This is a genomic window from Micromonospora sp. URMC 103 (genome assembly GCF_051386435.1).
GTDB lineage: Bacteria > Actinomycetota > Actinomycetes > Mycobacteriales > Micromonosporaceae > Micromonospora.
Genome location: NZ_JBPQTR010000003.1, coordinates 564696 through 620894 on the forward strand (window position 1 = coordinate 564696; position 56199 = coordinate 620894).

54 protein-coding genes, 3 tRNA genes and 2 pseudogenes (2 of these 59 running past the window's edge) are annotated in these 56199 nt (G+C 71.1%); 40 read left to right on the forward strand and 19 right to left on the reverse strand.

Annotation, left to right across the window (positions count from 1 at the left end):
* Positions 1–226 carry the 3' portion of a peptidylprolyl isomerase gene (locus ACSNOA_RS03065; protein ID WP_436655986.1) on the forward strand. 305 nt of this gene lie to the left of the window's left edge, so 226 of the gene's 531 nt are visible here — the last part of the coding sequence; its start codon lies beyond the left edge, outside the window; it ends in the stop codon at positions 224–226.
* A gap of 55 nt (positions 227–281) precedes the next feature.
* Positions 282–1196, forward strand: a complete 915-nt coding sequence (locus tag ACSNOA_RS03070; RefSeq protein WP_436655988.1) for a rhomboid family intramembrane serine protease — start codon at positions 282–284, stop codon at positions 1194–1196.
* An 8-nt stretch (positions 1197–1204) separates the two neighbouring features.
* On the opposite strand, the gene ACSNOA_RS03075 is transcribed toward ACSNOA_RS03070, so the two are convergent.
* Complete coding sequence (locus ACSNOA_RS03075; RefSeq protein ID WP_436656205.1) at positions 1205–1627, reverse strand: PH domain-containing protein; 423 nt, start codon at positions 1625–1627, stop codon at positions 1205–1207.
* 142 nt (positions 1628–1769) lie between these two features.
* Between ACSNOA_RS03075 and ACSNOA_RS03080 the strand changes: the two genes are divergently transcribed.
* The 6 genes from ACSNOA_RS03080 (at position 1770) to ACSNOA_RS03105 (ending at position 7545) form a co-directional block, all read left to right on the forward strand.
* Positions 1770–2942 carry a thiolase family protein gene (locus tag ACSNOA_RS03080; protein ID WP_436655990.1) on the forward strand — a complete coding sequence of 391 codons (1173 nt, stop codon included), beginning with the start codon at positions 1770–1772 and terminating at the stop codon, positions 2940–2942.
* Between the two features lie 61 nt (positions 2943–3003).
* The gene (locus tag ACSNOA_RS03085) at positions 3004–4002 is read left to right on the forward strand and encodes an aminoglycoside phosphotransferase family protein (protein ID WP_436655992.1); all 999 of its coding nucleotides are present in this window, start codon (positions 3004–3006) and stop codon (positions 4000–4002) included.
* Positions 4003–4120: 118 nt separating this feature from the next.
* The gene (locus ACSNOA_RS03090; protein ID WP_436655994.1) at positions 4121–4633 is read left to right on the forward strand and encodes a hypothetical protein; all 513 of its coding nucleotides are present in this window, start codon (positions 4121–4123) and stop codon (positions 4631–4633) included.
* Between the two features lie 73 nt (positions 4634–4706).
* Complete coding sequence (locus ACSNOA_RS03095; protein ID WP_436655996.1) at positions 4707–5402, forward strand: response regulator transcription factor; 696 nt, start codon at positions 4707–4709, stop codon at positions 5400–5402.
* Positions 5395–6888, forward strand: coding sequence for a sensor histidine kinase (locus tag ACSNOA_RS03100; protein WP_436655998.1), 1494 nt, complete (start codon positions 5395–5397; stop codon positions 6886–6888). The genes ACSNOA_RS03095 and ACSNOA_RS03100 overlap by 8 nt, the downstream gene beginning before the upstream one ends.
* A 57-nt stretch (positions 6889–6945) precedes the next feature.
* Complete coding sequence (locus ACSNOA_RS03105) at positions 6946–7545, forward strand: hypothetical protein (protein ID WP_436656000.1); 600 nt, start codon at positions 6946–6948, stop codon at positions 7543–7545.
* Positions 7546–7656: 111 nt separating this feature from the next.
* On the opposite strand, the gene ACSNOA_RS03110 is transcribed toward ACSNOA_RS03105, so the two are convergent.
* Positions 7657–9255 (reverse strand): ricin-type beta-trefoil lectin domain protein, encoded by a 1599-nt coding sequence (locus ACSNOA_RS03110; protein ID WP_436656002.1) that lies wholly within the window; start codon positions 9253–9255, stop codon positions 7657–7659.
* Between the two features lie 258 nt (positions 9256–9513).
* Complete coding sequence (locus tag ACSNOA_RS03115) at positions 9514–11754, reverse strand: hypothetical protein (protein ID WP_436656004.1); 2241 nt, start codon at positions 11752–11754, stop codon at positions 9514–9516.
* Positions 11755–11877: 123 nt separating this feature from the next.
* Here ACSNOA_RS03115 and ACSNOA_RS03120 point away from each other — a divergent pair, with 123 nt between their 5' ends.
* A complete protein-coding gene (locus ACSNOA_RS03120; RefSeq protein ID WP_436656207.1) occupies positions 11878–12582 on the forward strand; it encodes a glycosyltransferase family 2 protein in 705 nt (234 codons plus the stop codon).
* Positions 12583–12592: 10 nt separating this feature from the next.
* Here the strand turns inward: ACSNOA_RS03120 and ACSNOA_RS03125 are convergent, their stop codons facing one another.
* Both ACSNOA_RS03125 and ACSNOA_RS03130 read right to left on the reverse strand, forming a co-directional pair.
* Positions 12593–13483, reverse strand: coding sequence for a transketolase family protein (locus ACSNOA_RS03125; RefSeq protein ID WP_436656006.1), 891 nt, complete (start codon positions 13481–13483; stop codon positions 12593–12595).
* A gap of 2 nt (positions 13484–13485) precedes the next feature.
* Positions 13486–14268 carry a transketolase gene (locus tag ACSNOA_RS03130; protein WP_436656008.1) on the reverse strand — a complete coding sequence of 261 codons (783 nt, stop codon included), beginning with the start codon at positions 14266–14268 and terminating at the stop codon, positions 13486–13488.
* A gap of 46 nt (positions 14269–14314) precedes the next feature.
* Here ACSNOA_RS03130 and soxR point away from each other — a divergent pair, with 46 nt between their 5' ends.
* Positions 14315–14791, forward strand: a complete 477-nt coding sequence (gene soxR / locus ACSNOA_RS03135) for a redox-sensitive transcriptional activator SoxR (protein ID WP_436656010.1) — start codon at positions 14315–14317, stop codon at positions 14789–14791.
* Here the strand turns inward: soxR and ACSNOA_RS03140 are convergent.
* Positions 14778–15755: an NAD(P)H-quinone oxidoreductase gene (locus ACSNOA_RS03140; protein WP_436656012.1), complete on the reverse strand. Its 978-nt coding sequence runs from the start codon at positions 15753–15755 to the stop codon at positions 14778–14780. The genes soxR and ACSNOA_RS03140 overlap by 14 nt on opposite strands.
* A gap of 248 nt (positions 15756–16003) precedes the next feature.
* Here ACSNOA_RS03140 and ACSNOA_RS03145 point away from each other — a divergent pair.
* Positions 16004–16090, forward strand: a tRNA-Ser gene (locus tag ACSNOA_RS03145).
* A 146-nt stretch (positions 16091–16236) separates the two neighbouring features.
* Here the strand turns inward: ACSNOA_RS03145 and ACSNOA_RS03150 are convergent.
* Entirely contained in the window at positions 16237–16395 is a 159-nt protein-coding gene (locus ACSNOA_RS03150) for a hypothetical protein (protein WP_436656014.1), read from the reverse strand.
* Positions 16396–16540: 145 nt separating this feature from the next.
* Between ACSNOA_RS03150 and ACSNOA_RS03155 the strand changes: the two genes are divergently transcribed.
* Positions 16541–17083, forward strand: coding sequence for a YbhB/YbcL family Raf kinase inhibitor-like protein (locus ACSNOA_RS03155; protein WP_436656016.1), 543 nt, complete (start codon positions 16541–16543; stop codon positions 17081–17083).
* A 94-nt stretch (positions 17084–17177) separates the two neighbouring features.
* On the opposite strand, the gene ACSNOA_RS03160 is transcribed toward ACSNOA_RS03155, so the two are convergent.
* Positions 17178–17888 carry a class I SAM-dependent methyltransferase gene (locus ACSNOA_RS03160; protein WP_436656018.1) on the reverse strand — a complete coding sequence of 237 codons (711 nt, stop codon included), beginning with the start codon at positions 17886–17888 and terminating at the stop codon, positions 17178–17180.
* Positions 17889–18098: 210 nt separating this feature from the next.
* On the opposite strand from ACSNOA_RS03160, the gene ACSNOA_RS03165 reads away from it, so the two are divergent.
* Complete coding sequence (locus ACSNOA_RS03165; protein ID WP_436656020.1) at positions 18099–19922, forward strand: hypothetical protein; 1824 nt, start codon at positions 18099–18101, stop codon at positions 19920–19922.
* Positions 19923–19955: 33 nt separating this feature from the next.
* Here the strand turns inward: ACSNOA_RS03165 and ACSNOA_RS03170 are convergent, their stop codons facing one another.
* Positions 19956–20738, reverse strand: a complete 783-nt coding sequence (locus tag ACSNOA_RS03170; RefSeq protein ID WP_436656209.1) for a hypothetical protein — start codon at positions 20736–20738, stop codon at positions 19956–19958.
* 322 nt (positions 20739–21060) lie between these two features.
* Between ACSNOA_RS03170 and ACSNOA_RS03175 the strand changes: the two genes are divergently transcribed.
* Positions 21061–22587: a peptide deformylase gene (locus ACSNOA_RS03175; protein WP_436656022.1), complete on the forward strand. Its 1527-nt coding sequence runs from the start codon at positions 21061–21063 to the stop codon at positions 22585–22587.
* Positions 22588–22730: 143 nt separating this feature from the next.
* On the opposite strand, the gene ACSNOA_RS03180 is transcribed toward ACSNOA_RS03175, so the two are convergent.
* Positions 22731–23846: a globin domain-containing protein gene (locus ACSNOA_RS03180; RefSeq protein ID WP_436656024.1), complete on the reverse strand. Its 1116-nt coding sequence runs from the start codon at positions 23844–23846 to the stop codon at positions 22731–22733.
* 199 nt (positions 23847–24045) lie between these two features.
* On the opposite strand from ACSNOA_RS03180, the gene ACSNOA_RS03185 reads away from it, so the two are divergent.
* On the forward strand, positions 24046–24816 hold the full coding sequence (locus tag ACSNOA_RS03185; RefSeq protein WP_436656026.1) for a CPBP family intramembrane glutamic endopeptidase: 771 nt from the start codon (positions 24046–24048) through the stop codon (positions 24814–24816).
* 79 nt (positions 24817–24895) lie between these two features.
* On the opposite strand, the gene ACSNOA_RS03190 is transcribed toward ACSNOA_RS03185, so the two are convergent.
* On the reverse strand, positions 24896–26764 hold the full coding sequence (locus ACSNOA_RS03190) for a hypothetical protein (protein ID WP_436656028.1): 1869 nt from the start codon (positions 26762–26764) through the stop codon (positions 24896–24898).
* A gap of 146 nt (positions 26765–26910) precedes the next feature.
* On the opposite strand from ACSNOA_RS03190, the gene ACSNOA_RS03195 reads away from it, so the two are divergent.
* Positions 26911–27001 (forward strand) — tRNA-Ser (locus ACSNOA_RS03195).
* A gap of 35 nt (positions 27002–27036) precedes the next feature.
* Positions 27037–27109 (forward strand) — tRNA-Arg (locus ACSNOA_RS03200).
* Positions 27110–27250: 141 nt separating this feature from the next.
* Here the strand turns inward: ACSNOA_RS03200 and ACSNOA_RS03205 are convergent.
* Positions 27251–27831, reverse strand: a pseudogene (locus tag ACSNOA_RS03205) (GGDEF domain-containing protein); the annotation flags it as partial.
* Positions 27828–28451: pseudogene (locus tag ACSNOA_RS03210) on the reverse strand (DUF2637 domain-containing protein). The pseudogenes ACSNOA_RS03205 and ACSNOA_RS03210, both read right to left, overlap by 4 nt.
* Here ACSNOA_RS03210 and ACSNOA_RS03215 point away from each other — a divergent pair.
* The 4 genes from ACSNOA_RS03215 (at position 28444) to ACSNOA_RS03230 (ending at position 30603) form a co-directional block, all read left to right on the forward strand.
* Positions 28444–28566, forward strand: coding sequence for a hypothetical protein (locus tag ACSNOA_RS03215; protein ID WP_436656030.1), 123 nt, complete (start codon positions 28444–28446; stop codon positions 28564–28566). The pseudogene ACSNOA_RS03210 and the gene ACSNOA_RS03215 overlap by 8 nt on opposite strands.
* Positions 28566–29390: a hypothetical protein gene (locus tag ACSNOA_RS03220; protein WP_436656032.1), complete on the forward strand. Its 825-nt coding sequence runs from the start codon at positions 28566–28568 to the stop codon at positions 29388–29390. The genes ACSNOA_RS03215 and ACSNOA_RS03220 overlap by 1 nt, the downstream gene beginning before the upstream one ends.
* 43 nt (positions 29391–29433) lie before the next feature.
* Positions 29434–29718 (forward strand): hypothetical protein, encoded by a 285-nt coding sequence (locus ACSNOA_RS03225; protein ID WP_436656034.1) that lies wholly within the window; start codon positions 29434–29436, stop codon positions 29716–29718.
* A 387-nt stretch (positions 29719–30105) separates the two neighbouring features.
* Complete coding sequence (locus tag ACSNOA_RS03230; RefSeq protein WP_436656211.1) at positions 30106–30603, forward strand: HIT family protein; 498 nt, start codon at positions 30106–30108, stop codon at positions 30601–30603.
* Between the two features lie 150 nt (positions 30604–30753).
* On the opposite strand, the gene ACSNOA_RS03235 is transcribed toward ACSNOA_RS03230, so the two are convergent.
* Positions 30754–31158 carry a hypothetical protein gene (locus ACSNOA_RS03235; RefSeq protein ID WP_436656036.1) on the reverse strand — a complete coding sequence of 135 codons (405 nt, stop codon included), beginning with the start codon at positions 31156–31158 and terminating at the stop codon, positions 30754–30756.
* Positions 31159–32108: 950 nt separating this feature from the next.
* Here ACSNOA_RS03235 and ACSNOA_RS03240 point away from each other — a divergent pair.
* The 3 genes from ACSNOA_RS03240 (at position 32109) to ACSNOA_RS03250 (ending at position 33526) form a co-directional block, all read left to right on the forward strand.
* A complete protein-coding gene (locus ACSNOA_RS03240; protein ID WP_436656038.1) occupies positions 32109–32492 on the forward strand; it encodes a hypothetical protein in 384 nt (127 codons plus the stop codon).
* Positions 32493–32655: 163 nt separating this feature from the next.
* The gene (locus tag ACSNOA_RS03245; RefSeq protein ID WP_436656040.1) at positions 32656–33120 is read left to right on the forward strand and encodes a hypothetical protein; all 465 of its coding nucleotides are present in this window, start codon (positions 32656–32658) and stop codon (positions 33118–33120) included.
* 124 nt (positions 33121–33244) lie between these two features.
* Entirely contained in the window at positions 33245–33526 is a 282-nt protein-coding gene (locus ACSNOA_RS03250; RefSeq protein ID WP_436656042.1) for a hypothetical protein, read from the forward strand.
* 80 nt (positions 33527–33606) lie between these two features.
* Here the strand turns inward: ACSNOA_RS03250 and ACSNOA_RS03255 are convergent, their stop codons facing one another.
* Positions 33607–34545 carry an LPXTG cell wall anchor domain-containing protein gene (locus ACSNOA_RS03255; RefSeq protein ID WP_436656044.1) on the reverse strand — a complete coding sequence of 313 codons (939 nt, stop codon included), beginning with the start codon at positions 34543–34545 and terminating at the stop codon, positions 33607–33609.
* A gap of 919 nt (positions 34546–35464) precedes the next feature.
* Between ACSNOA_RS03255 and ACSNOA_RS03260 the strand changes: the two genes are divergently transcribed.
* The 8 genes from ACSNOA_RS03260 (at position 35465) to ACSNOA_RS03295 (ending at position 41889) form a co-directional block, all read left to right on the forward strand.
* A complete protein-coding gene (locus tag ACSNOA_RS03260; protein WP_436656046.1) occupies positions 35465–36649 on the forward strand; it encodes a sensor histidine kinase in 1185 nt (394 codons plus the stop codon).
* Positions 36646–37110, forward strand: a complete 465-nt coding sequence (locus tag ACSNOA_RS03265) for a roadblock/LC7 domain-containing protein (protein WP_436656048.1) — start codon at positions 36646–36648, stop codon at positions 37108–37110. Before ACSNOA_RS03260 ends, ACSNOA_RS03265 begins: the two co-directional genes overlap by 4 nt.
* A 24-nt stretch (positions 37111–37134) precedes the next feature.
* Positions 37135–37479 carry a DUF742 domain-containing protein gene (locus ACSNOA_RS03270; protein ID WP_436656050.1) on the forward strand — a complete coding sequence of 115 codons (345 nt, stop codon included), beginning with the start codon at positions 37135–37137 and terminating at the stop codon, positions 37477–37479.
* Positions 37457–38062, forward strand: coding sequence for a GTP-binding protein (locus tag ACSNOA_RS03275; protein WP_436656213.1), 606 nt, complete (start codon positions 37457–37459; stop codon positions 38060–38062). Before ACSNOA_RS03270 ends, ACSNOA_RS03275 begins: the two co-directional genes overlap by 23 nt.
* Before the next feature lie 24 nt (positions 38063–38086).
* A complete protein-coding gene (locus tag ACSNOA_RS03280) occupies positions 38087–39328 on the forward strand; it encodes a styrene monooxygenase/indole monooxygenase family protein (RefSeq protein WP_436656052.1) in 1242 nt (413 codons plus the stop codon).
* Between the two features lie 241 nt (positions 39329–39569).
* On the forward strand, positions 39570–39767 hold the full coding sequence (locus ACSNOA_RS03285) for a hypothetical protein (RefSeq protein ID WP_436656054.1): 198 nt from the start codon (positions 39570–39572) through the stop codon (positions 39765–39767).
* A 505-nt stretch (positions 39768–40272) separates the two neighbouring features.
* Positions 40273–41082 carry a DUF4352 domain-containing protein gene (locus ACSNOA_RS03290; protein ID WP_436656056.1) on the forward strand — a complete coding sequence of 270 codons (810 nt, stop codon included), beginning with the start codon at positions 40273–40275 and terminating at the stop codon, positions 41080–41082.
* A gap of 372 nt (positions 41083–41454) precedes the next feature.
* On the forward strand, positions 41455–41889 hold the full coding sequence (locus tag ACSNOA_RS03295) for a hypothetical protein (protein WP_436656058.1): 435 nt from the start codon (positions 41455–41457) through the stop codon (positions 41887–41889).
* A gap of 295 nt (positions 41890–42184) precedes the next feature.
* On the opposite strand, the gene ACSNOA_RS03300 is transcribed toward ACSNOA_RS03295, so the two are convergent.
* The gene (locus tag ACSNOA_RS03300; RefSeq protein WP_436656060.1) at positions 42185–42466 is read right to left on the reverse strand and encodes a hypothetical protein; all 282 of its coding nucleotides are present in this window, start codon (positions 42464–42466) and stop codon (positions 42185–42187) included.
* A 64-nt stretch (positions 42467–42530) separates the two neighbouring features.
* Here ACSNOA_RS03300 and ACSNOA_RS03305 point away from each other — a divergent pair, with 64 nt between their 5' ends.
* From ACSNOA_RS03305 to ACSNOA_RS03325, 5 genes are all read left to right on the forward strand, one after another.
* Positions 42531–42881, forward strand: coding sequence for an alpha/beta fold hydrolase (locus ACSNOA_RS03305; RefSeq protein ID WP_436656062.1), 351 nt, complete (start codon positions 42531–42533; stop codon positions 42879–42881).
* A 271-nt stretch (positions 42882–43152) separates the two neighbouring features.
* Complete coding sequence (locus ACSNOA_RS03310) at positions 43153–46581, forward strand: RHS repeat-associated core domain-containing protein (protein WP_436656064.1); 3429 nt, start codon at positions 43153–43155, stop codon at positions 46579–46581.
* Positions 46582–46612: 31 nt separating this feature from the next.
* The gene (locus ACSNOA_RS03315; RefSeq protein WP_436656066.1) at positions 46613–46741 is read left to right on the forward strand and encodes a hypothetical protein; all 129 of its coding nucleotides are present in this window, start codon (positions 46613–46615) and stop codon (positions 46739–46741) included.
* A gap of 64 nt (positions 46742–46805) precedes the next feature.
* Positions 46806–47507 (forward strand): hypothetical protein, encoded by a 702-nt coding sequence (locus ACSNOA_RS03320; protein WP_436656068.1) that lies wholly within the window; start codon positions 46806–46808, stop codon positions 47505–47507.
* A gap of 10 nt (positions 47508–47517) precedes the next feature.
* Positions 47518–48744: a primary-amine oxidase gene (locus ACSNOA_RS03325; RefSeq protein ID WP_436656070.1), complete on the forward strand. Its 1227-nt coding sequence runs from the start codon at positions 47518–47520 to the stop codon at positions 48742–48744.
* Between the two features lie 27 nt (positions 48745–48771).
* Here ACSNOA_RS03325 and ACSNOA_RS03330 read toward each other — a convergent pair whose 3' ends face one another.
* Positions 48772–49362 (reverse strand): hypothetical protein, encoded by a 591-nt coding sequence (locus tag ACSNOA_RS03330; RefSeq protein WP_436656072.1) that lies wholly within the window; start codon positions 49360–49362, stop codon positions 48772–48774.
* 203 nt (positions 49363–49565) lie between these two features.
* Between ACSNOA_RS03330 and ACSNOA_RS03335 the strand changes: the two genes are divergently transcribed.
* Positions 49566–50042 (forward strand): VOC family protein, encoded by a 477-nt coding sequence (locus ACSNOA_RS03335; RefSeq protein ID WP_436656074.1) that lies wholly within the window; start codon positions 49566–49568, stop codon positions 50040–50042.
* A gap of 317 nt (positions 50043–50359) precedes the next feature.
* Here ACSNOA_RS03335 and ACSNOA_RS03340 read toward each other — a convergent pair whose 3' ends face one another.
* Positions 50360–51289, reverse strand: coding sequence for an alpha/beta hydrolase family protein (locus ACSNOA_RS03340; RefSeq protein WP_436656076.1), 930 nt, complete (start codon positions 51287–51289; stop codon positions 50360–50362).
* Positions 51290–51429: 140 nt separating this feature from the next.
* Here ACSNOA_RS03340 and ACSNOA_RS03345 point away from each other — a divergent pair, with 140 nt between their 5' ends.
* Positions 51430–52023: a TetR/AcrR family transcriptional regulator gene (locus tag ACSNOA_RS03345; RefSeq protein ID WP_436656078.1), complete on the forward strand. Its 594-nt coding sequence runs from the start codon at positions 51430–51432 to the stop codon at positions 52021–52023.
* 162 nt (positions 52024–52185) lie between these two features.
* A complete protein-coding gene (locus tag ACSNOA_RS03350) occupies positions 52186–55092 on the forward strand; it encodes a beta-L-arabinofuranosidase domain-containing protein (RefSeq protein WP_436656080.1) in 2907 nt (968 codons plus the stop codon).
* 27 nt (positions 55093–55119) lie between these two features.
* On the opposite strand, the gene ACSNOA_RS03355 is transcribed toward ACSNOA_RS03350, so the two are convergent.
* A protein-coding gene (locus ACSNOA_RS03355) for an Nramp family divalent metal transporter (RefSeq protein ID WP_436656082.1) crosses the window boundary here: on the reverse strand, positions 55120–56199 show its 3' portion. It continues 189 nt past the right edge of the window; only the last 1080 of its 1269 coding nucleotides appear in the window; its start codon lies beyond the right edge, outside the window; it ends in the stop codon at positions 55120–55122.

Genomic DNA, 56199 nt, shown 5'->3' on the forward strand with positions numbered 1-56199 from the left:
GCTCGCCATGGCGAACGCCGGGCCGGGCACCAACGGCTCGCAGTTCTTCATCACGGTCGCCCCGACGCCGCACCTGACCAACCGGCACACCATCTTCGGTCAGGTGGCCGACGAGCAGTCGGCGAAGGTGGTCGACTCGATCGCCAACACCCCGACCGGGCCGAGCGACCGCCCGCTCCAGGACGTCGTCATCGAGCGGGTCGAGATCGAGGGGTCCGCTGCCTGAGGCGCGCCCGAGGTACCTTTGCTCGCATGACTGAGCGCTCCGGAGGGTGGGCACGGTGAGCGAGTCGCCGCCGACCACCCCGGTCTGCTACCGACACCCCGGCCGGGAGACGTACGTCCGCTGCACCCGCTGCGAGCGGCCGATCTGCCCGGACTGTATGCGGGAGGCGTCGGTCGGGCACCAGTGTCCGGAGTGCGTCAGCGAGGGGCGCCGTAGCGTCCGGCCGGCGCGTACCGCCTTCGGCGGCGGTGCCGCCGGCCGGCACGGCTACGTGACCAAGGCCCTCATCGCGGTGAACGTCCTGCTCATGCTGCTCTCCATCGCCTCCGACCGCGGCGGCGACGCGGCGGCCGGCGGGTCGGGCTTCGGGGGCCTCCTCGGCGGGCACACGCCGCTCACCGACTGGGGCGCGGTGCTCGGGCTCGCCGTCTTTCCCGACGGCACCGTGGGCGGCGTCGCGGACGGCCAGTGGTACCGGCTCGTCACGGCGATGTTCCTGCACTTCGGCGTGGTGCACCTGCTGCTGAACATGTGGGCGCTCTGGGTGCTCGGCCGGTCGCTGGAGGCCAACCTCGGGCCGCTGCGCTTCCTGGCGCTCTACCTGGTCGCGGGCTTCGGCGGAAACGTCGCCGCGTACCTGTTCAGCGCACCGAACTCGGCGACCGCCGGCGCGTCCACGGCCATCTTCGGCCTCTTCGCCGCCCTCTTCCTGATCATGCGGCGGCTGGGTCGGGACACGTCCGCGATCCTGCCGGTCCTCATCGTCAACCTGGTCTTCACCTTCGCCGTGCCGGGGATCTCGATCGCCGGGCACCTCGGCGGCCTGCTGACCGGCGCGGCGATGGCCCTGGTGCTCGCGTACGCGCCCCGGTCCCGGCGTTCGCTCGTCCAACTCGCCGGTGGAGTGATCATCGTGGTGGCTCTCGTCGGGGCGGTCCTCATCCGCACCGCCCAGCTCCTCGCGAGCTGAGCGGCCGGTCAGGAACCGGCGGCGGCCCGGGCCGCGCGCAGCGTGCGGGCGACCTCCCGGGGCGAGTCGCCGAGGTCGTACCGGCCGAAGATGTGCAGCGTCTCCCCGGCGTCGATCTCCAGGGTCTCGGTGGCCAGCCCGAGCCGCGGCCGGCGGTCCACGGTGACCGCCTCGATCGCCGCCCACGGCAGCCGGCGGCGCCCCGCGAACCCGGAGATGACCGTGACGCCCGCGGCGTCCAGCGCCAGCCGGACGGGCGCCAGCAGGTCACGTGCCGCCCAGGCGGCCAGCGCGGCGGCGACCAGCAGGGCCAGCGCGAGCCGCACCGGATCGCCGTCGGCGAAGAGGAGCGCGAGCGCCACCAGCAGGGCGGCGCCGGCGAGCTTCGCGGCGGGCAGGCTCACCGGCACCCGCCACTGCCGCTCCGGCATCCCGTCGTCCACCCGCCCAGCATGCCAGCGGACGCGGCGGCCGGCTGCCCGGCACGTCGGGGGACCCGGCCCGTGCCGGGGCGGGACGGCCGGTCGATGGACGACGTAGGATCGGGGCAGCCCAAGTTACCGGGGAGTAGACATGGATGACGCGGTTATCGTCGGCGCCGTACGCACTCCCGTGGGGCGGCGCAAGGGCAGCCTGGCCGGAGTGCACCCGGTCGACCTGTCGGCGCACGTGCTGCGCGCCCTCGCCGAGCGCACCGGCATCGACCCGGAGCAGGTCGACGACGTGGTCTGGGGCTGCGTGTCGCAGGTGGGCGAGCAGTCGTGGAACATCGCCCGCAACGGCGTGCTGGCCGCCGGGTGGCCGGAGTCGGTGCCCGGCACCACTCTGGACCGTCAGTGCGGGTCCAGCCAGCAGGCCCTGCACTTCGCCGCCGCGACCGTCTCGTCCGGGCAGGCCGACCTCGTGGTGGCCGGCGGCGTCGAGTCGATGACCCGGGTGCCCATGGGCTCCAGCGTGGCCGGCGGGATGCCGTTCAGCGAGCAGATCCGCGAGCGGTACCGCGGCGTCGAGGGCTTCGCCGAGAGCGAGCCGCTCCCGTTCAACCAGGGTGTGGGCGCCGAACTCATGGCGCAGCGGTGGCGATTCTCCCGGGCGCAGCTCGACGAGTTCGCGCTGGCCAGCCACGAGAAGGCGGCCGCCGCGCAGGACGCCGGGGCGTTCGACCCCGAGCTGGCGCCGGTGGCGCTCGCCGACGGCGGCAAGTTCGCCGCCGACGAAGGCATCCGGCGGGACACCTCGCTGGAGCGGCTGGGTGAGCTGGCCACGCCGTTCCGCGCCGACGGCGTCGTGACCGCGGGCTCGGCGTCGCAGATCTCCGACGGGGCGGCCGCGCTCGCGGTCACCACGAGCGAGTGGGCCAGCCGGCACGGACTGCGCCCGCTGGCCCGGATCCACACGGCGGTGGTCGCCGCCGACGACCCGGTCACCATGCTCACGGCGCCGATCCCGGCCACCGCGAAGGCGCTGCGCCGCGCGGGGCTGGGCATCGAGGAGATCGGGGTGTACGAGGTGAACGAGGCGTTCGCCCCGGTGCCGCTCGCCTGGCTCGCCGAGACCGAGGCAGACCCGGAGCGGCTCAACCCGCGCGGCGGTGCGATCGCCCTCGGCCATCCGCTCGGCGCGTCCGGCGCCCGGATCATGACGACCATGCTCCAGCACATGCGGGACAACGGGATCCGCTACGGCCTCCAGACCATGTGCGAGGGTGGCGGCATGGCCAACGCCACCATCGTCGAGCTGCTCTGACCGACCCACCGGGCGGCAATCCGCTGGCCCGGAATGGTCGCGTGCGCCTACCCTGCGTGCCGTGACGACCTCCCCCCACCGACGGCTGGGCTGGGCCGACCCGCACTGGCAGGACGAGGCCCACGCCTGGGTCGCCGCGCGGCTCGCCGCCGCCGGCCGCCGGGTCACCGGTCCGGTCGAGGCGCGCGTACGCCCGTGGTCGCTCGTCTGGCAGGTGCCCACCGACGCCGGTCCGGTCTGGTTCAAGGCGAACAACCTGGGCACCCGGCACGAGGCGGCGCTGCTCTCGCTGCTGGCCGAGCTGGCGCCCGGCCGGGTGCTCACACCGATCGCGGTGGACGCGGTCCGGGGCTGGTCGTTGCTGCCGCACGGCGGCGAGTCGCTGCGCGAGCTGCTCGAACGCGACTGGGACGCGAGCCACTGGGAACGGGTGCTGCCCGAGTACGCGGCGCTCCAGCGGGCCACCGCGTCCCAGGTCGACCGCCTGCTCGCGCTCGGCGTGCCCGACCACCGCCCCGACGTGCTGCCGGCGCTGCTCACCGAGCTGCTCGACGACCACGGATCGCTGCGCGTCGGCGCGGACGGCGGGTTGGACGCGCAGACGTACGAGCGGCTGCGGGCGGAGGTGCCGGCGTACGCGGACCGGTGCCGGCGGCTCGCCGAGATCGGGGTACCGGCCGCCGTCCAGCACGACGACCTGCACGACGGCAACGTCTTCGCAGGCCCGGCCGGCTACCGCTTCTTCGACTGGGGCGACGCGTCGGTGGCCCACCCGTTCGGCAGCCTGCTCGTGACCCTCCGCTCCGTCCGGTACGCGTCCGACCTGAAACCGGGCGACCCCGCCCTCACCAAGCTGCGGGACGCGTACCTGGAACCGTGGACCGACGCCTACGACCGGGCGACCCTCCTGGAGGCGGCCGGCCTGGCGGTGCCCGCCACGACGGTGAGCCGCGCGCTCTCCTGGCGTCGTGCGCTCGACACGACGGACCCGGCGCGGGCCGAGTACGCCGAGGCGGTGCCCGGCTGGCTCGCCGAGTTGCTGTCGTCCGACCCGGTCTGACGGGCCGCCGTCCCGTGCCGCCCGGAAAGTCGGACAGGCGGTGCGACACCGGCGCGTGGAAGTTGCAAAATCTCGGAGTGACCCACGTCACCCCCGATCGGGGGTCGTTGGGCAGGACATGGACGTCTTCTCCCGAACGTTCCTTCCCGCGGCCGCCGAGGCCGGCCTCGCGGTGCAGACCGTGAGCCGGCACATGCCGGTCTTCCGCCGGTGCGTCGGCTCTGGCGACGCCACCATCCTCGTCACCCGGTGCAGCCGTCCGGAGCGCCCGGTCGGCGGCGAGTACCTGCTCCTGCTCACCCACCGGCGCCTCGTGGTCACCCAGCAGACCCGGGTGCTGCACCGGCTCCGCCTGCACCTCAACACCGAACTGCGCGAGCTCAGCAACGTCACGTGGAGCCCGGACCCGCGGCTGCACTCGGTCGAGCTGGCCGCCACCGCCATCGACGGCGTCCGTGAGCGCTTCGTGATCCGGACGACCCAGCCGAAGCAGGTGTGGCAGCTCGACGCCCTGCTCCACCACGCCTTCCGTACCCGCCTGCGCTCCGCCCGTGAACGGATCGTCGCCACCATCGGCGAGGCGTCGGCCGGCATGCCGTCCGCTCCGTTCCGCCCGGCGGTGGTGCGCTGACCGGCGGCCGGTCTTTACCGGATCCGAACACCCCCTGACCGCCCACCGGCCGCCGTTCGGCAATCATGGGCCGGTGACCGTCGACGCGCCGCAGCGCGGGCTCGTCCTCGTGGTGGAGGACGAGCCGGCCATCGCCGACCTGGTCCGGCTCTACCTGACCCGGGACGGGTTCGGCGTACACCTGGAACGGGACGGAACGGCCGGCCTCGCCGCCGCCCGGCGCCTGCGCCCGGTGGCGTGCGTCCTGGACATCGCCCTGCCCGGCCTTGCCGGCACCGAGATCTGCCGGCGGCTCCGTGAAGCTGGCGACTGGACCCCGGTCATCTTCCTGACCGCCCGGGACGACGAGGTCGACCGGATCGTCGGCCTGGAGCTGGGCGCGGACGACTACATCACCAAGCCGTTCAGCCCGCGCGAGCTCGTGGCCCGGGTCCGGGCGGTGCTGCGGCGGACGGCCGGCCCGCCCGGCGAGGTGGAGCGGCCGCGCGTCGTCGGGTCGGTGACCCTCGACCCGGCCCGCCGGACGGTGACCGCCGCCGGCGCGCCCGTCCAGCTCACGTCGACCGAGTTCGACCTGCTCGCCCACCTGATGGCCCGCCCCGGACGGGTGTTCACCCGCGAGGAGCTGCTCGCCGCGGTCTGGGGGTACGCGGCCCACGCGGGAACCCGGACGGTGGACGTGCACGTGGCGCAGGTACGCGCGAAGCTCGGCGACGCGGCCGGCGTGATCCGGACCCACCGGGGCGTCGGGTACGCGGCCGATGCCTGAACCCGTCGTGCCCGGGGACGCCGACGCGGGACCACCGGCCCACGTCGAACCGCCGACCGTGGCGCTGCCGGTGCTCTCCCCGACGCCGTCCGCGCCGGCCCGACGCGGGTTCGGGCGGACGCTGACCGTCCGGGCGGTGCTCGTCACCTGCGCGGTGGCGCTGGTCGCCGTGCTGGTCACCGCGATCGTCGCGGTGCCGCTGGCCGTACGCGGCGCCGAGCGGCGCGACCAGGAGGCGCTCGCCGCGCAGGCCCGGCTCGCGGCCGAGGTGCTGCGGACGCGCCTGGACCGCGGCCGCACCGCCGACGAGGAGCGTCTCATCCGGCAGTTGCGCGCGCTCGGCATCGACGCGTTCCTGATCCGGGCCGGCGCGGCCGACCGGCCCGGACTGCCGCCGCGGGTGGTGCAGCGGATCGGCGAGGGACGCAACGTCTCGGCCCGCCGCGTCGTCGGTGGCCGGCGGGCGCTCATCGAGGGTCGAGCCCTGCCCAACGGCAACGGGGTGGTGCTGTCCCGGCCGCTCACCACGGGCCTCTGGGGGCAGGTGCTGCGCGGTCTGTGGGTGCCCCTGCTCGCCGGGCTGGCCGCCGGTGTCGTGGCCGGCCTCCTGCTCGCCCGCCGGCTGGCCCGGCCGATCCGCACCGCGGCCACCGCGGCGGCCCGCCTCCGGGCCGGCGACCGGGCGGTGCGGGTGCCGGTCGAGCCGCCCGACGAGGTGGCCGACCTGGCGTACGCCCTGAACGGGCTGGCCGCCGCGCTGGCCACCAGCGAGGGGCGGCAGCGGGAGTTCCTGCTCTCGGTCTCCCACGAGCTGCGCACCCCGCTGACCGCGATCCGGGGCTACGCCGAGGCGCTGGCCGACGGGGTCATCGAGCCGGGCGAGGTGGCCGGCACCGGCCGCACCATGCTCGCCGAGGCGGAGCACCTGGACCGGCTGGTCCGGGACCTGCTGGCGCTGGCCCGGCTCGAGGCGGCCGACTTCCCGCTGGAACCGGCGCCCGTCGACCTCGGCCGGCTGGCGGCCGACGCCGAGCGGACCTGGGCCGCCCGGTGCGCGGCCGTGGGGGTCGTCTTCCGCGTCGAGAAGCCCGACTCGCCGGTGCCCGCGTACACCGATCCGGGCCGGATCCGGCAGGTCGTCGACGGGCTGCTGGAGAACGCGCTGCGGGTCGTGCCACCCGGGGCGCCCGTCGTGCTCGCGGTCCGGCCGGCTGGCCCGGAGCCGGCGTCCGGCGGCGTCGTCGAGGTCCGCGACGGCGGACCGGGCTTCACCGACGACGACCTCGCCGTGGCGTTCGAGCGCGGCGCGTTGCACGAGCGGTACCGGGGTGTGCGGAAGGTGGGCAGCGGGCTCGGGCTGGCGCTCGCGGCGGGACTGGTCCGCCGCCTGGGCGGGGAGATCGTGGCGGGGCACGCGCCCGAGGGCGGGGCGTCGTTCACGGTGCGGCTGCCCGCCGATCCTTACCTGATCCGAACATCGGTCTGACGCTGCCCTCGCCCGGGCCGGAAAGGCTGGGGCGCACCACCGACGAGAGGGAGAGTCATGGCACGTTGGGGATTCGCCGCCGGCACCGCGCTGCTCGCGGCGGTCGCGCTCGGGGCCGGCGGTTGCGCCGCCGGGGTGGCCGAGCAGCCGGCGCAGCCGGCCCGGGAGGCAGCCGTCGAGGTGGCGGCCGCGATGGGCGCCGAGGGCCAGGCGCTCACCGCGATGGGTTTCGACCCCGGCGACCTGGACGTGGTGGACGTGGCGGCGCCGGCGTCACCGTCGGCGGCGCCCAGCGCCACCGGGGACAAGCCGCGCCGCGAGCGCTCCGAGCAGGCGCGGGAGCGGCGCAAGGCGCGGGTGCTGCTGCGCCGGAACACGCTGCACGGGGAGGCCGTCGTGCAGACGAAGGACTCCGGTACGAAGACGATCGCCGTGCAGCGCGGCGAGGTGACCGCGATCGACGGCGACTCGGTGACGGTGAAGTCGTCCGACGGGTTCACCATGACCTGGCGCCTCGGCGACGACCTGCGGGTCGTGGAGCGGCGGGCCACGATCCAGAGCGCCGACGTGAAGGTCGGCACCACGTTGGGCGTGGCCGGTGCGAAGACCGGCGACACCGCCCTGGCCCGCCTGATCGTGATCCCGCACAAGAAGTAGCGGTCCGCCCGCCCCTATCATCCCCGCGATCTTGCACTTTGTGCCCTTGATTCAGCCCGGTACGCGGCTTTCGTCGGGGCCAGAAGTGCAAGATCGCGGGGGTGGGGTGGGTTAGTAGACGCGGGAGCCGATGAAGTCGTCGTGGCCGTAGCCGACCGGGTTGGGGAAGCTGCGGGACTCGACGGACCACCGCTGCCGGTTGCTCGTCGAGCAGGTGGCCAGCCGCAGCCGGGGCGTGCCCAGCAACGGGTTGTCGAAGGCCAGGCAGAGCGCGCTGTTGTCGGCCGGCTTGATCTGGTCGCCGGCGAAGACGAAGCGCTGGTTCGCGCCACCGTGGCAGTCGTGGATGTTCACCGCGGTGCCCGCCGTGAGGGATCCGTTGGCCACGTCGAGGCACCGGTCGTGGGACAGCTCCGAGTGCAGTGACCGGCGGGTCGGGTCGTACCAGAAGCCCTGGTTACGGCCTCCGTGACAGGCGTACGACTGCTGCGGTGTGCCGTTGCGCGAGTCGTACCCCTTGCCGTCCACGCAGGTGCCGGTCGCGAGGTTGCGCACCTGCTTGAACTCGAACAGCCCCGGGTAGAGCACGCCGGTGCCGGTGCTCGCCGGGTCGACGCAGGTGGCCTTCTGCTGGCCCGAGTTCCAGAACTGGGTGATGCACTGGGCGAACATGCCGTGCCCCCGGTAGTTCGGGTGGAACGACTGTCGGGCCGCGTTCTCGTCCCAGATGCCGACCTCGATGTAGAGGCCGCGTGCCGAGGTGCTGTCGGTGCAGACCTCGTGGCCGTGGAACAGGCGGCTGGCGTCCAGGTAGCGGGTGCCGGTGTTGGTGGCCGCGGCCCGTAGCGCCGACTCGAACAGCGGTACCGCCTTGTTCCGGGCGAACGCCGCGTCGGCCAGGTAGAGCAGGCAGCCGCCCGCGTACCAGCCGGGGAAGTCCGGGTTGTCCTCGACGTCCGGGCTGCCGGGGCTCGGGTACGACATGAGCACGAGCTCGTAGTCGCTGGTCAGGTACCCGGCCTTCGTCATGGTGTTGCGGATGTCGGTGAGGGCGGTCTCGACCGCCGCCCGGCTGCCGTCGGTGCGGACGGTCCACTGGTCGGTGTAGGTGGGATAGCACGGGCCCTGGAAGAAGACCCGGCTGATGGCGCAGTCGGTGGCGACCGGGCCGAACTGGATGGTGCCGTCGCCGTTGGCGCCGACCACCACCCAGATCAGGCGGATGTGCGTGTTGCGCGCCTTGATCGCCAGGTGGTCGCCCTGGTTCAGCTCGTTGTGCTGCGTGGGGCCGCCCGCCACGAGGTTCCAGGGGGTGGCGCCGGAGCAGGCGATGTTGTACCGCTCGTCGGCCGGGATGCCGGTGCGGAACACCGCCTGGTCGTACGAGCGGTCGCACCAGTTGCCGGGCTCGTGGGTGCCGGGTACATAGTTGCCGACGCCCTCACCGGAGATCTCGCTGTCGCCCATGGTGACGAGCGAGGTGCGACGCTGCTCGATGGGGCGGATGCCGGGCGTGCCGTAGAGGGCGGTCGCCTCGGCGGCGCGGATCGCCTCGAGGTTGGCCGGGAGGGGTTGGATGGCCGGTCGGTCGGCCGCCGTCGCGGGGACGGCCGGGCCGACGAGCGTCGGGAGGGCGAGAGCGGCGGCGACGGCGACGGCGAGGACGCGCCGTCGGGTGGCCCGTTCGCGCCTGGCGGGATAGGCAGGCATCGACGCACTCCTTTCGGCTCAATCGGTGGATGTCGATTGAGTTACCAGACGGTAACGTGCGTCGGCAGGTATGTGAATGCGTCTCGTAGTCCCTGCGCACACTGCCGAACCGCACCCTTCGGGCGATCCGGGCGCGCCGCCCACGGGACGGGCCGGGCCCGCCCCCCGCCGAGTCCGCGCCCGCCGAGCCCCCCGCCGGGCCCGTCCCCGCCGGGTTCGGGACGCGGTCTCAGCCGGCCGGGCGGCAGGGGCGCGGTCTCAGCGGTCGGGCGGCAGGGCGTAGCCGACGTAGCCGCGGTACTCGACCCGCCAGCCGGGCGGGACGAGGCGGGCGCACGCCGTCCGGGGGCCGGTGCAGACCACGGCGTCCACCGAGGACGGATCGGCCGGCGGCCGGTCGGGCAGCACCGACTGGAGCGCCACCAGCTCGGGCGGCCGCCCGTTCTCGTCGCGCAGCAGCAGCCACCACGGGTACTCCCAGTTGTCGTTCTGCTCGACGAGGCCGATCCGACGGGCGCCGCTGGCTTGTACCGCCTCGGCCGCCCAGCGGAACTCGTCCGCCCACTGGGGGCGGCGCAGGAACCGGGTGTCCCAGTCGGAGGTGGTGAACACCGAGCCCGAGCCGACCAGCCGGCGCGGGAAGCCGTACGACAGCGCGAGCACCCCGGCGAGCGCGGACGTGGCCAGCACCGTCACCGCTGCGAGGGTGGCGACCGAGCGGCGCCCGGTCACGGCCGTCGGGCTGCCGGCCGCGTCTCCCGATGATCCGCCGGCTGCGGCGAGCGACCCGGCGCGGCGCCGGAACAGGGCGTCCAGCCAGAGCCCGGCGAGCGGTACGGCCAGCACGAGCGCGTACAGCAGCAGCCGGTTGCCCCACGGCTGCCACTTGATCATCACGGTGTGCAGGACCACGGTGGCGACCACGACCGTGGCGTACGCCCGCAGCGCCCCGGCGCCCGCCGGGTTGATCCGCGCCGGGCGGGCGAGCGCGAAGACCGCGCCCAGCAGCGCCAGCGACCCGGCCAGCGGGAAGGCGACCCGGTCCTCGTCCGGGTACCAGGCCGGCTCGGGGAAGAGCTCCCGGCCGAAGGTGGTGGCCCGGTCCTGCGGGTCGACACCGATCGCCCCGGCGCCGTGGACGATCGCCTCGGCGCCGGCGTGCCGCAGCGGCCCGAGCGGCGTGTCGAATGCGGTGTGCGCGATCCGCAGGGCGTTGACGAGAACGGAGGGCGGGTCGTGCCGCTCCATGGGGATCGACTCGCGCAGCCGGGGCGGCCCGAGCGGGTGCCCGAACTCGGCCGTCACCCGGGCCAGGAACGGGCCCACCACGGCGGCCGCCACCACCAGGACGAGCACCGACCCGCCGATGGTCCGGGCGATCCCACCCGCCGGCGAGACGGTGCGCCGGACGGGCCCGCCCGGCGCGCCGCCGGCCCCGACGGCCGAGCTGGTCCCGCCGCCCGTGCGGGCGAGCCGGAGCTGGGCCAGCCCCCAGAGCACGAGCAGCGGGCCGACCGCGATGAGGCCGCTGGTCTTGGTGACCGCGGTAAGCCCGGCGGCCGCCCCGAGCCCGAGCATCGTGCCCACCCCGGTACGCCGCAGCAGCCCGTCCAGCACCAGGGTCGCCGCGCAGGCGACCCACGCCGCCACCACGAGATCGGTCTGGGTGCTCGTCGCCTGCAACGCCACCATCGGCGTGGTGGCCAGGACGAACGCGGTAAGCAGTTGGGCCCGCCGGCCGCCGCCGAGCTGCGCGGTGATCCGGGCGGCCACCAGCAGGCAGCCCACCCCGGCCGCCCACTGCACGAGGTTGTGCAGCCGGTCGCCGCCGGTGAACAGGCGCAGGTGCAGCAGCAGGTACTCGGCGCCGGGCGGGATGGTCACCTGCCGGTGGATGGCGGTGGGCCAGAAGTCGAGGTCGGCCTGGGCGACCCAGTGCTCCACCTTGGGCAGGTGGTACGTCTGCGAGTCGAAGTTGTTCGGTTCGGCGAGCAGGGCCACGAGCAGCTCGACCAGGACGAACCCGCCGACCGCGCAAGCGAGCAGGCGTTCCCCGCGGGTGGCCGTACGCCAACTCTCGGCCAGGCGGGGGCGCCAGCCGACGCCGGTCCCCCCGCCGGCCGGCGAGGGCGGCCGGGGGGACGCCGCCGGGGCGCCGCCCGCCGGGGTCCCGGCCGCCGCCGCGACGAGCGCCTCCCGCGGCGCGGCCGCACGCCCGTCACCGCGTCGCGCCGCGTCCCGCCTACGACGCCCGACGGCGGCCGCACCGGCGGCGGCGAGGAAGAGCAGCCAGGCGCCCGCGAGGGCCGGCAGGGTGAGCGCGTGCACCGCGCCGAGCACCTCGACCGTGAGCACAGCGAAGCTCCCGGTGACCAGCGCGGCCCGGACGACACCGAGTCGCAGCCGCGCCACCGCGTCGGCACGGGGTCGGGTCGCGAGGACGAGCAGGAGCACGGCGGCGACGGGCGCCACCGTGAGCAGGGAGCCGGCTGCCGACATGGCGGGAAGTAAACACCATCGTTGCGAATACGCCACGCCGGATGCACAAGGTGGTGGCCACCGGTGCGCTGACCTGCCAGGCTACGCTAGGCCCGACATATCGTCGCCACCGTGGAGATTCCCGTGAAGCTCTCGATCCTCATGCCGGTCTACAACGAGGAAGAACGCATCGCGGATGCCCTCAAGCAGGCATTGGCGGTCGACTACCCGTGCGAGATCGAATTGGTAGTGGTCGACGACGGCAGCCGGGACGGCACCGCGGAGGTCCTCGGGCGGGCCGACGACCAACGGTTGCGGGTCATCACCCACCAGCGCAACGCCGGAAAGGGCGCGGCCATCAAGACGGCGGTCGACAATGCCGAGGGTGAATACATGGTCATCCTCGACGCCGATCTGGAGTACGACCCGCAGGACATCCCCAAGCTGCTCGACCCGGTGCTCGACGGGCGGGCCACGGTGGTCTACGGCAACCGCACCTTCGGCAGCCACAGCGCCTACAGCTTCTGGTACGTGATGGGCAACAAGGGCGTCACGATGGCGGCGAACATCCTGTTCAACTCCTACATCGGCGACCTGGAGACCTGCTTCAAGCTCATGCCGGTGGCGCTCTACCGCTCGCTCGACGTGCGCTCACGGGGCTTCGGCATGGAGGCCGAGGTGACCGGCAAGCTGCTGCGCCGGCGGATCCGCCCGTACGAGGTGCCGATCAGCTACCGCGCCCGCGGGCGCGAAGAGGGCAAGAAGATCACCTGGAAGGACGGCGTCGAGGCGATCTGGATCCTCGGTCGCGAGCGCACCCGCCGCCGTCCCTCCGCGCCGGCCCGCTGACGGGCCCCTCTCAGACCAGCGCCGGCTCCAGGAACCGGGTGACCGAGCGGCGCAGCCCGGCGGCGTCCAGCCCGTGCCACCGCGTGTGGTCCTCCGGCGAGCCGTAGCGGCGCAGATCCCGCCGACCCACACCCAGCGCGAGTAGCCGGTGCGGCCGGTCGGCCAGCGCCGCCGACACCACCCGACTCGACGTTCCCGCCAGGTAGGGCTCGACCAGGATCACCTCGCTGCCGGCCAGCGCCCGCAGCCCCGCCACGTCGAACGGCCGCGGCCGGTGGGTGTACGCCACGCTGACCGGCAGGTCGGCCACCGCCGCGAGCGCCGCGTCCCGCACCGGCCCGACCGCCACGAGCAGCGGCGCGCCCGGTCCCGCGTCGCGCACCACGGCGAGCGTGCCGTCGCCTCCGAGCGGGCGGTCGTTGTGCAGCGTCGAGAGGCGTACGTAGGCGGGCCCGTCCCCGGCCACCGCGTCGCGCAGCAGCGCCGGCACCTCGTCCGGGTGCCCGGGCACGTGCACCGTCCAGTCGTGCAGGGTGTCGATCAGCGAGACGTCCGCCGGGGCGAGGTGGGTGCGGCCGGCCGCCGCCCGGTCGTACGAGGCGCCCACGCTCACCAGCACGGCGCTCACGCCCTGGTGGTCGAGGTCCAGCTTGATCTGCTCGTACGCCCGCTCGACCAGGAACGGGGCGTAGCTGTGCACGATCGGCCGTAGCCCGGTGAGCGCGAGGCCGCCCGCCACGCCCAGCATGAGCTGCTCGCGGATGCCCACGTTGAGCACCCGGTCCGGGTGCCGGGCGGCGGCCGGCTCGAAGGCGGCGGCCGAGATGTCGGCGAGCACCAGGGCCGTGCGCGGATCGTCGGCCAGCAGGGCTGTGGTGGTGTCGACGAAGGTCTGGCGCACCGTCACTCCCCGCTGTCGACGACCGCGACGACGACGTGCGGCCGGTGGTTGTCGTGTCCGGTCAGGGCGCGGTGCAGGGCGTCGTGGTCGCGCCCGTCGACCATGGCGGCGCTCCAACCGTTCACCGTGAACCGGGCCGCCAGTCCGCCGGGCCAGCCGTGGGTGGCCGAGTGGTTGTCCACCACCACGGCGGTCAGGCTGCCCAGGCCGGTTGCGCCTGCGTATGCGATGGCCTCGTGGTTGGAGCCCTCGTCCAGCTCCGCGTCGCCGAGGAGCACGTACACCCGCGGGGTGAGCCGGCCCTGGGCGCGCAGCCCGAGCGCCGTGCCCACGCCGAGGCCGAGCCCGTGGCCGAGCGAGCCCGAGCCGATCTCCACGCCGGGCACCAGGGTCCGGTCGGGGTGGTCGCCGAGCCGGCTGTCGGGGCCGCCCTGCTCGTCCAGCCAGCCGGCCGGGAGGAAGCCCTTCGCGGCGAGGACCGCGTAGTAGCCGGCCACGGCGTGGCCCTTGGAGAGCAGGAACCGGTCGCGGTCCGGGTCGTCGACGGTGTCGGGCGTGATCCGCAGGACGCGGTCGTAGAGCACCCAGAGCACGTCGATCGTCGAGTACACGTTGGCGCCGAACTCCCGTCCCGCGCGTACCCGCTCCAGCGGCGCCGCGACCGGCGGAGGCACGGGCGCCGCGACCGGACGGGGCACGGGCGGCGCGGGTGGTGCGGGCACGGTGCCCTGTGGCGTGCTGCGGGCGCTGGCGGGCGGGGTGGCGCTGGCGGTCGTCGTCGTCATGCCGCTAGCCTGCAAGTTAAACCATGCTTCAACTCAAGGCGACGTGATGCACGAGTCCCTCACCATCGGCCAACTCTCCGAGCGCAGCGGGGTGGCGCCGTCCGCCCTGCGCTACTACGAGCGGCTCGGCCTGATCCGCGCCGAGCGCACCGGCGGCAACCAGCGCCGGTACGCCCGGGCCGAGCTGCGGCGGGTGGCGTTCATCCGCATCTCCCAGCAGGTCGGCATCTCGCTCGAGGAGATCCGGGCGGCGCTCGACTCCCTGCCCGCCGGGCGTACGCCGACGGCCTCGGACTGGGCCCGACTCTCCACCACCTGGCGGGAGCGGCTCAACGAGCGGATCCGCCTGATGACGAAGCTCCGGGACGACCTGGACAGCTGCATCGGCTGCGGCTGCCTGTCGTTGCAGCGGTGCACCCTCTACAACCCGGGCGACACGCTGGGCAGCGAGGGACCGGGCGCACGGCTCGTGCTGCCCCGGCCGGCCGACGCGGAGGCGGCGGCGGCCGTCACCCGGTTGTGAGCAGCACCTTCCCGACGTGGTCGCCGCCCTCGACGAACCGGTGCGCCGCGGCGGCCTCCGCCATCGGCAGGCGGCGCTCCACGATCGGCCGGATCCGCCCGGCCTCGACGAGCGGCCACACCTCGTCGCGCACACCGCGCACGATCGCCGCCTTCTCCGGGATCGGCCGGGACCGCAGGGTGGTCCCCGCGATCGTGGCCCGCTTCGTCATCAACGCGTTGAGGTCCAGCTCGGCCTTGCGGCCACCCTGCAACCCGATCACCACGAGCCGGCCGCCCGTGGCCAGCGCCGCGACGTTCCGGCCGAGGTACGACGCGCCCATGATGTCGAGGACGACGTCCGCGCCGCGGCCGTCCGTGACGCGGCGGACCTCCTCGACGAAGTCCTGCTCCCGGTAGTCGATCGTGTGGGCCGCGCCCAGCTCGCGCAGCCGCTCGTGCTTCGCGGCCCGGGCGGTCACCACCACGGTGGCGCCGAGCGCCATCCCGAGCTGGATCGCGAACGTGCCGATGCCGCTGCCGCCGCCGTGTATCAGCAGCGTCTCGCCGGCACGCAGCCCGGCCAGGCGCACCACGTTCGACCACACGGTGCAGGCCACCTCCGGCAGCGCCGCGGCGTCGACCAGGTCGACGCCGGTCGGCACCGGCAGCAGCTGCCCGGCCGGCACGGCCACCCGCTCGGCGTACCCGCCCCCGGCCAGCAGCGCGCAGACCTCCTGGCCGACCCGCCAGCCCGTGACGTCCGACCCGGTCGCGCTGATGACGCCGGCGCACTCCAACCCGGGGTACGCGGGAGCCCCGGCCGGTGGCGGGTAATGGCCCTGCCGTTGCAGCAGGTCGGCCCGGTTGACGGCGCTGGCCCGTACGTCGACGACCACCTCACCGGGGCCGGGCTCGGGGTCGGGCACCTCGGCCCACACCAGTGCGTCGGGTCCGCCGGGCTCCGGAACGGTGATCGCGCGCATCCCCCAGTCATACCCCACCCGCCGCCGGCCGCACGCCCCCACCGCCCCCGCCCGCGCCTCGCCCGCCCCTCGCCGCCTCAGATGGCGTGATCATGAAGTTATCGGCACGCTGCGCGGCGTGTCGTGACGATAACTTCATGATCACCGGGTGGGTCGCGCACAGTGGAGGCCGCGCGGTGAGGGCTTCCTCGTGCGGTTGCCCCTCATGGCAGACTAGGCACGGCCGCGTACCTCCGGGTCGTGGCCCGGGAGGGTTCGCCTAGTGGCCGATGGCGCTGGTCTTGAAAACCGGTAAGGGAGCAATCTCTTCGTGGGTTCGAATCCCACACCCTCCGCCCCGAATCGCGAACCTCCGCTCACGACGGGGGCCGGGGTTTCACGGGTGGCTCGTGGCTCGACGTCCCGGCTGGGCGGTCGACAAGAGGCGGCCGCCGTCGACTCGTTGAGCCGCCGATCCGCGGGGCCGGGCCGAAGGCAGCCGTCAGTCCTGCGGGTCCGTCGACTCGCGTGCCTGGCGGATCCGCTCCTCGGCCAGCCGCTCGACCGCGCGCCGGCGCTCCTCGGCGATCGCCCGCTCGTCGGGGCGGCGCCGGATCGCGGTCAGCACGGCCGCGAAGAAGTCACGCCAGATGGTGGCCAAGAATTTTCTCCCGGGACGGTTGCTTGAGGACAACGGTAGTGAGACGAACGGCTTGACCACACCTGGCGCTTCCGGTCGAATACGAGCCCGTTGCGGGGTAAGAAGGGCGCAGGACTTTGCGCGCACACCGGAAGGACGCGTCCCGATGACCCTGGAACGACCGATCGCCCCGGATCCGTACGAGCTGCTGCCGACCGTACCCTCGTTCACGCTGAGCAGTGACGACGTGCAGAACGGCGAGCCGATGGACGCGCGGCACGCGCACCCGAGCACCGGGGGTGAGAACCTCTCGCCGCAGCTCACCTGGTCGGACTTCCCGGCCGAGACGCGGAGCTTCACGGTGACCTGCTACGACCCGGACGCCCCGACGGGCAGCGGTTTCTGGCACTGGGTGCTCGTCAACGTGCCCGCGAACGTGACCCAGCTGCCCCGCGGCGCGGGCGGTGGCGGGGGCGTCGACCTCGGCGGGGCGTTCGCAGTGCGCAACGACTACGGCGAGCAGGGCTACGGCGGTGCCGCGCCGCCGCCGGGGGACCGCCCGCACCGGTACGTCTTCGCGGTGCACGCCCTGGACGTCGACCGTCTCGACCTGACCCCGGACGCCACCCCGGCCTACGTCGGGTTCAACCTGGCCTTCCACACGCTGGCCCGGGCGGTCATCCGCCCCACGTACCAGATCAAGGAGTAACCCGACTCCCCCGCGATCTTGCACTTCGTGCCCGGACGTCACGGGACGAAGGCCACGAACGCCGGGCCGAAAGTGCAAGATCGCGGGACGGGGGTCAGGCCGGGACGCGTGCCACGGCGAAGACGGACTGGCCGAAGGGCGGGCGGACGAGCTGCTCGGCTGCCTTGGTCGCCGGGAGCACGACGGTGTCGTAGAGCTTGACCATCGGGCCCTCCTTCGGCATGAGCCGGAAGACCTTGGTCGCCGTGAAGTAGCCGAGCAGGCCCAGCGCGTTCGCGTAGTGGATCTTCTCGACCGTCAGGCCCGCCTCGGTCATCGCCCCGGCGAGCGTCTTCTTCGTGTACCGGCGGACGTGCCCGGTCGCGACGTCCGCGGGGCTCATGGCGAACTGGAAGGCCGGCACGATGATGATCACGGCGCCGCCGGGCCGGACCAGGTCACGCATGCTGCGCAGCGCGCTCACGTGGTCCTCGATGTGCTCCAGCACGTTGTACGACACGGCCGCGCTGTAGTCCCCGCGCTCCGAGTGCGGCAGCAGCATCTCCCGGACGTCGATGGTCGGCCGGTCGGCCAGCCGCTCCTTGAGCCGGACCAGCCGGTCGGGGTCCGCCTCGGTGGCGGTGAACCGCGGGAGACGGTCGGCCCACTCCAGCGCGTAGTCGCCGAGGCCGCTGCCGATTTCGATGGGGTTGTCACCCAGGTAGGGCATGGCCAGCTCCACGAACCAGCGACGGTGATTCACCGCGGTCGCGAGGCCCTCCAGCACCTCGGACTGGATGCGCTGGTCCCCAGTGATATCTGCCATGCGTCGATTCCTCACGGTATGACTCGACCCGCGCCTGGACCGACAGAGTGAATCATCCGCGCGGGGGGCAGAAGAATCGGGGCAACGTGGTCGCCGAAAAGCGGTCGGGGGGTGGCACGTGATCGGCGGTCAGCGAACCCGGCACATGGTACGGCAGTACCCCGAAACATGTCACGTCGGTGCCTTAGCCTGACTACGCTCCGAATTGTTATGACTACTCCTGATTCGGGCCCCCCGGCGGGCGGCTCCGCGGCCGAAGCCCCCGGCGGCCCGGAGCGGGGTGGTCGCTTCGGGAACGGGCGCCGGATCGATGCGTTCGCCGTGCTGAGCTTCGTGGCGCTGGGCTTCTGGGTCACCGCCCGCCTGTGGCTCGACCCGCGCAACGGCGTACGGGACAACAGGTCCGACCAGGCCCAGTTCGAGTGGATGATGGCGCATGGTGCGCGCGTGGTTACCCATTTCGCCTATCCATTCACCTCGGACCGGATGAACGTTCCGGACGTCGTCAATTTGATGGCTAATACATCCGTATTATCCGTTTCATTGCCGTTGACGCCCATCACCGTCTTCTTCGGTCCGCGTACCTCCTTCCTGCTCTTTCTGACGTTCGGAATGATCGCCACGGGTGTGGCCTGGTACTTCCTTTTCTCCCGGGTGCTCGTCCGCAGCCGCGGGCCGGCCTGGCTCGGGGCCGCGTTCTGCGCGTTCGCGCCGGCCATGGTGTCGCACGCCAACGCCCACCCGAACATCGTGTCGCAGTTCGTGGTTCCCTTGATCATCTGGCGCACCCTGCGGCTCGGGGAACCGGGGCGCTGGCTGCGCAACGGCGTGCTGCTCGCACTGGTCATCGTCTGGCAGGCGTTCCTCAACCTCGAGGTCCTGTTCATGACCGCGATCGGGCTGGGCGTCATCGTGGCCACGCTCGCCGTCGGGCGGCGGGAGCTGCGACAGCGGGCCCGCCCGTTCCTCGCGGGCCTCGGCGTCGCGGCCGTGGTGGCCGGGGTGCTGCTGGCGTACCCCCTCCACGTGCAGTTCTTCGGTCCCGGTGCGTACCAGGGGCTGTCCCGGTTGATCCGCGGCTACTCCTCCGACCTGGGGTCCTTCGTGGCGTACTCGCGGGAGTCCCTCGCGGGCAGCGCCCGGACGGCCGTCGGCCTCGCGAAGAACCCGACGGAGGAGAACAGCTTCTTCGGCTGGCCGCTCGTGGTGCTTCTCGTGGCTCTCGTCTGGTGGCTGCGGCGCAACCTCCTGGTGGTCGGCCTCGCCGCCCTCGGGCTGCTGTTCGCGGTGCTGTCGCTCGGCCGCGAGGTGATCTTCGAGGGGCGGGAGACCGGTGTCCCGGGCCTCTGGGCGCTGCTCGAGGACCTGCCGATCCTGCACTCGGTGGTGCCGACGCGGTGGGCCCTGGCGATCACGCCGATCGTCGGGCTGCTGCTCGCCTTCGGCGCCGACCGCATCCGTACGCTGGCGGTGCGGCACCCGGTGGCGCGACCGCAGATCCGGTTCGCGGCGGTGACCGTGTTCGCCATGGCGCTGCTGCCGATCCTGCCGACCCCGCTGCCCGCGACCCGTTTCGACCCGGTGCCGCGGTTCGTGACCTCCGGCGCATGGCGGCCGTACGTCGCGGGCGACCGGAGCGTCGTGACCCTGCCGCTGCCGGACACCAACTACGCCGAGCCGCTGCGCTGGGCGGCGGCCACCCGGCTCGACATGCGTCTCGCCCGGGGCTACTTCCTCGGCCCCGACGACCGTCCGCACGCCGAGGAGCGGGGCGCCGCCCTCTTCACCGCGCCGCCGCGCCCCACCAGCAGCTTCTTCACGATCGTCCGCCGTACGGGGGCGGTGCCACCGATCACCCCGCAGGCCCGGGTCAACGCCGTGGACGACCTGCGGTACTGGCGGGCCGGTGTGGTGATCCTCGGCCCGCAGTGGAACGCCGACGCGCTGCGTCGGGCAATGACCCAGCTGACCGGCATCGAGCCGTTCTTCTCGGGCGGCGTGTGGGTCTGGGACGTCCGGCCTCTGACGGACTGAGGACGGCGGGGCCGACGTCGCCGCGCCGGGGAATCAGACCTCGCGGACGCAGCAGCCGCGGCACACCTTCGGCTGCGGAAGGGTGAAGGCGAGGCAGCAGGTGCGTCGCTGGACCGTCGGCTCGCCGGCGGGGCCGGGCACCAGCTCGACAAGGTCCGCGAGGTCGAGCGCCCCGAGCAGGGTGTCGATGGTCTCCGCCGAGGAGCCGGGCAGGCCGTCCGCGGCGCGGAGGATGCCGTTCGCGATGCCGGAGGCCACGGAGCCGAGGAGCGTGCGGGTGCCGATCCGCACCTCCGCCTGGATCGCCGCGATCATCGGCGCCAGGTGGGCGTCGAGCAGCGAGGCCCGCAGCGCGGCGAGCAGCTCGGCCTCGCCCGCGACCACGCGCACCTCGGGACCGCCGGCCACGGCCAGCGGGTCGGTCGGCAGCACCGCCACCGTGGTGGTGCGGCGCAGCCCGAGGGTCAGCAGCGGCCGGTGGTCCTCGAAGTGGATCAGCACGTCGGACGGGTCGAGAAGCGGCACGCGGCGGGCCGACGCCCAGCCGAGGACCACCGGAAGGGCCGTCCAGTAGCTGTACGACTTCCAGGCCAGCGCGGCGCAGGCGTGCGGGGTGCCACGCCAGCGGACGCTCGCGGCGTGCAGGAACTCGGGGAGCCGGGTGCCGTCGACCAGCGTGGTCGCCGGGGACCAGCCGAACTCATCGGTGACGAGGAGACCGGTCGCGAGGCCGGGCACGTCGTTGGTGCCGAACATCGCCCGCAGGGCCGCCGTGACCGGAGCCAGCGGCGTGGCGGCGAGATCCCGCCCCGGCATCACCGCTGTCACTCGATCATCCCCCGTCCCCAACGTGGTCCGTTGAGCTAAGGCTAGCCTAACCACAGCTTCCCGGCGCGGGGAAGGGCCTGCCCCCGGTGGGATCGGGAGGTCTGGGTCACTCCCGGCCCCGCGCGAAGCCGTGCTCCGCGCCCCGGCGTAGTACCCCTGGCCTGCGCCGAAAAACTCTGGCCTCCGCCGACGAGCGCCGCAGGATCGACGGTTGTCGCTCGCTTGTCAAGGAGAGTGTCGGCAAGGTGGCAGTTTCCGTGTGCGTCCGGCCACGGAACGTGAAACTGATACTCCCGGCCCGAGGAAGCCGATGACCACCTCACCCCTCGATCGTGCTGCCGACTCCTTCGCCGCCGAACTGGCCCGTCAGCGGACCGCCCGGCGGCTGTCCAAGAAACAGCTCGCCGTGCTCATGGGCTTCGACCCGTCGTACGTGAGCCACGTGGAGGGGCGACGGCACCGCCCGACCGAGGACTTCGCCCGCCGGGCCGAGGCCGTCCTCGAGGCCGGCGGCGCCATCTGGCAGCGCTTCCGGGAGTACGACGACGTCCGGCAGGCCCGCAACGGGCACCCGCACCGCGAACTGCCCCTGCCCGGGCAGTGGCTTCCGCCCGGCACCGGCCTCGTGGTCGAGCGGGAAGTGGCCACCCTGATCCACGATGACGACGGCTACCGGTGCGTGATCCGGCGGGAGCTGTACAACGCGGGCACCGAACCGGTCACCCGCTACCTCGTCCGGGTGGCCGTCGACCGGTACCCCAACGACCCGGGCCGCTCCAACCGCCACCACCGGGAGCACCCGCTCACCTTCGCCGAGCTGCAGCTGCGGGCGTACCGGGACGACGGCGCCGGCGAGCGCGAGCCGATGCACTGGCGGGCCAAGCACGACCGGGACGCGTTCAAGGAGATCTGGCTGCTCTTCGAGAACGGCGACCGGCGCTTCCCGCTCTACCCCGGCGACCGGGCCACCATCGAGTACGCGTACCGCGTCGGGGCGGAGAAGTGGGGGCCGTGGTTCCAGCGGGCCGTCCGGCTGCCGACCCGGCACCTCGCCGTACGCCTCGATCTCCCGGCGGCCCTCGACCCGCAGGTCTGGGGCGCGGAGACCTCGCTCTCGGCGGAGGAGGGCCCGCTGCGCACCCCGGTGCACCGGCGCGACGAGGGCGTCCGCGCCATTTTTGAGTGGCAGACCGACGACCCGCCGCTCAACGCCCGCTACCGGATGCAGTGGCGGTTCCGGGCCCGACCCGAGCCGGAGCCGGACAACCCGCCGACCGGCCGCATCCGCCCCAGCGACCGGATGCGGGCCGCGGGCGTGGTGCAGCGCGGCGACGACCTGCTGCGCCAGCCGGCCCGCCCGTTCGACCTGCCCGCCGAGGAGGCGACCGCCCGGGACATGGTCGACCGCCTCTCCGCCGCCCTCGTCCGCCTCGACGAACTGCACCCTTTCAGCAAGGGGGTCGGGATCGCGGCGCCGCAGCTCGGGGTCGGCCGGGCGGTCGCCGTGGTCCGGCCACCGGACCGGCACGCCGACCCGGTGGTGCTGCTCAACCCCCGGGTGGTCGACGTGTCACCGGACAGCGACGAGCAGTACGAGGGATGCCTCTCCTTCTTCGACCACCGTGGCCTCGTGCCCCGCCCGCTGCGGGTCGACGTCGAGCACGCCCAGTGGGACGGCAGCCGCATCATCACGTCGTTCGAGTACGGCATGGCGCGGCTGGTCGCGCACGAGATCGACCACCTGGAGGGGCGGCTCTACGTCGACCGGATGACGCCCGGCGTGCCGCTGGTCCCCGTCGAGGAGTACCGCGAGTCGGGCCAGCCGTGGCGGTACTGATCGTCCCGGCCGGGCGCGGCGACCGTCCGACCCGGCCCCGCGCAGCCGGTTCGGGTTGAGCGGGCCGGGTCCGGCCGAGCAGGGCCGGGGCGCGCGCCCCAGGGGACAGGGGCACGCGCCCCGGATGGGGGGAGAAAAGGTCGTCAGAGCTCGCCGAAGGTGTCGTACCGGATGTGCGGCGGCGGGACGTCGTCCGCGGCGAGCACCCGCAGGGTCGACCGGACCATGGGCGCCGAACCGGACACGTAGCAGTCGTGCGCCGTCCACGGCCCGTACCGGCCGAGCACGTCGGCGATGTCGCCCTGTTCGCCCTCGAAGTCCGGGTCCTCGCTGCACGCCGCGGTGACCGACAGCCACGGGTGCGCGGCCACCAGCTCGCGGAGACCGGCGAGCCCGTACAGGTCGGTCTCCCGTCGCGCGCCGTAGAAGACGTGCACCCAGCGGGTCCGGTTGTAGCTGACCAGCTCCTCCACGAGTGCCTTGATCGGTGCGAGCCCGACACCGCCGGCCACGCATAGGATGTCCCGCTCCGAGGCGCGGTCCAGGGTCATCGAGCCCATCGGCGCGGCCAGCCGGATCAGGTCACCGGGCTGCACACGCCGGACGAGCGCTCCGGAGACCCAGCCGGCGCCGGGCGCGCGGACGTGGAACTCCAGCACGTTGTCGTCGTTCGGGGCGTTCGCCACCGAGTACGTCCGCCACACGCGCGGGTGGTGGCGTGGCAACTCGATGCTCAGGTACTGGCCCGCCTTCCACGACAGCGGGTGCTGGAGGGCGCGAACGGTCAGCACGGCCGTGTCGGCGCCGTACCGCTCGTGGGTCAGCACCTCCGCGTGCCAGTACGGCGGGTCGTCGTCGGCCGCCGCGCCGGCCAGCATCTTCTCCGAGATCGCCGCGTACGCGTCCCGCCACGCCTGGTCGTACTCCAGGTTCCAGGCGTCGCCCGCGGTGCTCCGCAGCGCGTCCAGCAGGGCCACGCCCATGGTCGCGTAGTGCTCGGCCTCGACCTGGTACTTGCGGTGGTCGCGGCCCAGCGCGCGCAGGAACTCGTCGAAGCTCTCCGGGTCGCCCACGGTGTGGATCGCCGTGATGATCGCTTCGAGCAGCCGGTCGCCCTGACCGGTCATCTGCACCGGGAAGAGCTGCCGCAGGGCGGGGTCGAGCAGGAACAGCCGGGCGTAGAAGTGGCTGCTCAGCCGCTCCCGGTGCTCCTCGACGAGGGTCCAGCTCTCCTTCAGCAACCGCGCGAAGTTCTCCACAGGGCACGCTCCCTCTCCTGACGGCGAATGGGGCGTCCATAGAATCTCCACGGAGTGTGTCGACCGGTCGCACAGAATGTGCGACCAGCACATGAGGCTTGTTCGACCGTCCCGGGTGTCTTCGTCCCGGGCGCACGCCGGGCCTCCCGTGGTACGCGCGACGGTGCCGGCGGGCCCCTCCGTCGGGCAGAGTGGTGCGGTGACCCTTGAGCTCACCCGCCCCGTCTCCCGCCGGACGCTGGGCACCGAGACGCTGCTGGTCCTCGGCCTCTCCCTCGGCCAGTCGGCGGTCTACGCGGTCGTGTCGATCATCGCGAAGCTCACCGCCGAGGGAGGGCTCTCGAAACAGACCGCCGCCCTGAACACGTCCGCCTCGACGAGGCAGTACCTCGACCTCACGTACCAGCTGCTCGGCATCGTCTTCGCGCTGCTGCCGGTGCTGCTCGCCGTACACCTGCTGAGCCGTGACCCCGGCGACCCGGCGCGGACGCTCGGCCTCGACGCCCGGCGGCCCGGGTCGGACCTGGCCCGCGGCGCCGGCCTCGCGGCGCTGATCGGCCTGCCCGGGCTCGCCCTGTTCTGGGTGGCGGCGCAGCTCGGCGTCAACGCCACGCTGGTGCCGGCCGCGTTGCCCGACGCCTGGTGGGCCGTGCCGGTGCTCGTCCTCGCGGCTGTCCAGAACGCCGTGCTCGAGGAGGTGATCGTGGTCGGCTACCTGGTCACCCGGCTGCGGCAGCTCCAGTGGCGGCTCGGGGCGGTCGTCGCCACGAGCGCGCTGCTGCGCGGCTCGTACCACCTCTACCAGGGCTTCGGCGCGTTCGTCGGCAACGCCGTCATGGGCGTGGTGTTCAGCCTCTTCTACCTGCGCACCCGCCGGGTGATGCCGCTGGTCGTCGCCCACACCGTGCTCGACGTGGTGGCCTTCGTGGGGTACGCGCTCCTGCCCAAGGAGTGGTTCGACTGGCTGTGACAGCTTGATCCACACCGTTTCGCCGACGTGGCGGTGTCCCGGTGGCTCGGATGCCGCAACATCGGCGATCCGGTGTCGATCAAGCCTTGGGTAGGTTCCGCCTGCCCGACCGGTAGGCGGTGACCGCCCGGGCGGCGAGCCGCTCGGCCGCCGCCGCGTCTCCGGCCGCCGCCGCGAGCACCGCGGCACCCGGCAGCAGCCGCGACGCCAGCCGCAGCGCCAACCAGCCGCCGGCCTGGGCGGCGAGCGGCGCCGCGAGCCGCCACGCCGCCTCCGCCACGCGCGGCCAGGGCGCGTCACCGGGGCCCTCCGCCGCCCGCGCGGCCTCCAGGGCGGTACGCGCGCTCGCCGCGTCCGGGTGCACCTGCGTCAGCACCAGCAGCTCGACGGCCCGATCAGGGTGGACCGGGTCGCGCCCGTACGCCGCCGCCAGGTGCAGCACCAGGTTGGCCTGCGTCCAGAGGACCGCCGCCAGCTCGGCGAGCGGGGCGAAAACACCCGCGAGCGCCGCGGTGGCGCCGCCCACCCCCGCCAGCCGCACGAACCGCCGGGTCGCGAGCCGGGCCAGCCCGTCCGGCGTCGCCTGGGGGTACGCCGCCCGCAGCCGGTCCGCCCAGTCCCGCGCGCTCGGGCCGAGCGCCTCGACCGCCGCCAGCGCCAGCAGCTCGGGGGCGAAGCCGGGATGCTCGAGTACGCGTGTGGTGATCGCCCGCAGCTCCGGGGAGGTGGCGGGTACGACCTGGGCCGCGCTCTGCGCCGCCCTGACGACGGCGGTCCCGGCCGCGGCGGTGACCTCGGCCGGGGCGTTGCCCTCGGCCGGGGTGTCGGCCTCGGTCGGGGTGTCGGACCTGGTCGGTGTGGCCTTGGGCGAGGTGTCGGCTTGGGTCGGTGCGGCCGCGGCCGTGGCGTCGGCTCCGATCGGTGCGGCCTCGGTCGGATCCGTTCCCCGGTGCCGTCCGGCCACGGCTGCGCCAATGTCGGCTTGGGTCGGTGCGGCCGCGGCCGTGGTAGCGGCCCCGGTCGGTGGGGCCTCGGTCGGGGTGATCTTGGCGGTCCGGGTGGCCTTCGTGACCTCAGCGGCCGCCTTGCTGGGGGCGGTGGCCTTCTTGACCGGGGTGGCCTTCCTGGGGGCGGTGGCCTTCTTGACCGCGGTGGTCTTTTTCGGGGCAGCGGCCTTTCCGGTGGGGCTGGCCTCGTGGGGCGTGGCGGCCTCGGCGCGGACTGCCGCCTGGTCGGTGGGGGTGGTCGCGTCGGCGGCGGACGCCTCGGCGGCAGGGGGTTGGCCGTCGGTGGGCGTCTCGGCGGGTGTCACCCGGCTGGCGACGCTGGCTGACCGGGTCGTCCTGGCGGTGGTGGCCTTGGCGGTGGTGGCCTTGGGCGCGGTGGTCCTGGCGGTACGGGTGGTCTTCCGCGCACGGGGTGCCGTCGCGCCCCCCGGTGCCGGCTCCTCCGCCCGTGTCGACGCGGCCGCCGCCGCGTCGGGCGCGGGTGGCGCCTCCGCCTCTGGTGTCAGCGGCGTGGCGGGGCCCGGCACTGTCTCCGCCGCCGGCGTCGACGGCGTGGTCAGGCCGGGCGTTGTCCCCGTCGCCGGTGTCTGGGACGTGGCGGGGCCGGGCGCCGTCTCCGCGCTGTCGGAGGTCGGCCGAACCGACTGCCGGGGGAGGGTGACGTCGCCCACGTTCCGGATCTTGCGCGGCGCTTGCGCCTCCGGGGACGCTGTCCTTCCTGGGCTGACGGGCGGGCTCTCGGGTTCGGGCGGCTGGAAGAGCACGGTCGGGGCGGCCTTGGCGCGCCCGGTGCGCTTGCCGGCTTTGGCGGCCGGTGGCGGAGCCGGTTCGGGGGTGGCCGCCGGCACGACAGGCGGGGTGAAGGTCGCCTTCGGGGAGCGCCGCCGGGCACCGTCAGCAGGCTCGCGGCGGGCCGGCTCGCTCGGGGGCTGCTCCTGCATATCGATGGAGAGTAGTCCTGATCACGCCCGCGCACACCGTGGCGGGGACGGCGGGGCGGACACTCCACGCGAGGGATGGCGAAGTCGCTTTGCTCGGGGCGGGTGGAGACCTGTATCCTCGGGCGCGGTGGCCTGCCGGTCACCAGGGAGACTTCGCCTAGTCTGGTCTATGGCGCCGCACTGCTAATGCGGTTGGGGTTTTAAAGCCCCTCCCGGGTTCGAATCCCGGAGTCTCCGCGCGAAAGTCGGTCGTGTAGGCTGGCTGAGCACCAGCGCCCGTAGCTCAACGGATAGAGCATCTGACTACGGATCAGAAGGTTAGGGGTTCGAGTCCCTTCGGGCGCGCAGAGCAGGAGAAGGCCCCCGACCAGCCAAAACGGCAGGGTCGGGGGTTCTTTCGTATCCGTCAAGGTCAGCGTCTGGACGCTCGTGGGAGCCACGCTGGGAGCCACGGTGCGCTCACTGCCCGAACAGTGCACGGGACATTGTGTGGTCGTCGCGCAGCGGGTCGTAGGCGACGACGCCGGCGCGGGTGGTCTTGGCCCGATACATGGCCGCGTCGGCGTCGCCCAGGGCGGCGGCGAGCCCGGCCGGGTTGGCGGGAGCGAGGCCGATACTCGCCGTCACTGCGACGGACAACGCCGGAGGGAAGCCGGACGGGGGGCGGCGATGGCGGCGGCCAACTGGCGGGCAGCCGCGGCCGGGTTCGGGTCGAGGAGGAGGGCGGCGAACTCGTCCCCGCCGAGGCGGGCCGCGACACCGTGAACCGAGCGGAGGCGGGAGGCGACGGTGGTGAGGACGTGGTCTCCGGCGGCGTGGCCGTGGGTGTCGTTGACGGGCTTGAAGCCGTCCAGGTCGACCACCACTACCCACGGGCGCAGCGGGGCAAGCTGCGTCCACGCGTCGGCCAGCCCGGCGCGGTTGGCCAGTCCGGTGAGCGGGTCGCGGCGGGTGGCGCGTTGCAGGGCGGCCAGCTCGAAGCGGGCGGCGGCGAGCCGGTACTGGTCCCAGCAGAAGACGGCGAGGCCGGCGACCAGGAACAGGGTGGAGAAGAAGTGCTCTTTCATCGGGTCACCTCCCGAGTCAGCGGAGTGCCGTTACGGCGGGCGAACGCGGCTGGCGGCACCGGGGCGACCGGAGCCGGGGCGGGTCGGCTCGACCGGGACCGAGACAACGGGCTCAGGCTCGACAGCCAGCGTCGGCTCGACGGGCGGGGCCGCCGGGTTGACGACCGGCGCAGCCGAGTCGGGGGCGGGTTCGTCGGCGGGGACCGGGGCGGGTCCGGTGCCGAGGATGAGCTTGGACAGGCCCATGAACGCCAGCGCGGGGACGGCGGACAGGAGCCATCCGGACAGGCCGGGTTTTGCGACGGCGAGCTGTGCGGCGAGGGAGAGGGTGACGCGGCGACGAGCAGGAACATCGGGTAGCCGATCGGCCCGCCGGTGCGCTTGCGGCGGCGGATGGTCAGCAGGGCGGCGATCGGGACGAGTTCGGAGATGACGGCGTTGGCCCAGCCGAACCACGCCCCCGTGCCGGGCGGGCTGTTGTCGAGGGTCCAGTCCTTGACGTGGGTGAACGACGCGGCCCCAGCGAAGCCGGCCACCAGGAGCAGGATGACGACCAGGACCAGGCCCTCAACACGTTCCGCGCGGGTGTGGGTGGGGTGAGGCTTCGGCGACTTGTTCAACGAGGTCAAGACCGGGCGCTTCTCCGTGCTGGTCGGCACCGAGTACGACCCCGACACCCGCGAGCCACGCCACGTCGAGCTGCTGACGCCGCTTCACCGGTTGGAGGACAACTGATGCAGGTCACCATGGCAACTAGTCCCGCGAAGCGCGACCAGGCCAACGAGGATTTCACCGCGGCCACTCCCAGCGGCGTCGTCCTCCTCGATGGCGCCGGCCTGTCCGGCACCACTTCGCGCTGCTCGCACGGCGTCGCCTGGTACACCCGCCAACTGGGGGGCGCACTGCTCGCCGGCCTCGCCGACGACAGCGACCAGAAGCTACCCGCCATCCTCGCCGAGGCGATCAGGCAGACAGCCGCCCTACACGACGACACCTGCCACCTTGACGACCCCGGCACCCCGTCCGCGACGGTCATCATGCTCCGGACCAGTCGTGACCACCTTGAGTACCTGGTGCTGGCCGACTCCGTGCTCAACCAGGCCGACGACGCGCCGCTCGTCATCAGCGACGACCGCGAGGCAGAGATCGGGCAGCACTACCGGGCCGCAATGGACAACCTCGCCAATGGCACACCGGAGCACGACCAAGCCCGCCGCGACTACGTGCAGGCACTCCGCGCCCACCGCAACAAGTCAGGCGGATTCTGGGTTGCCGCCGCCGACCCACGAGCCGCCGACGAGGCGATCGTGGGAAGCCGACCGATCAAGGACGTGACAGCCGCAGCGCTGCTCAGTGACGGAGCCAGCCGGCTTACCGACCGCTTTGGCCTCACCGACTGGACCGGCCTCCTGTCGATCCTGCACGACCACGGCCCAGCCGAGCTGATCCGCCGTGTTCGTGCCGCAGAAGACTCCGACCTACAGGGCGAGCGCTGGCCCCGCGGGAAGGCCCACGACGACGCGACCGCCGCCTACTGCACGCAACTACTCGGCGCATAGCGTTGCGGTCCAGACTGCCGAATTGCGCTTCAAAAGGACAACCATGAAATCAGCAGCCACCCTGACGTGGGTCATGACAGTGGAGTACGCCGGAACGTCGCGCGTTTGGTGCGAGAGTGACGGCGACACGGACGACCCACGGGTACACCCGATCGCCATCTCCAAACTTGGCGATCGTGCGACCACCCTGAGCGCGGTGGTCGCGGCCGTCACTGAACAAGAGGCCCACGAGATTGGACTCATCGGCCTCGGACGTTGGGCCGAGCAAATCGGGCTCAGCACGAAAAACCCGACTGTGGTGGCGCTGTTTGCCAGAGGCATCACATAGATGGACGCGTTGACTGCCGAATTCCCCTCTTAAGGATCAAGACGGCCCGCAAAGCGGGCCGCGCCGGCCCGGCCCCGGCCTGCTGGCGACCTCCGGCCGGCATCGGCCGGGCCGGCCGGCCACGTTTACGGACGACAAGACCTCGAAGACCTCGGGGCGCTGCCCCGAACCCCGGCCCTCCTCAGAGATCGGCCGGGCGGATCACCTCGCCGGGCACCACAAGGGCTACCAGCCTCCCCGGACGGGGCCAAGGTCGTTCGTCCGGTAGGGCGCTCCACCTTGTCCCCGTCCGGGGAGGCTGGACGGTCTGGCGACTGCCCGACGAGGAGATCCGCCACTAGGGGCGGGGTGGCAGGAGCGAACGACATGAGCTCTACTGCCACAGTGATGATCGAGCGAGGTTGCTTCTCCTGTGAGAACACCGCCCGGTTTGACGAGCTGCCGCCGCGTGAGCGGATTGCCAGCGATGAGCACTGGCGTGTGGCGCATGCCGCAGGCACCGGCCTACCGGGCTGGCTCGTGCTCGTCCCGCGCCGACACGTGCTCACCATCGCTGACCTGACCGATGCCGAGGCAGCCGGGTTGGGCTACTGGCAGGTGCGCCTGTCGCGAGCGCTGCATGCCGTGACTGGGTGCGTGAAGACGTACATCGTGCAGTTCGCGGAGGCGGACGGCTTCGGCCACGTTCATTTCCACGTGATCCCACGGCCGGCCGATCTGCCCGTTGACCGCCGGGGGCCGAACGTTTTCGGATTCCTGGGGCAGCCGGAGGGCCAGGTGGTGAACGTTGACGAGATGGACGGCGTAGCGAGCGCCCTCGCACAACGGCTGGCTCGCGCAGGCGACACCAGCCAGGGCCATCACGGGCCATCCACGGGCCAGTAGCGGTGGCATGCACCGGTCACGAGAGGGCACGAGACGCAGTCCAGCGAGCCGCCGGCCGCAGGCCTTTCGGGCATCACGACCGGTTGAGCGCGCTCTTCCAAACTGAGGCTCCGGCGCTTGGCGCCCCAGGAGAGTTTGGCTGGTAGGTAGCTACTCTCTGGCCGCTAGACCGGCAAGCGCGTATGCAACGACGACCAGAGTGCCGATCAGGAGCCATGGTGGCGCAAAGGTAGGGAGGTCGAGTGCCCCCCACCCGCAGATGAGCACGCCACTGATCATCAGGCCCAGAAGCGAGACTGCCCATGGGCGGCGCAAGCCGGCGGCCCATGCGACGAGCAGGCCGAGAACCACGCTGCCCGGGATTCCGACCCCAAGCGTGACGAGGACGGTGGACCCGAGGGTTTCCGGACCGTCGATCTCCGGATGGCGGTCGATGACCGAGCTCGCATACTGCGTCGCCAGGTAGAAGGCACCGGAAACTGCAAGACCCGCGGCGGCGCCCCGCAACCCATCCAGCAGCGAGGTTGGCACTGCGCGGCCGGGCGAGGCGGTCATGCCGCAAGCATTGTCTACTGAACTGCAAAGCACCAACCGCCGCGCGACCGCCAACGACCGCCATTGGTGACAGCAACAACGACAGCAACGCCGCCGGACTGGCGGGTACGGGGTAGGACGGTGACAGGCGTAGAGCCAGGACTTACAAGCGATGGCGGACCGTTTCGGACGGCTCCGCCGAGGCTACGGATCAGAGGGTCTGGCTTGGGAGCCACGCGTGGGAGCCACTGAGGCGAACCGAGCCGGACGAACTGGGACCGATTCAGTTGCCGAGAGCGCGGCGACCAGGGCGACGCGGACTTTGCCGAACGCCTGCGGAGAGGTCTTGGGAATCTACGGATCAGAAGGTTAGGGGTTCGAGTCCCTTCGGGCGCGCAGACCAAGAGGCGTTTGACCTGCTACAACAGGGGTCAGGCGCCTCTTATCGTTCATCACCCATGGGCCCGCTGGTGCTCGACTGGTGCTTCTACGACGAGCGTGCCCTACGTCCCGCCCTGTCCGGGGCAAGTCCACCTGGGTCCTGAGCGGCGGTAACGCCGAGATGCGGTCGAATCAATGGACGAAAGTCGATTGCGATGTTCCACGGGGCGGGTGGCCGCGAGTTGCCATGACCCAATGGAGAAGGCGCGCGGCGCTGATCCCTCGCACCGCACCGCCACGCTGGCCGGGCCGGCACGACGGAACTGCAGCACCACCGAGCTGGAACTTGCCTACTCAGCCGCTTCCTCGTCGACGGCAAACTCCGCGGGCGGCGGCGCTTCCCGCGTAGGTGGTCCATGGCCCGGTTGCGGGCGATGGCGACCGTCCAGGCGCGGAACTCGCCGCCGGTGAAGTTGGGCAGGTCCCGGGAGATCTGCAGCCAGGTCTTCCGACGGCACGTCCTCCGTGTCGGCGCCGACTAGGGTTGGCCGGCTCACTGATCTACCGTTGCCGCACGGAGGTAGTAAGCCGTGTGGATGGTGCGTGTGGGCCAGACAATGCTGGAGGACCCGAGCGACGAGCAGGTGTTGTCGGCCGTCCAGGAAGCGGTCTCTGCTGGCGAGGGCGAAATCTGGATCGAACATCAGCGCGGCCCCATCCTCGGCCTCGTCCTGGGCGGTGCTCGCGCGATGGTGTTGCGCCTGGAGGAGCCTGGCGACGCCGGTTTTCACGCCATCGACCCTAAAGCGTCTCGGGAGCCGTCCGGGGAGTACGTGTTGGCCAATCGTCAGGTTGATCAGTATGGCGATCGTGACGCGGCCGACGCTCGTCACGTCGTGCCGATCGTCGTCCACTTCCTCGCTACCACCGATAGGTGGCCCGGGGTGGCATGGCAGGACGACGACGAGGTTTAGCAACACCCATACAGCCATCAGTACAGCCCAGGCCACCGCACCTGCCGATCACCAGACAGCGACAGACGGCCTGACGAGGCGAATCGTCAGCTGACCAGCCATCCGCGATCTTTTTCTAATCCCGCGGCCGTCAGGCTTACGACGTTCCGCTACGGTGCGGCCCATGTTCAGGGAGTTCCGGCGGCGCGAGCTTTCCAGCCTGACCGCGTGGACTGGCTGCGACGGTCCGATCCCGGCCGAGGTCGAGGTCGTCGGCGTTGAGTACCGGGGCCGCCTGGGGCACCCGTCCTCGTACGGCTTGCTCATGGCGCGTGCGACCGATTCTCCGGGAGTCCAGCTCGACCTCGATCCAATGCGCGCTGTGCTCTCCGTTCCGTCTGATGAGGTCACGCTCGGGCTAACCGAGCCGGAGTACGCCGAGGCCCTCCACGCCGCAGGCCGAGACCTTGCTACGGGTCTGGTCATCACGGCCATCGGCCAGGGCCTGTATGGCTCCTCAGTTGTGGTTTTCACTCGCCTGGTCGCTGTCATCTCACTGCTGCTGGCAACGGGTCTCGAGTCGGCTGACGAGGTTGACATCTGGGCAAGCTGGGACAGTGCGTGGCTTGAACCGCCGCTCAAGGCATGAGCACCGCCATCGGAATGCGAGCTGTGACGTAGCGGCTATGCGCCGGGCAGGTGCCGGACTGCGGGCGTAGGTCGGATCAGATCCCCCAACGACGCGGATAGACGCGAGCATGGATACTGCGCCGATGACTACCCAGCCCCAGACGGTGTGGGAGGACGCCGATGGCGTCCTCTCCGGCAGCACGGCATCGGTCCGAGCCGCCGCCATGCCACGCGGTGACCAGATGTGTGGAGCCGTGACGCTTACGGTCCGCGTGCCCGAGGGCTTCTTTAAGGTCGTGCAGCAGGACCAGTCGGGTGTCGCGACCATTCTGCTCAACCCCAATGAGGCTCGCGGCATCGCGGCTTGGCTGGACGAGGCGGCGCAAGCAGCAGATCGGGTGGGCCCGCCGCTGTACGGGAGCTAGGCCGCACCGCCCCAGTAGCAGCGTTCGGCAACCAAGAACGCCCCCACCACCTCACGGCAGCGGGGGCGTCCCGGTGAAGGTCAGGCGTCGAAGCGGACCCGGCGGCGGCGTGCCACCATTAGCGCCACGCCAGCCAGCACCGCGATCACACCGACGGCGCCGAGCGCAGTGGCGTTGACACCCGTGACGGGAAGGCCGCCGCCCGCTCCCGGCGCGGGACTGTCGGACGTAGACGCGGTCGGGTCGGCCGTCGGCTCCTCGGTCGACCCGGTCGTCGGCTTGAGGGGGTTGGACTCGCAGCCAATCCCCGGCGTGCCCCTGTTGCCGTCCAGGCCCCACGGGTCGTTGTTCACGTCCACCAACGTGACCCGGTACTTCACGTCAGAGCAGTTGACCGTGCCGGAAGGGTTGGAGAAGTCGGCGCATAGGTTCTGCGTGGTGCCGGTGTAGACGTACGCCTCGCAGTCGCGCGGCTCCGCGGGCTGGCTGGTCGGCGGGGTGGTGGGCGTCCCCGTCGGTTCGGCGCCCGGCTCGACCGCCTGGAAATCGATCAGCTCGTCGGAGATCCGCAGGTCCGACACCACAACCGTGCCGGGGGCGGCGACGTTGTCGTAAACCACGCCGGCCTGCCCAATGGTTCCGGCCGCCGGAATCTTGAACGTGATCGTGCCTTCCGCGCCGCACTGCGTGCCGGCGGCGATGTTCTGGTCCCACGAGTTGGTGTTGGTGCCGTTCACGACCACGAAGACACGGGGCGCGCCGCCGCTGCACGCCGCCCCGTCGGACAGCGCGATGTTGAAGCTGACATCGTCGCCGGCCTCGACGGCGACGCCGAGGTTCGTGGCCTCGACCGACGTGTTGTTGCCGACCAGGGTAACGGCGTGCTTGCTGGTGATCGACGAGTCACCGTTGGCCGTCCACACGGCATCACCGGGCGCGGCCTGAGCGGGACCGGCCAGAGCAAGGGACGAGAAAACGATCGCGCCGACCGCGGCGCCGACAATCTTGAGCGTACGCATAGATCTCCTTGACTGAGTGTTTATTTCCGCTCGCCGGCGGGAGGTGGGCAGTCCGACTGGATCAGCACCGCCCGGACCAGGCACAACACGAGGGACACTACTATCAGTCGTCAATCCGCGACGGTCACCTGTTCGGGCCGGGACCGTCGGTCGCGCGGTCCGCCACATGCGCGCTGGATGACAGAGCGGATCGGCTGTTCGGCCCATGCTCGGCTCCTCCACGTCGACCTCGCGGCGAAGTCCCGGGCATGGGTGATTCGAGGGAATGCTGCTGCACCACCGTCGACGGCAACCCGGGAAGGGCGGCCAGTCGAAACGGACATATCGGCGATCGCGTGGGGCTGCCGTGCTCGCCGGTGTGGTCGCGGGGGTTGCAGGGCGCGGGTAGGACCGGCTGAGGCTCGGACCGCCAACGGTCCAGAGCCCAGGTCCGTCTGTCCGCTTTGGTTGGAGGGAGCAGGAATTTCAGGGCGGCTCAGGATCATCGCCAAGCCGACGGCCATCCCAGGGCCTATCCGTAACGGCATACGGGCCGTCGACGCCTGTTCCCCTTGGAGATCGGGTGCGCGACATCCGAGGCGGGCGGGCAAGACCTTCGACCCCAGGTCCCGTCCGCCTTGATCCGACAGTGCACCGTGAGGCGCGCCGGGAGTAGCCATTTCTCGACCGACTTCACGGCCGTTCGCCGCCAAGCGCGACGACTGTAAGGGCCAGAGCGATGCGAACCGGAAGATTTTGCGCATCCGGGTCTGAAGCGTTGCGATCGGTGGAGGGCGATGGTTGACTGCTCTACCGTGCCCGAACACGAGATAACCGATTGGTCGGATAGATCGTGAGACACCAAGCAGTCGCAGCTCACTCAGTCGATGGGCGTGCGGTGACGTGGCGGCAACGGCTGGCCAGGTGGCTGGACCCCGCCGTGGCGCAGGAGGCGATCGCTGCAGAGCAGGGGCCGACCTCACCGGAACCCTCGCCACCGCCGGAACGCGTCGAGAGCCTCTGGCCAGCGATCTGCGAGCAGTTCGCGCTGCGCATTCTTGCCTCCGCCTATCAGATGGGCAGCCACCTCGAGGTGGTCGAGGCCGACGAGCAGGATCCAGCGCGGCTCGAGCGGCTTTATCGCATCGATCACGCGAACACCCGTATCCGTCGCCATGCCGAGAACCTGCAGGTCCTGTTGGGCCGGCGGATCGAGGACGCCGACCGGCAGACGGTCGCCTTGGTTGATGTAATCCGGGCTGCGACATCGGCTACGGAGCACTACCCGCGAATCCGTGTCGGACATGTGGTGGACCTCGGGGTCGTCGAGTTCGCAGCCGATGACGTCATCCGAGTACTGACCGAGCTGCTGGACAACGCAACCCGCTTCTCCCCGCCGACCTCGTCGGTGATCGTGTCCGCGTTCATCACCGAGGACGGCAGCGTATTGTTCCGTGTCGAGGACGCTGGTGTCGGCGTCAAGCCCGACCAGCTCGCGACGCTCAACGCCATGCTCGCCGGCACCGCCTCCGTACCAGTAGCGGACAACCCCGCAGCCCATTTGGGCCTTGTCGTCGTCTCCTATCTGGCCCGCGCCCACCACCTGCGGGTTGCCCTCACCAACCGGTCCTCGGGCGGCACGACCGCCACCGTGCTGGTTCCCGCACCGCTGCTGTGCGAGATGACGCTGGCGCATCGACCGGGACCGGCTCCCGCAACGCCGCCACCCTCGCAGACGCAACGTCCGATCGGGGTCGCCTCCCGCCCGCCGATTCAGCACCTAGCCGGGCAAGGAAACGGGGCCATGGGGACGCCTCGCGTCGGCGCCAATGCCGCCGCCTCCCGCCTGATCCTGGTTCAGGGGCAGACGTCCGGTGACGGCTACCCCGTCTCACTGTCCCATCCGGCCGCCACCAGCAGTGGCCTTCCCCGCCGCGTCCCGGAGAGCGTGCGAGCTGACGGCCGCCCAGGTAGGGAGAGCCCACCGCGCAACGGCGACCCGACAACGTCGAACCGGTCTACGTCGGATCCGGACACGTGGCCAGATGAGACGGCCGCCTTCGCCGCCGGTATCACCGATGCCCAGGCACCACCGACCGTGAAACCCGAAGGGCAGCTGCCATGACTCACCCCACCGCCGGAACTGGCGGGACGCAAGCGGCAGCCGCAGGGCACCAGGACTTCGCATGGCTGGTGCGCCAGTTCGCCGACGAGGTGCCCGGCGTGACCCACGCCCTGATCGTCTCCCTCGACGGTCTGCAGCTCGCCGCCTCCCGCGGAGTTTCCCGCGACCTGGGCGATCAGCTCGCCGCGTTGACCGCGGGACTGCTCAGCATGGCCGACCGCAGCGCAGACCTACTCGACCTCGGCGCCTCCGAGTACTTGACTGTCCGACTGCCACGGGGGCACCTCATGTTCATGCGGGTCGGCGAGTCCGCCGGGCTCACCGTGGCCGCCACGGCCGGCTGCGACCTGCGAGTCGTCTCGTACCACATGACGCAGTTCGTCGGCGCCGTTGGGCACGTCCTGACCCCGCAGGTCCGACACGACCTGCACCGCCTCACCGTCAACCAGCCGCCCCGCTGAGTGACCGAAGCCAAGGGAGCGAACGTGCCCACCACCTACTGGAAGGTGCGGCCCTACGTGTTGACCGGAGGACGCACCCGCACCCGACAGCATCTGCTGGTACACACCCTGGTGTCGGTACCCTTCTACGACGCGGTATTCGCCTCCGGCTTACTGCCCGAGGCGCGGTCACTGTACGAGCAGGCCAGGCAAACCAAATCCGTCGCCGAACTGTCGGCAGTATGCGGCATGTCACTAGGGGTCACCCGGGTCGTGGTCGACGACCTCGCCGCCACCGACCGGCTGCAGGTTCACGTCGGCCACTACACCTCACCCTTTGATCTTCACCTTCTGGAGCGACTGCGCGATGGCCTCCGCCAGCTTGCCTGACAGCCCTCTACTGACTTCGGCGAAGATCGTCATCGCGGGCGGCTTCGGTGTCGGCAAGACGACCTGCGTCCAGTCCATCTCCGAGATTCCGCCCATCAACACCGAGGCGTGGATGACGGCAGCGAGCGAAACCGTGGACCGGCTGGACCCGGGAATCGACAAAACCACCACCACGGTAGCCATGGACTTCGGTCGGCTGACCATCGGCTCGGATCTCGTGCTGTACCTGTTCGGCACACCTGGGCAGCCACGGTTCTGGCCGATGTGGGACGACCTGTGCCGGGGTGCGGTCGGCGCGTTGGTGCTGGCCGACACCCGAAACCTGGAGGCCTCGTTCCCGGCGGTCAACTACTTCGAGCAGGACAGCGATGTGCCGTTCGTGGTCTGCGTCAACCTCTTCGACGGGGTGCTGACACACCACCTGGAGGACATCCGCGCCGCCCTCACGCTATCTGCCAGCGTGCCGCTGATCACCTGCGACGCACGTGACCCATCGTCGGTCGCCAGGGCGCTGTTGGCGGTAGTCGAACACACCATGGCACGTACCACCGGCTTGGTCGCGGGCGCGCTCGCGGCCCGGTAGCTCAACCACCCCTGGAGGCAACCTATGCGGAAGATTCTCATCGTGGGCGCAGGACAGTCCGGGTTGCAACTCGGGCTGAGTCTGCTCGCTGAAGGGTACGAGGTGACCATCATGTCGGCCCGTACACCGGATGAAATCCGTAGTGGCTGGGTGATGAGCACCCAGGCCATGTTCGCCACCGCGTTGAACACCGAGCGTGAGTACGGGCTCGATCTCTGGCAGGAGCAACCCCCGCGTATCGAGGGGCTGCAGCTGTCCCTGTCCGCCCCGCCCGGAGAACGTGCGCTGCGCTTTCAGGGCCCACTGGATCACTACGCGCAAAGCACCGACCAGCGCCTGAAGATGGCCACCTGGCTGGAACTGTTCGAGCAGCGCGGCGGCACTGTGCACTACCAGGGAGTGACGACTGCGGACCTGGACGGCTTGACCAAGCTGCGCCGCTACGACCTGACCATCGTCGCCGCCGGTAAGGGCGACCTCGTGGGTGTCTTTGACCGCGACCCGCAGCGATCGGTGTACACCGCACCCCAGCGAGGCCTCGCCGTCGCCTACGTCCACGGCATGACCCCGGACCCGCTGTGGCCGGTCCCGCACGTCAGCTTCAACGCGGTTCCCGGGCTCGGGGAGCTGTTCGTGATTCCCGCGCTGACCCTGTCCGGGCCCTGCGAGATCCTCTTCTGGGAAGCGGTCCCCGACGGCCCACTCGACCTGTGGAAAGACCGCCTGGACCCAGCCGAGCACCTCAAGCTGACCCTCGAGCTCGCACGGCAGTACACGCCATGGATCTACGACCGGTGCGCCGACGTGGAACTGACCGACGGACGCGCCACCCTGTCCGGCAGATACACCCCAACGGTGCGCCACCCCGTAGCCGAGCTGCCCTCGGGCGGGCTCATCCTCGGCATGGCTGACGTCGTCGTCGCTAACGACCCCATCACCGGCCAGGGCAGCAACACCGCCGCCAAATGCGCCTACTCCTACCTCGGATCCATCCTCGAGCGAGGTGACCAACCATTCGACCGCGAATGGATGAGCCAGACGTTCGAGCGGTTCTGGAACAGCACTGGACAGGCTGTCACCGCGTGGACCAACGCCATGCTCCAGCCGCTACCCCCACACGTGCAGCAGATTCTGGGTGCCGCCTCCATGAACCCGACCATCGCCCGCCGGTTCGCCAACGGGTTCTCCGACCCCAACGACTTCCAAGAGTGGTTCATGACACCTGACGCCGCGGACCACTACCTCGCCTCCCTCGCCGCCAGCTGATCCGTCAGGCGAAAAGCCGCCAACAGTCCTCGACACCTCCCTACCCGGCTCCCGGGGTCAATGTGCTGGCGGCCGTGGGCTCTGGCTTGCGCACAACTGACCGACCAGCTCCTCCTCGTCCGCCGACCCGACGGAGTGACGCCACCGCCACACTGTGCTTGAAGCCATCAGACGCTCCCCAGATCCGGTCCGAATCGGCCGCGTCGCAGACCGAGGGCCTCAGCCCTGGGGAGGAGAACCAGTGACCAGCTTGCAGCACCAGGTCCGCGTCGAACCGGACCGCAGACGGTCCTGCTCTCCGGAGACCGACATGAACGGATCAGGCCGGCTCCTCGACCTCCTCAACCGCACCATTCACGCCTCGAGGCGGGTCGACGTCGACATGGCAACGGTCCAGTTCATCGACTCAACCGGGATCGGCGCACCGATCACACAATGAAATCGGCAGCGGCAGCTGGCGGGCACGTGGTCATCAGGAATCCGAGCAGGAACGCCCGTCGTGTGCTGGGCATCACCGGCGTACTTGAGGTCCTCTCGCCCTCCGGGGCACTGATCCACGCTGCTGACAGTCGCTCCCGGCTCGGGTAGACAGTGAGGGTCGTCGGTCGGATGGGGCCGCTCCGCCGGCAGGACTTTGCCACCGTGGACGTCTCCGCCGTTCCCGCGCCTGCACGGCGGATGGGCGCAGGGCCGGGACGTGGCCAATTATCGCCGCGGCGGCGGCTTGGGCGACGACGCGCACCATCCGCTGAACGCTGCTCTGTCGCGGTGGCAGGTGGCTCAACGTCCGACACTGTCCTCGTCACATCAGGTGTTCCGCCAGCCAACCGGGCGTAGCCGACTAGACAGCTGGGGGACTCCACCTGTGGCAATGCTGTGAAACGTTGAGTCCATTGCTCACAACGGGGCAGCTACACCCGCAAATCTGGGAGACCCACGCGCTAATGACCACCCCCTACGACCCTGCCCAGAACGAATCGTCGCCGGCCACACCGCAGCCGACGCCGCCGACCGCTCAGTTTCCTCAGGTGCCCGCCGGCCAGTACCCACCGCCGCCCCCTGGCCAGTACCCGCCGCCTGTCGCACCGCCGGCGGGTACCACTCGCAAGCGTCCTTGGCTGATTCCCACCCTCATCGGCGTCGCTGTGGTCGTGGTGATCTGCTGCGGCGGCGGACTCGTGCTGGGACTGACCAGTGGTGACGACAAGAAGACCGACGCCTCCGCCAGCAGCGACATTCCCGCCGCGAGTCCCAGCACCTCCGCCCCGGCCGCGGTCGCCTCGAGCGCGTCCGCGCCCCCAAAGCCGGAGCCAGCGAAGACGACCGCGCCGCCGCCGGCGAAGCCGAAGACCTTTGGTATCGGCGACAAGGTCCGCGGCGGTGACTTCGAGTTCACCATCAACAGCGTGAAGTGCGGGATTTCCCAGGTTGGCAACGAGTTCCTGAACAAGAAGGCGCAGGGCAGCTTCTGCAGGGCCATCGTGACCGTAAAGAACGTCACGAAGAGCGCGCACACCTTCCACGCCGACGGCACCATCACGGCGCAGGACGGCTCCGGCCGGGAGTACGAGGCCGACGGCGAGGCCGGGATCTACGGCAACACCGACGGGCAGGGCTTCCTCGACGAAATCAACCCGGGCAACTCGGTGAAGGCCAACGTCTACTTCGATGTGCCGAAGGGCACGAAGTTGAAGACGATCACGTTCGACGCCGGTCTGTTCACCTTCGCCGAGGACGCCGTCGTCACCCTGTGACGGCCGGCGAGTCCGTCCTCGTGAACCACAAGGTCCTGTGCGCCGGCGGCTCCGCCGCGCTTTCATCGGACTAGGGGCTGTCAAACGAACGGCACCTCTCTGTTGCCGACGACTTGACACAGACAGGTGCCGTTCGTCTTACAGTCCATTCACGACCGGGTTGAGCGCGATGGAGGTAAGTGGTGAGGTTCTCGCGCGCATGGGGAGCGACTGGGCGAGGGCCGTATGGGCTTGGTGAGGTCTACGACGACGAAACGTACGGCAAGCTACCGACGCTGCCCGAGCGGCTGTTCACCGGGACGTTCGACTGGCTGATACCCGAGGCGGCGAAACCGGGGTCGTTCTATATGGCACCAAATCCGGTGCGCCTGGATGGTCTTGACGCGTTCAACCGACGTCTCGCGCGGCACGGGCCTTGCTTTGCCGGCAGCGTTCGCGCTGTTCATGGCCAACAGTCGCCTGCAGAGCTCCGTGCCGTCGTGCACGGCCTCCGAGTGGGAGATCTCGCCTCAGCCGGTGGCCAGCCCCATCGAGGACCACGCATTCATGTTGCGGTTCATGAAGGATCAGCAGGGTTGCGGCTACTGGTATCTGTACCTGGGCTCCGACGGCTTCAGTCGTGTGGTGGGTAGCGCTTCACGCTATGAGCCTGCGGGCGACGACGAACCGCTGAAGATGGCTCCGGCGAGTTTCTTGGCGGACGTTCAGTGGACGGCACCGGGCTTCGGACACTTCGTCTACCGGTACTGGATTGAGAATGTCGCCTGGTTTGAGCTGGTCTCGCAAAACGAGATCTCTTGGACCTAAATCCTGTCGTTCGCCAGTACGTCAATCACCTCAGGGCGCCCGCGGCTTCACCGCTTGATTGTTGGCCGATGCCGTTTCCCGCAGAGCGCGGTGATCACGGGCAGGGCCAACTCTGGTAGCGGGCCCTTGGTAGGTGCCTGGGGTCGGCCGCTTCAAATGCCGCCAGTACAGCCATCGGTACAGCCAAGTCTGTCGACGCGCAGGAGTTGCGAACGACGGCGGCTGACAGGTCGGGCAGGTCAGCGGCGGCGGCCGACGCCGGCCGACAGCAGTCTTGATCTTTGCAAGGCAGGGATCAGGTCATCGGTGACTGCGTCGCGCGCCGTCGCCGCAGCTCCTGAAGCCACTCGCGTACCTGCTCGTCGTCGTGAAGGTAGCCATTGCCCGGCTCTGCCGGTAGGTCGATGCCGAACAGCCTGTTCAGTGCCCACCAGCGCAGGTCATCCCAGTGAAGCCCGGAATCGGTGACCCACCGCGCAGCCCACCGGTCAGCGTCATCTCGGCTGATACGACCTTCCGCAACAGCAGCAAGGCGTTCTTCGATCTCGTTCAGATCTGGCTGCCCTGCGCCGCTCATGGCCGCGATCGTACTGGCGATGGGGTAGTGCCCTAGCGGCGCGGCCATTCCGGCGGTGGTGAAGATGCCAGCCGTCTCAGGCAGCCCGTCAACGAGCGCCGCCCTGCCCGAGGACGCGGTCGACCGCGACCTGATCCTCACCGACGTCTCGGTGTACTGGCTGACCGGCACCGCGGGATCCGCCGCCCGCCTCTACTACGAGGACGCCCGCACCTGGGGCCAGGCCCAGCCGCGCTCGTCGGTGCCGACCGGGGTGGCGGTGTTCCCCAACGACATCACCATCCGGCCCCTGGCCGAACGCGACCACAACGTGGTGCATTGGATCGAGTTCAGCCGCGGCGGGCACTTCGCCGCCCTGGAAGCACCCGACCTCCTCGTGGCCGACGTACGCGAGTTCTTCCGCAGGTACCGCTGACGGCACGAGCCGGGAGACGTGCTCGACCGCCGGCGGCCACCTGTAACCCAACTTCTGCCACACCTCGCGGGCCGCCGCGGCTGCGAATCAGGCCGAATTGTCCCGTTGACGTGATCACCTTCGGTAGCCCCATACCACGAGATCCGTTACTTGCCTAACAACAATGGTCCCCAATGGAGCATGGCGGGGAAACGGCGCGACGGGGCAGACCATCCAAGGTGCTCGATGAAAGTCTTCCCGTGCTTTGCCATCAACACGGGGAGGTTTGGCAGTGCGCGTCTTCAGAATGCTCACGGTCGCGGCGGTTTCCGCCGCGACCGTTCTCATGCCGGTGTCCGGACCGGCGCTCGCCGCGCCGGAGAAGGCCCCCAAGGCCCCTCCGGTGCAGCCCGGCTCGCCGGGCTCCGGCCGTCTCGCGCTCGGCCCCAGCAACGGGACGCTCGCGATGGTCGCCGGTCCGGTCTCGGTGCCGAAGGGCACGGGCGCCGGGAACAGCGCCACGTTCACCACCTTCGACCTGTCCGACCGGGTGGTGCTCCAGGTCCACGCCGGCTCCGGCAACCTGCTACTGCGCACCACCGACCTGGTTTTGCCGGGCATCAGCACCAACGTGGTGCTGGGCGCGTCGTTCAACAGCCTGCTGGTCGGCAGCGAGATCGAGACCGGCGCGCACGGGCGCGGCTGGCGGGCCCGCACCGGCCCGGACATCAAGCTCATCAAGAACGACGACAACTCGGTGACGTACGTGGCCGCGGACGGGCTGGTCGGGACGTTCACTCCGATCAGCGGCGGCTACGACACGCCCAAGGAGTTCAAGGGCACGCTGAAGCAGGAGGGCTCGGGCTGGAAGTTCACCGAGAACAACGGCGGGCGTGACCTCTACTTCACCTCGTCCGGGCAGCTCGACAAGGTCGAGGACCGCAACGACAACGTCACCGACTACCAGTACAACAGCGCGGGCGAGCTCACCAAGGTGGTCACCGACCGGGGCGCCACCGGGGCGCGCACCGCCGTGGTGACGTACAAGAACGGCCGGATCCAGCGCCTCCAGCAGGCGGTCGACGCCGCCAACTCGCGCCAGGTCATCTACTCGTACAACAGCGCGGGCAACCTGACGCAGATCATGCCTACCTCCGGGCACGCGGTGAAGTTCACCTACGACACGTCGCAGCGGATCAAGACGATCACCACGGGGCTGGCCTCCGAGCCGGGCACCGAGACCCGGATCGAGTACGACAGCCTGCACCGCGTAGCCGCGGTGGTCCGCGTGTTGCAGAACGAGTCGGTGGACGACCCGGACGGTCGGCTCGCGGTGACCCGGTGGGCGTACACGTCGTCCAGCGAGGTCCAGGTGGCCGACCCGAACACCGACATCACCAAGCGGGTGTCGGACGTCGCGCACACCACCTACACCACCGACGCCGACAAGCGGATCACCAAGGCGGTCGACCCGGACGGCAACGAGCGCAGCCGCACCTACACCCCGTACCACGACGTGGCGACCTCGACCGACGCGATGGGGCAGAGCGTCGGCAACAGGTACGACGCCAACAACGGCCAGTCGTTGACCTCGACCACCACGCCGACCGGCGCGTCGAGTACGGCGGCGTACAACAACGCTCCGACGACGTCCAACCCGACCGCCGGCTACCAGCCGTCGAGCGGCGGGGACGCGCAGAAGAACCAGACCACGTACACATACAACGGCGCCGGCAACAAGATGTCGGCCAAGAACGCCGAGGCGGCCGAGGCCAAGGTCGACTACAACAGTGACGGCACGGTGAAGACCGCCACCGACCCGGCGAACACCGGCAACCCGACGAACTACACGTACAACAGCGACAAGCAGCTCATCACGATCACCCCGCCGACCGGCAACAGCCTGGGCAAGCGGGAGTTCACCTACGACGCGTTCGGCCGGGTCCGCACCGCCACCGACGGCGCCGGGCGGACCACCACCAACGAGTACGACACCGACGACCGCCTGGTGCGCACCTCCTACTCCGACGACACGCAGTCGGTGGAGTACGAGTACGACGGCTCCGGGAACCTGATCGAGCGCACCCACGGCAAGAGCGAGACGTTCGTCTTCGACCGGCTCAACCGGCTCGTCCAGCGCGGGCCGGACTACTACCTGACCCAGTACACGTACGACCCGGCCGGCAACCTCACCAAGCTGCACGGCGACTACCGGGGCGACACCGTCTACTCGTACGACAAGCGCAACCTGCTCACGAAGATGGAGGTCGACGGCGCGACCTACACCTTCGAGTACGACAAGGAGGGCCGGCGCACCGACACGAAGCTCAGCGTCGAGGACGCCGGGCCGGCCACGACCGCGCACACCAAGGTGACCTACGACAAGTCCGGCCGCATCACCCGCACCACGACCAAGCGCTGGCAGCGGGTGAACAACGTCGACCAGGAGTTCACCGCGTACGACGTGTCGTACTGCTACAGCAAGCGGGTCGGCACCGACGCCTGCAACACCACCGACCCGTTGCAGGACACGGCGCTGCGCCAGTGGCAGATCGAGCACCACCGCGGCGGCGTCGTGCAGGTGTACACGTACGACAGGGCGAACCGGCTCACCAAGGCCACCAACCTGGCGCCCGGGTCGTTCGACTACACCTACGACGCGAACGGCAACCGCACCAGCGTCAAGGTCAACGGCACCGAGACGCAGCGTCTGACGTTCAACTCCGGCAACCAGATCACCACCAGCGGCTACACGTACGACGGCGCGGGCAACCAGCTCACCGGCTCGGCCACCCGCGGCGCCGAGTACAACGCGGCCGGGCAGACGACCGACAACAGGACCAGCGGCAACGAGGACGCCTACTTCAGCTACCTGACCGGTGACCAGTCCGAGCTGGACTCGGTCTGGGTGGACGACGACGACCAGATGTACTTCGCCTGGGGCCGCGGCTCGCAGGGCGGCACCGCGCTGGAGGACTACCAGGCCGTCGACGGTGACACCCACTTCCTGGAGCGGGACGGCACCGGCGCGCTGATCGGCGTCCGGGTCCACGAGAAGAAGACCGGCAAGTGGGTGCACTACTTCCCGACGCTGGACGGCAACGGGTCGGTGGTCGGCCTCACCAACCAGAACGGCACCTACGCCGGCCACTGGACCTACGACCCGTACGGCCGCACCACCAACACCACGGCCAACCAGCCGGTGATCAACTCGTTCGCCATCGGCTACGCCGGCGGGCTCAGGCACGCGAGCACCGGCCTGATCAAGTTCGGCAAGCGGTGGTACGACCCGGAGATCGGCCGGTTCACCCAGCAGGACAGCCTCAACACGATCGGCGATCCGACGGTGGGCAACCGGTACGCGTACGCCGGCGCCGACCCGATCAACAACGCCGACCCGACGGGGCTGGTGGTGGCCAGCATCGGCTTCGAGGTCTGCTATGTCGTCTGCGTCGGTCTCAACTACGAGATCGACGACCAGGGCAACCAGGGCGTCACCGGCACCATCGGGGTCGGCGCCGGCGGTGGCTTCAACAGCGAGATCGGTGGGGGCACCGTCGAGGAGGGCGTCAACGGGTACGGGCAGTGCAGCGCCGGGCCGTTCAACGCCAACGTCGAGGAGTCCGCGGCGACCGGCGAGGACGAGTACAGCGCCTCGGTCAGCCCGGGCAGCACCGGAGTGGGTTGCTCGCTGGGCATCGCGGGAACAGCAACGTTCTGACCCCCACCCTCCTCATCGGACGGAGCTCGACATGTTGGAAAACCTCGCTGCGGTCGGCGGCCCGAAGTCACCTGTCTCCACACCTGTGCTGATCGGCTTCTTCGTTCTCATCGCGGTCGTCCTCGTCGTGATCCTTTTCCTGCGCTCCCGCAACAAGTAGCACCGCACGATCCGGCCGGCCGGCTTCCACCGGCCGGCCGGCACACCCACGGGGGGACCGGCACATGCAGAAGAGAACAACCGCGGCCATGGTCGCCGCAGTGGTCGCGGTGGCGACACTGGGCTGGACGCTCGGCTCGTCGGCCGGCGCGGACGATCCCGGTGCCGCGCCCGCCGTCCCGCGGATCACCGAACCGCCGGAGGCGCCGGTGCCGGCCTCCGGCACCGGGCGGGATCCGCTCACCCCGGCCGAGATCACCCGGGCCCGCGACCTGGCGCTGGCCGGGCTGGCGGTCACCGGACCGGGCGGGGCCACCGACGTCACCGGAGCGGCCGGGCCCGAGCTGCTCACCATCCGCCGGGCGGACGGCGAACCGACCGCGCGCCGGGCCGACGTGCTCGCCTACGACTACCGCAGCGACAAGCTGGTCAAGGTCGCCGTCGACCTCACCGCCGGGCGGGTCACCGGCACCTTCGCCGCCACCGGCATGCAGCCGCCCGCCACACCGCGGGAGGTGGCGGCGGCCGTGGATCTGCTCTGGCGGCACGACCTCGGCGACCTGATGCGGGAGCGGTTCCGGCAGGCCACCGGCGCCGCGCCGGCCACGGCTGCCGAGCTTCAGCCGAGCGCGCAGACCTACACCGGCGAGCCGTGCACGGCGCACCGCTGCGTGATGCTGCTCCTGCACCGGCCGGGCGAGCCCTACGTGGATCTCACCGACCTCGTCGTCGATCTGTCCGCCGGCACCGTCGTCCGCCTGCCTTGAGGAGCCCGCGATGACCAAGCGCACCCTGGCCCTCGCCCTGTCCGCCGCACTGTCGCTGGCTCTGGCCTCCGGGCTGGCCGGTGCCGGCGCCGTCCACGCCGAGGCTCCCGCCACGTCGGCCTGCGGCCCGGCGGCCACCGTCCGCGAGACGCTGCCCGTCGGAACCCGCTGGCAGATGTGCTGGCACGTCGACCCGCAGACCGGCCTGGTGCTGGAGGACGTCCGGCTGAGCTTCCGCGGCGGCCCGGTCACCACCGTGTTGGAGTCGGTGACGCTCGGCCAGCTCAACGTGCCGTACGACACCGGGGTCACCGAGTGGAACGACATCACCTCGTTCGGCTTCGGCGGCGACGCGATGCAGCGACTGCCCGCGCGCGAGTGCCCCGGCGGGTCGCGGCGCGCGGCGTACGACGACCGCAAGGTCCTTTGTGTCGTCGCCGAGCCCACGGGCCCGGCGCAGCGTATCGCCGACGGCGGCAACGTCTACTCCCGGCAGGGCGTCGACCTGGTGCTGCGGACCGTCTCGAAGGTCGGCTGGTACGAGTACGTCACCGAGTACCGTTTCGGCGACGACGGCCGGTTCACCGCTCGGCTCGGCGCGACCGGCGACCTGTCCCCGACCGACTACACCTCCGAGCGGTACGGCCGGCCGATCGGCCCCGGCGCCACCGACCACGCCGCCGCGCACCACCACAACGCGGTCTGGCGGGTCGATCCCGGCCTGGGCAGCGAGCGGATCGAGCAGTTCGACACCGAGCCCACGGGGCAGCAGGGCCGCCGCTCGGCGATCCTCGCCACCACCCGCACCGCGATCCCCACCGAGCGGGCACTGACCGGCGCGAATCGCCGGTGGTGGCGGGTGGTCAGCGACGCCGCGCCGAACGCCGACGGGCACCCGCGCTCGTACCAGCTCGTGACCGGCGCGAACGACCACTACGAGAGCCGGCCCGAGATGGCGCCCGAGCTGACCGTCACCGAGGCCCGCGCGTGCGAGAAGTTCGCGTCGTTCAACCTGGACCCGGAGTGCGCGGCCCGGTCCGTGGTGGACTACGTGAACGGCGAGACGCTCACCGACCCGGTGCTCTGGGTCCGGATCGGCTTCCACCACCTGCCGCGGGACGAGGACCAGAGCCCGATGCGCGTGCACTGGCAGGGGTTCGACCTGTTGCCTCGCGACCTGACCGCGACCAACCCGCTGGCCCCGAGCGCGCGGGCGAGCATCAACGGCCGTCCCTGAGCGACGCGGGGCGCGGGATGCCGCTGCCTACGGCCGTGCCCGGTGACGGGCGTCGGTGACCTCGGCGCCATGGACGGTGTATCCGCCGATGAGGATCGGGTAGCGGGGTCGCTGGGGAAGTCCGGGAGGGAGGTCCGTCTCGGGGTCGAGGCAGTGGGTGGGAGGTGGCTCCGTCCCGTTCTGCGCCTGGGCGTCGACGATCTGATCCCGTCCACGTCCATCATCGATGATCTTCACGTAGTAGCCGTGGTTCTTCACCGTGCCCTGGCCCTCGGGGACGATCGCGGTGAACACCGCGACGTTCCCGCTGACCTTCAGACACGTCACGTCGGCGCGTCCCTGCCCGACCAGGGTGCCGTCCGGCAGCTCGTGCCGGTACCGGAACTGGCCGTACGCCGATCCGTCCGCGGTCGCCACCGCGTGGACGCCAAACCAGATCCGGTGCCCCACCGTGCCGGGCTCGTCGTACACGAAGTGTCCCATCCCGGCGACCACCGACCGCCCGGTGGCGACGCTCGTCGCCTCGTACTGCTGGGCGTACGCGGCAGAGGGCGACGCCGCCACCCCCGCGGCTGCAACCGCCGCCAGCGCTGTCGTACGCAAACCAGACCTGAACATGTCGCTCCTTCTCTCACCATCGCGTTGGCTGACGTGGTCCAGCATCAGCGCACGACGACGCGAGCGAATCCCTCCACCGAGGCACCCGCGTCCCCTGTCCGGGGGAGTGTGGTGCCGCAAGGTCCACGAGGCGCAACGAGCGACGAGCGTGGGCAACAGAAGGAACGCCGCCGCGCACGGCGGCCGGCCGGAAGGAGACCATCATGGATGACACCGACCAGCGGAGGCCCCACTCTGGGCGCGGGACGATCCTGCGGATGGACAACGTCGCCATCGTCGTCGACGACCTCGCGGCTGCTGTCGCGTTCTTCGTCGAGCTCGGACTGGAGCTGGAAGGCGAGGCGACAGTCGAGGGCAGCGCGGTGGATCGCCTCGTAGCGCTGGAGGGGGTCCGATCGGACATCGCGATGATGCGTACCCCGGACGGCCACGGACGGGTCGAGCTGACCACGTACCGCACGCCGCCGACCCGAGACGGTGACCCGCGCGCTCCCGCGAACACCCTGGGCGCACATCGCATCATGTTCGCCGTCGAGGACATGGACGACATCCTCGACCGCCTCCGGCCACACGGAGCCGAGCTCCTCGGCGACCTGGTGCAGTACGAGGACAGCTACCGGCTCTGCTACCTCCGCGGCCCCGCAGGCATCCTCGTCGCGCTGGCCGAGCAGACGAGATGACCGGTTGGTGACGGTCTCCGCGCACGCTCCTCCGAGCTGATGCTCCCAGGGTCAGCGGTGTCGGGAAGCGGTGCCTATCCTTCCGGCCATGGGAGCAATCAAGCCGTGGCAGCTGGTCCTCCTGACGCTCTGCTGCCTCCTGCCGACTGCTGCGGCGATCGTCGGCGGGGTCTGGGCGGTCCGCCGGTCCCGTAACCGTCGCTGAGCTTGCACCGCAGCAGGCAAGCTGCCGGGGCCTGCATCGGCTGCGAGCGGCTGCTACCAGGGCCAGGCCAGGCCGCCCAGGACCGGGCCGAGTGATGGCACCGCGGGGCCTCTCACCGCGATTCGATGCGACCCAGCGGATGCCTGCTGTTCGTCAGCTCGCCGCTCGCCGTGGCCCAACTCGCGTCGCCCGGGTAGAGCGCGCTGCGCAGGTAGGCCCAGGTGAGCCGCTGGACCAGGGCGACGCGGTCGGGACTCTCGTCGGTCGTCTCCGTGACGGTGTAGCCGGCGATCCCGCCGAGGGAGTGCTCCGCCCCGAACAGGGTGAGCAGGCTCTTGGGGCCGGGGCTCAGGTGGAACGGGTCGGCGAACCAGTCCGGCCCCCGCACGGTCAGGTGCGACTGGTCCTTGTCGCCGGCGACCACGAGGGCCGGCGTGGTCATGTCCGAGAAGCTCGGGTTCATGAAGGGGAAGTGCTCGGCGGCGAACGGACTCAGGTCGGCGCCGCCCCTGCCCGTGGTGGCCAGCAGCACCCCCGCCGTGACCCGCGGGTCGGACATGTCCTCGCCGGGGGTGCCATCGGGGTCGAGGACTCGCGCGCCCAGCAGCATGCTCGCCGTCTGGCCACCCCAGGAGTGTCCGGCCACGGCGACGCGGCTGCGGTCGAGGCGCCCACCGAGACCGGGAACGGCGGCCTCGACGAGATCGAGCTGGTCGAGCACGCGCGTGAGGTCCGTGACCCGGAAGCGCCAGATCTCGGAGTGCCGCGGGTCGTCAGGGGTGATGTTCAGCGTCCTGGAGTCGAGGTGCGTGGGCTGGACCACCACGAACCCGCGGGCCGCCCAGAAGTCGACCAGCGGGGCGTAGCCGTTCATGGACCAGCCGAAGCCGTGCGAGAAGACGATGAGGGGCAGGTCGTGCCCGGTCGCGGGGGCCGACACGCGGACCTGGAGGTCATCGCCGCGGCCCGGGGCCGGCAGGGTGACGGGGCTGACCGAGACGACCGCAGTGGGCGTGCCGGCGGAGTCGTCGAGGTGAGGCATGGGTCTGTCTCCTTGGAAGTGACAGGTGAGGTGGACGCCGGGGCGCGGGCCCTGACATCATGGAAGCGGAACCGCGTTCCACTACGACGATACGGAACGCTGTTCCGCTTACCAAGGGTTGTGACGGGGGTAACGACGCGATGGCCGACATCGACAGCGCATCGACGGCGTCCGGCTCGCGGAAACGGGCCGACGCCCGGCGCAACGAGCAGACCCTGCTCGACGCGGCCGCCGAGGCCTTCGTGGCCTCCGGCGTCGACGTGCCGGTACGCGACATCGCGGCCCGGGCCGGCGTCGGCGTCGGCACCATCTACCGCCACTTTCCGACCCGCGCCGATCTCGTGGTCGCCGTCTACCGACACCAGGTCGAGGCCTGCGCCGAGGCCGGTCCGGCCCTGCTGGCCACCAACGGCACGCCGTACGCCGCCCTGACGCGGTGGATCGACCTCTTCGTCGACTTCCTGGTCACCAAGCACGGCCTGGCCGAGGCGTTGCAGTCCGACGACGCGACCTTCGGGGCCCTGCACGCCTACTTCCTCGACCGTCTCGTCCCCGTGTGCGCCCGGTTGCTCGACGAGGCCGCCGCGGCGGGCGAGATTCGCCCGGACGTGCAGGCCTACGAACTGATGCGCGGCGTCGGCAATCTCTGCATCGGGGCCAGCCGCGACCCGCGGTACGACGCGCGCCGCGTGGTCGGCCTCCTCGTGGCGGGACTACGCGTCACGGCCGGCTAGTCGTCCCGGTCGCCCTGCGGGGGCGTATTGACATCGACGATGTTAACGATAACGTGGTCTAGCGAATCGCCACTGTCCATTCCGCGGGCGACGGTCATGCGCACGTTCACATCGCTGCCTCGCCAACCGACCACCACGGTGCCAGACGAAGGAGCGCGAGAAGTGGCCAAGCAGTTCTCCCGACGGCGCCTGCTGCAGCTCGGCGCGCTGGCGGCCACCGCCCCCACCGCCCTGACCATCGCGTCGACCTCGACCTCGGCCGCGGCGGCAACCGCCGGCGGAACCGGCGACGCCGGTCGTGCCCCGGCGGCCAAGCCCTTCGCCCTCGACCAGGTGGCCCTGCGCGAGAGCATCTTCCAGCAGAAGCGCGACCGGATGCTCAACTACGCCCGCAACTACCCGGGCACGGGAGGCGTGCTCGACGGCCCCGACCGGATGCTGCACCTCTTCCGGGCCAACGCCGGCCTGCCCGCGCCCGGCACCTGGCCGGGTGGCTGGGACACCCCCAACCACCTGCTGCGGGGGCACTTCACCGGGCACTTCATGACGATGCTCTCCCAGGCGTACGCCGCCACGGGCGAGGAGATCTTCCTCGACAAGCTCGACTACCTGGTCGAGGAGCTCGGCAAGTGCCAGCGGGCGCTGGACGCGCGCGAGGTCGGCCGGGTCGCCGGCCGCTCCGGCAAGGCGGTACGGCTCGGCGACCCGCACCCCAACCAGTACGTGGCGCTGCCCGAGCGGATGCTCGACGGCGTCACCGACGTGACGTTCGCGGTCTGGGTACGGCTTGCCGCCGGCCAGGTCAACGCCAAGGTCGTCCATCTCGGTGCCGGTGCCAACGCATACGTGTCGCTGTCACCCTGGGCGTCGGCCAGCGCGGGCCCGCGGTTCGTCATCAGCACCGGAGGAACCGCCGGTGAGCAGCGCATCGACGGCGCGAGCGACTCGGTCCCGGTCGGCGAGTGGGCGCACGTGGCGGTGACGATCTCCACGGCCGACGGCACCGGCCGGCTCTACGTGAACGGCGACCAGGTAGGCGAGAACGCCATCGGCCTCACCCCGGCCGACCTGGGCGCCACCACGGCCAACTGGATCGGTCGGTCACCGAGCCTCAACGACCCGTACCTCACGGCGACCGTGGACGACTTCCGGATCTACCGGCGCGCGCTGACATCCGCCGAGGTCACGGCGCTCGCCACGGTGGACCCGGCGCAGGATTCGCCGGACCGCGCCGACCTGGCGGTCTGGTACCGCTTCGAGGAGGAGGGCGAGACCGCCGTCGACCACTCGGGCAACGGCCGGGACGCCACCATCGTCGGGACGAGCTACCCCGGCTACCTCGCGGCGTTTCCGGAGGGGCAGTTCAGCCGGCTGGAGCCGCCGACGCTCCGGCCGAACAGCGGCGCCAACGCCGTCTGGGCGCCGTGGTACACCTGCCACAAGATCATGCGGGGTCTGCTCAACGCGTACCACCTGACCGGCAACGAGGAGGCCTTGGAGATCGTCTTCCGGATGGGGGACTGGGCGCACCAGCGGCTCGGCCGGTACAGCCAGGCGGAGCTGGACCAGATGTGGAACATCTACAGCGCGGGCGAGGCCGGCTCCATGAACGAGGTCATGGCGGAGCTGTCGGCGCTCGCCCCGGATCGCGACGCGAAGGACCGGTACCTCCGTACCGCCAGAGCCTTCACCTTCACGACGCTGTTCGACGCCACGCTCGCCGAGAACGACATCCTCAACGGGCGGCACGCCAACCAGTACATGGCGCCGAACATCGGCTACCTGCGGATCTTCGAGCAGACCGGGGCCCGGGAGTACCACACTGCGGCGCGGAACTTCTGGGCCATGGTCGTCCCGCACCGCACGTTCAGCAACGGCGGCGCCGGCCGCAGCGAGCACTTCGGCGTACGCGGGATCATCACGGCCGGGTTCGGCTCGAACTCGGACCCTCGGCACGCCGAGACGTGCTGCGCCTACAACATGCTCCGCCTGACCCGGAACCTGTTCTTCCACGAGCAGGACCCGGCGTACATGGACTACTACGAGAAGGCCCTGCACAACCAGATCCTCAGCTCACGGCGGGACATCGACAGCGCCACCGCCACCGAGGTGACCTACCACCAGAACATGTGGCCCGGCCGGTCGCGCCGGATCGGCACCGTCGTGGAGTACAGCCGGTACGGCGGCAACGGCAGTTGCTGCAACGGCACCGGCCTCGAGAGCCACACCAAGTACCAGGAGTCGATCTACTTCCAGTCGGCCGACGAGTCGACGCTCTACGTCAACCTCTACATCGCCTCGACGCTGACCTGGCCCGGCCGCGGGTTCGTCCTCACCCAGGACACCCGCTACCCGACCGAGGGCGCGAGCCGCCTGCGCTTCGACCGGGGCAGCGGTCGGCTGAAGGTCCGGCTACGGGTGCCGTCGTGGGCCGTGAAGGGCTACAGCGTCCGGGTCAACGGCGTCCGGCAGCGGCTCACCGCCACTCCCGGCAGCTACGTCACGCTGGACCGAGACTGGCGTCCCGGTGACACCGTCGACATCGCCATGCCGTTCAGCTTCCGGGTGGAAAAGGCACTCGACGACAAATCGATCCAGTCGATCCTCTACGGCCCGACGCTGATGGTCGTCCGTGACGGCACCCCGAGCTTCCGCGAGTTCTCCTTCTTCGCCGACCTCAAGCTGGACGGCGACCTGGCCGCCGCCATCCAGCCGACCGACACTCCCATGCACTTCACGACGCACGGCTACACCCTCGCGCCGTACTACGTCGCCGACCCGGTGCCGGGGCAGTTCAACGCCTTCCACCCGTACGTGCGGCGGGTCGAGCCGGAGGTCGTCTTCGGTTCGTCCGCCACCGGTGTGCCCAACGACGCCATCCGTGACGACGACGGCGAGACGTTCCTCGACCGGGTCTGGGAGGCGGCGCCGTTCACGAATCACGGGCAGTTCGTCCGGCGGGTGGCCCAGGTGTCGGACGCGTGGCTCCGGGCGGGGCGACACACCGGGTCGCAGCGTGAGGCCATCCTCGCGGCGGCCGCCCGGTCGGGGAGGGACCTGGCGACGTGACACGGGATCGTCGGCGGCTCGACGCGGTCAGCCGCCGACGACCTGCCAGAGCAGGAACGCGTTGAGCACGATGACGAGGCCCGCGACCAGCGTCGCGGCGGCCGTGGTGAGCGGGTGGTTCACGAGGTTTCCCATGAGGTCGCGGCGGCGAGTGAAGGCGACCACGGGGATCAGCGCGAACGGGATGCCGAAGCTCAGCACGACCTGGGAGAGCACCAGCGCCCGGGTCGGGTCCAGGCCGATGGCGAGGATGGCCACGGCCGGGATTAGGGTGACCAGCCGGCGGAGCAGGAGGGGGATCCGGCGGCGCAGGAAGCCCTGCATGATGATCTCGCCGGCGTAGGTGCCGACGCTGGTGGAGGCGAGCCCGGAGACCAGCAGGGCCACCGCGAACCCGAACGCCGCCGCCGTGCCGAGGCTCTGGCCGAGGCCCGCGTGTACGCCCTCCAGGCTGTCGGTGCCGGGCGTCGCCGTGTGGTGGAAGGTCGCGGCCGCGATGAGCAGCATGGCGAGGTTCACCGTGCCAGCGGCGGCCAACGCGAGCAGCACGTCCGTGCGCTGCCCGCGGAAGATGGTCCGCCGCTCGGCGTCGCTGGTGGCCGGGATGCGGTTGCGGGTGAGCGCCGAGTGCACGTAGATGACGTGCGGCATGACCGTGGCGCCGAGGATGCCGGCGGCCAGCACGATGCTGTCGGTGCCCTGGAGTCGGGGGACCAGGCCGGCCACCGCGGAGCCGGGGTCGGACCCGGCGGCCAGGAGGTTGGCCGCGAAGGCCAGCACGATGACGCCGAGGAGCACCGCGATGGCGATCTCGAACGTGCGGAAGCCGCGGGAGCGGAGCGCGAGCACGGCGAACGCGGCGGCGCCGATGATGAGCCCGCCGGGCAGCAGTGGGATGCCGAACAACAGGTACAGCGCGACCGCGCCGCCGATCACCTCGGCGAGGTCGGTGGCCATCGCGACCAGCTCCGCCTGTGCCCACATGAGCCGGTTGACCGGACGCGGGAGTCGTTCCCGGCACAGCTCGGGCAGGCTGCGGCCGGTGGCCAGGCCGAGCTTCGCGGTGAGCGTCTGCACGAGCATGGCCATCAGGTTCGCCACCACGAC

Bases quoted from the DNA above. Each gene is read 5' to 3' on its own strand.
- ACSNOA_RS03255 (WP_436656044.1), bottom strand. From the start codon at position 34,545: ATGCGTACGCTCAAGATTGTCGGCGCCGCGGTCGGCGCGATCGTTTTC.
- ACSNOA_RS03100 (WP_436655998.1), top strand. From the start codon at position 5,395: ATGCCTGAACCCGTCGTGCCCGGGGACGCCGACGCGGGACCACCGGCC.
- ACSNOA_RS03295 (WP_436656058.1), top strand. From the start codon at position 41,455: ATGGTCTTGACGCGTTCAACCGACGTCTCGCGCGGCACGGGCCTTGCT.
- ACSNOA_RS03170 (WP_436656209.1), bottom strand. From the start codon at position 20,738: ATGCCGGGGCGGGATCTCGCCGCCACGCCGCTGGCTCCGGTCACGGCG.
- ACSNOA_RS03190 (WP_436656028.1), bottom strand. From the start codon at position 26,764: ATGCAGGAGCAGCCCCCGAGCGAGCCGGCCCGCCGCGAGCCTGCTGAC.
- ACSNOA_RS03265 (WP_436656048.1), top strand. From the start codon at position 36,646: ATGACTCACCCCACCGCCGGAACTGGCGGGACGCAAGCGGCAGCCGCA.
- ACSNOA_RS03115 (WP_436656004.1), bottom strand. From the start codon at position 11,754: ATGTCGGCAGCCGGCTCCCTGCTCACGGTGGCGCCCGTCGCCGCCGTG.
- ACSNOA_RS03300 (WP_436656060.1), bottom strand. From the start codon at position 42,466: ATGAGCGGCGCAGGGCAGCCAGATCTGAACGAGATCGAAGAACGCCTT.
- ACSNOA_RS03325 (WP_436656070.1), top strand. From the start codon at position 47,518: ATGACCAAGCGCACCCTGGCCCTCGCCCTGTCCGCCGCACTGTCGCTG.
- ACSNOA_RS03090 (WP_436655994.1), top strand. From the start codon at position 4,121: ATGGACGTCTTCTCCCGAACGTTCCTTCCCGCGGCCGCCGAGGCCGGC.
- ACSNOA_RS03080 (WP_436655990.1), top strand. From the start codon at position 1,770: ATGGATGACGCGGTTATCGTCGGCGCCGTACGCACTCCCGTGGGGCGG.
- ACSNOA_RS03175 (WP_436656022.1), top strand. From the start codon at position 21,061: ATGACCACCTCACCCCTCGATCGTGCTGCCGACTCCTTCGCCGCCGAA.
- ACSNOA_RS03280 (WP_436656052.1), top strand. From the start codon at position 38,087: ATGCGGAAGATTCTCATCGTGGGCGCAGGACAGTCCGGGTTGCAACTC.
- soxR (WP_436656010.1), top strand. From the start codon at position 14,315: ATGCACGAGTCCCTCACCATCGGCCAACTCTCCGAGCGCAGCGGGGTG.
- ACSNOA_RS03105 (WP_436656000.1), top strand. From the start codon at position 6,946: ATGGCACGTTGGGGATTCGCCGCCGGCACCGCGCTGCTCGCGGCGGTC.
- ACSNOA_RS03075 (WP_436656205.1), bottom strand. From the start codon at position 1,627: ATGCCGGAGCGGCAGTGGCGGGTGCCGGTGAGCCTGCCCGCCGCGAAG.
- ACSNOA_RS03250 (WP_436656042.1), top strand. From the start codon at position 33,245: ATGACTACCCAGCCCCAGACGGTGTGGGAGGACGCCGATGGCGTCCTC.
- ACSNOA_RS03130 (WP_436656008.1), bottom strand. From the start codon at position 14,268: ATGACGACGACGACCGCCAGCGCCACCCCGCCCGCCAGCGCCCGCAGC.
- ACSNOA_RS03110 (WP_436656002.1), bottom strand. From the start codon at position 9,255: ATGCCTGCCTATCCCGCCAGGCGCGAACGGGCCACCCGACGGCGCGTC.
- ACSNOA_RS03165 (WP_436656020.1), top strand. From the start codon at position 18,099: ATGACTACTCCTGATTCGGGCCCCCCGGCGGGCGGCTCCGCGGCCGAA.
- ACSNOA_RS03155 (WP_436656016.1), top strand. From the start codon at position 16,541: ATGACCCTGGAACGACCGATCGCCCCGGATCCGTACGAGCTGCTGCCG.
- ACSNOA_RS03315 (WP_436656066.1), top strand. From the start codon at position 46,613: ATGTTGGAAAACCTCGCTGCGGTCGGCGGCCCGAAGTCACCTGTCTCC.
- ACSNOA_RS03320 (WP_436656068.1), top strand. From the start codon at position 46,806: ATGCAGAAGAGAACAACCGCGGCCATGGTCGCCGCAGTGGTCGCGGTG.
- ACSNOA_RS03335 (WP_436656074.1), top strand. From the start codon at position 49,566: ATGGATGACACCGACCAGCGGAGGCCCCACTCTGGGCGCGGGACGATC.
- ACSNOA_RS03290 (WP_436656056.1), top strand. From the start codon at position 40,273: ATGACCACCCCCTACGACCCTGCCCAGAACGAATCGTCGCCGGCCACA.
- ACSNOA_RS03220 (WP_436656032.1), top strand. From the start codon at position 28,566: ATGCAGGTCACCATGGCAACTAGTCCCGCGAAGCGCGACCAGGCCAAC.
- ACSNOA_RS03345 (WP_436656078.1), top strand. From the start codon at position 51,430: ATGGCCGACATCGACAGCGCATCGACGGCGTCCGGCTCGCGGAAACGG.
- ACSNOA_RS03225 (WP_436656034.1), top strand. From the start codon at position 29,434: ATGAAATCAGCAGCCACCCTGACGTGGGTCATGACAGTGGAGTACGCC.
- ACSNOA_RS03140 (WP_436656012.1), bottom strand. From the start codon at position 15,755: ATGCGCGCGATCACCGTTCCGGAGCCCGGCGGACCCGACGCACTGGTG.
- ACSNOA_RS03330 (WP_436656072.1), bottom strand. From the start codon at position 49,362: ATGTTCAGGTCTGGTTTGCGTACGACAGCGCTGGCGGCGGTTGCAGCC.
- ACSNOA_RS03275 (WP_436656213.1), top strand. From the start codon at position 37,457: ATGGCCTCCGCCAGCTTGCCTGACAGCCCTCTACTGACTTCGGCGAAG.
- ACSNOA_RS03305 (WP_436656062.1), top strand. From the start codon at position 42,531: ATGCCAGCCGTCTCAGGCAGCCCGTCAACGAGCGCCGCCCTGCCCGAG.
- ACSNOA_RS03230 (WP_436656211.1), top strand. From the start codon at position 30,106: ATGATCGAGCGAGGTTGCTTCTCCTGTGAGAACACCGCCCGGTTTGAC.
- ACSNOA_RS03235 (WP_436656036.1), bottom strand. From the start codon at position 31,158: ATGACCGCCTCGCCCGGCCGCGCAGTGCCAACCTCGCTGCTGGATGGG.
- ACSNOA_RS03160 (WP_436656018.1), bottom strand. From the start codon at position 17,888: ATGGCAGATATCACTGGGGACCAGCGCATCCAGTCCGAGGTGCTGGAG.
- ACSNOA_RS03340 (WP_436656076.1), bottom strand. From the start codon at position 51,289: ATGCCTCACCTCGACGACTCCGCCGGCACGCCCACTGCGGTCGTCTCG.
- ACSNOA_RS03245 (WP_436656040.1), top strand. From the start codon at position 32,656: ATGTTCAGGGAGTTCCGGCGGCGCGAGCTTTCCAGCCTGACCGCGTGG.